Source organism: Streptomyces sp. NPDC018693, from assembly GCF_044391385.1.
GTDB lineage: Bacteria > Actinomycetota > Actinomycetes > Streptomycetales > Streptomycetaceae > Streptomyces.
The window spans coordinates 1-56,425 of record NZ_JBIRZZ010000009.1 but is presented as its reverse complement, the minus strand read 5'-3'; the positions used below and the strand labels follow the sequence as shown (position 1 = coordinate 56,425).

The 56,425-nt window shown below is 69.8% G+C and carries 53 protein-coding genes, 1 tRNA gene and 2 pseudogenes (1 of these 56 cut by a window edge); 30 read left to right on the top strand and 26 right to left on the bottom strand.

What is annotated here, in order from left to right:
• Positions 1-211, top strand: the 3' end of a protein-coding gene (locus ACH5AC_RS23330) for a flavin reductase family protein (protein ID WP_398863962.1). The gene continues 374 nt to the left of window position 1, outside the view; only the last 211 of its 585 coding nucleotides appear in the window; its start codon lies off the left edge, out of view; its stop codon occupies positions 209-211.
• A gap of 66 nt (positions 212-277) precedes the next feature.
• Positions 278-635 (top strand): annotated as a pseudogene (locus ACH5AC_RS23325) (hypothetical protein); the annotation flags it as partial.
• A 21-nt stretch (positions 636-656) separates the two neighbouring features.
• Here the strand turns inward: ACH5AC_RS23325 and ACH5AC_RS23320 are convergent.
• Together ACH5AC_RS23320 and arfB are read right to left on the bottom strand one after the other, a co-directional pair.
• Complete coding sequence (locus ACH5AC_RS23320) at positions 657-1,550, bottom strand: hypothetical protein (RefSeq protein ID WP_398864232.1); 894 nt, start codon at positions 1,548-1,550, stop codon at positions 657-659.
• A gap of 231 nt (positions 1,551-1,781) precedes the next feature.
• Entirely contained in the window at positions 1,782-2,219 is a 438-nt protein-coding gene (arfB, locus tag ACH5AC_RS23315; RefSeq protein WP_398863961.1) for an alternative ribosome rescue aminoacyl-tRNA hydrolase ArfB, read from the bottom strand.
• A gap of 148 nt (positions 2,220-2,367) precedes the next feature.
• On the opposite strand from arfB, the gene ACH5AC_RS23310 reads away from it, so the two are divergent.
• On the top strand, positions 2,368-2,943 hold the full coding sequence (locus ACH5AC_RS23310) for a TerD family protein (RefSeq protein WP_398863960.1): 576 nt from the start codon (positions 2,368-2,370) through the stop codon (positions 2,941-2,943).
• Positions 2,944-3,063: 120 nt separating this feature from the next.
• Here ACH5AC_RS23310 and ACH5AC_RS23305 read toward each other — a convergent pair whose 3' ends face one another.
• Entirely contained in the window at positions 3,064-3,717 is a 654-nt protein-coding gene (locus tag ACH5AC_RS23305; protein WP_398863958.1) for a DUF1326 domain-containing protein, read from the bottom strand.
• A 450-nt stretch (positions 3,718-4,167) separates the two neighbouring features.
• Here ACH5AC_RS23305 and ACH5AC_RS23300 point away from each other — a divergent pair, with 450 nt between their 5' ends.
• Positions 4,168-5,739 (top strand): M4 family metallopeptidase, encoded by a 1,572-nt coding sequence (locus tag ACH5AC_RS23300; RefSeq protein ID WP_398864213.1) that lies wholly within the window; start codon positions 4,168-4,170, stop codon positions 5,737-5,739.
• Between the two features lie 27 nt (positions 5,740-5,766).
• Here ACH5AC_RS23300 and ACH5AC_RS23295 read toward each other — a convergent pair whose 3' ends face one another.
• Entirely contained in the window at positions 5,767-7,167 is a 1,401-nt protein-coding gene (locus tag ACH5AC_RS23295; protein WP_398863957.1) for a M1 family metallopeptidase, read from the bottom strand.
• Between the two features lie 102 nt (positions 7,168-7,269).
• Here ACH5AC_RS23295 and ACH5AC_RS23290 point away from each other — a divergent pair, with 102 nt between their 5' ends.
• On the top strand, positions 7,270-7,770 hold the full coding sequence (locus ACH5AC_RS23290) for a hypothetical protein (RefSeq protein WP_398863956.1): 501 nt from the start codon (positions 7,270-7,272) through the stop codon (positions 7,768-7,770).
• Positions 7,771-7,779: 9 nt separating this feature from the next.
• On the opposite strand, the gene ACH5AC_RS23285 is transcribed toward ACH5AC_RS23290, so the two are convergent.
• Together ACH5AC_RS23285 and ACH5AC_RS23280 are read right to left on the bottom strand one after the other, a co-directional pair.
• Complete coding sequence (locus tag ACH5AC_RS23285) at positions 7,780-8,259, bottom strand: HIT family protein (protein ID WP_398863955.1); 480 nt, start codon at positions 8,257-8,259, stop codon at positions 7,780-7,782.
• Positions 8,256-8,951, bottom strand: coding sequence for a pentapeptide repeat-containing protein (locus tag ACH5AC_RS23280; RefSeq protein WP_398863954.1), 696 nt, complete (start codon positions 8,949-8,951; stop codon positions 8,256-8,258). The genes ACH5AC_RS23285 and ACH5AC_RS23280 overlap by 4 nt, the downstream gene beginning before the upstream one ends.
• 198 nt (positions 8,952-9,149) lie before the next feature.
• On the opposite strand from ACH5AC_RS23280, the gene ACH5AC_RS23275 reads away from it, so the two are divergent.
• From ACH5AC_RS23275 to ACH5AC_RS23260, 4 genes are all read left to right on the top strand, one after another.
• Positions 9,150-10,319, top strand: a complete 1,170-nt coding sequence (locus ACH5AC_RS23275; protein ID WP_398863952.1) for an NAD(P)-binding protein — start codon at positions 9,150-9,152, stop codon at positions 10,317-10,319.
• 68 nt (positions 10,320-10,387) lie between these two features.
• Positions 10,388-11,371 (top strand): zinc-binding dehydrogenase, encoded by a 984-nt coding sequence (locus tag ACH5AC_RS23270; protein WP_398864212.1) that lies wholly within the window; start codon positions 10,388-10,390, stop codon positions 11,369-11,371.
• Between the two features lie 161 nt (positions 11,372-11,532).
• Positions 11,533-13,044 carry an MFS transporter gene (locus ACH5AC_RS23265; protein WP_398863951.1) on the top strand — a complete coding sequence of 504 codons (1,512 nt, stop codon included), beginning with the start codon at positions 11,533-11,535 and terminating at the stop codon, positions 13,042-13,044.
• 75 nt (positions 13,045-13,119) lie between these two features.
• Entirely contained in the window at positions 13,120-14,526 is a 1,407-nt protein-coding gene (locus tag ACH5AC_RS23260; protein WP_398863950.1) for an NAD(P)/FAD-dependent oxidoreductase, read from the top strand.
• A 47-nt stretch (positions 14,527-14,573) separates the two neighbouring features.
• On the opposite strand, the gene ACH5AC_RS23255 is transcribed toward ACH5AC_RS23260, so the two are convergent.
• Positions 14,574-14,650, bottom strand: a tRNA-Thr gene (locus tag ACH5AC_RS23255).
• A 218-nt stretch (positions 14,651-14,868) separates the two neighbouring features.
• Here ACH5AC_RS23255 and ACH5AC_RS23250 point away from each other — a divergent pair.
• From ACH5AC_RS23250 to ACH5AC_RS23240, 3 genes are all read left to right on the top strand, one after another.
• Positions 14,869-15,957, top strand: coding sequence for an ABC transporter ATP-binding protein (locus tag ACH5AC_RS23250; protein WP_398863949.1), 1,089 nt, complete (start codon positions 14,869-14,871; stop codon positions 15,955-15,957).
• Between the two features lie 190 nt (positions 15,958-16,147).
• Positions 16,148-16,606, top strand: a complete 459-nt coding sequence (locus tag ACH5AC_RS23245; protein ID WP_398863948.1) for a hypothetical protein — start codon at positions 16,148-16,150, stop codon at positions 16,604-16,606.
• A 147-nt stretch (positions 16,607-16,753) separates the two neighbouring features.
• Positions 16,754-17,485 (top strand): NDP-sugar synthase, encoded by a 732-nt coding sequence (locus ACH5AC_RS23240; protein WP_398863947.1) that lies wholly within the window; start codon positions 16,754-16,756, stop codon positions 17,483-17,485.
• Positions 17,486-17,546: 61 nt separating this feature from the next.
• Here ACH5AC_RS23240 and ACH5AC_RS23235 read toward each other — a convergent pair whose 3' ends face one another.
• The 6 genes from ACH5AC_RS23235 to ACH5AC_RS23210 form a co-directional block, all read right to left on the bottom strand.
• Positions 17,547-19,235, bottom strand: coding sequence for a DoxX family membrane protein (locus ACH5AC_RS23235; protein WP_398863946.1), 1,689 nt, complete (start codon positions 19,233-19,235; stop codon positions 17,547-17,549).
• Between the two features lie 117 nt (positions 19,236-19,352).
• Positions 19,353-20,294: a 23S rRNA (guanosine(2251)-2'-O)-methyltransferase RlmB gene (rlmB, locus tag ACH5AC_RS23230; protein ID WP_398863945.1), complete on the bottom strand. Its 942-nt coding sequence runs from the start codon at positions 20,292-20,294 to the stop codon at positions 19,353-19,355.
• A gap of 100 nt (positions 20,295-20,394) precedes the next feature.
• Positions 20,395-21,795 carry a cysteine--tRNA ligase gene (gene cysS / locus ACH5AC_RS23225; RefSeq protein WP_398863944.1) on the bottom strand — a complete coding sequence of 467 codons (1,401 nt, stop codon included), beginning with the start codon at positions 21,793-21,795 and terminating at the stop codon, positions 20,395-20,397.
• Between the two features lie 192 nt (positions 21,796-21,987).
• Positions 21,988-22,491: a 2-C-methyl-D-erythritol 2,4-cyclodiphosphate synthase gene (ispF, locus tag ACH5AC_RS23220; protein WP_398863943.1), complete on the bottom strand. Its 504-nt coding sequence runs from the start codon at positions 22,489-22,491 to the stop codon at positions 21,988-21,990.
• Entirely contained in the window at positions 22,481-23,233 is a 753-nt protein-coding gene (gene ispD / locus ACH5AC_RS23215) for a 2-C-methyl-D-erythritol 4-phosphate cytidylyltransferase (protein WP_398863941.1), read from the bottom strand. Before ispD ends, ispF begins: the two co-directional genes overlap by 11 nt.
• A 250-nt stretch (positions 23,234-23,483) precedes the next feature.
• Positions 23,484-23,966, bottom strand: a complete 483-nt coding sequence (locus tag ACH5AC_RS23210; protein ID WP_003953493.1) for a CarD family transcriptional regulator — start codon at positions 23,964-23,966, stop codon at positions 23,484-23,486.
• 640 nt (positions 23,967-24,606) lie between these two features.
• Here ACH5AC_RS23210 and ACH5AC_RS23205 point away from each other — a divergent pair.
• Positions 24,607-25,236: a DUF461 domain-containing protein gene (locus ACH5AC_RS23205; protein ID WP_398863940.1), complete on the top strand. Its 630-nt coding sequence runs from the start codon at positions 24,607-24,609 to the stop codon at positions 25,234-25,236.
• 81 nt (positions 25,237-25,317) lie between these two features.
• Here ACH5AC_RS23205 and ACH5AC_RS23200 read toward each other — a convergent pair whose 3' ends face one another.
• On the bottom strand, positions 25,318-25,998 hold the full coding sequence (locus ACH5AC_RS23200; RefSeq protein ID WP_076087010.1) for a response regulator transcription factor: 681 nt from the start codon (positions 25,996-25,998) through the stop codon (positions 25,318-25,320).
• Positions 25,995-27,347 carry a sensor histidine kinase gene (locus tag ACH5AC_RS23195; RefSeq protein ID WP_398863938.1) on the bottom strand — a complete coding sequence of 451 codons (1,353 nt, stop codon included), beginning with the start codon at positions 27,345-27,347 and terminating at the stop codon, positions 25,995-25,997. The genes ACH5AC_RS23200 and ACH5AC_RS23195 overlap by 4 nt, the downstream gene beginning before the upstream one ends.
• A 186-nt stretch (positions 27,348-27,533) precedes the next feature.
• Between ACH5AC_RS23195 and phoU the strand changes: the two genes are divergently transcribed.
• On the top strand, positions 27,534-28,217 hold the full coding sequence (gene phoU / locus ACH5AC_RS23190; RefSeq protein WP_398863937.1) for a phosphate signaling complex protein PhoU: 684 nt from the start codon (positions 27,534-27,536) through the stop codon (positions 28,215-28,217).
• A 518-nt stretch (positions 28,218-28,735) separates the two neighbouring features.
• The gene (locus ACH5AC_RS23185; protein WP_398863936.1) at positions 28,736-28,891 is read left to right on the top strand and encodes a hypothetical protein; all 156 of its coding nucleotides are present in this window, start codon (positions 28,736-28,738) and stop codon (positions 28,889-28,891) included.
• Positions 28,892-28,957: 66 nt separating this feature from the next.
• Here the strand turns inward: ACH5AC_RS23185 and ACH5AC_RS23180 are convergent, their stop codons facing one another.
• From ACH5AC_RS23180 to ACH5AC_RS23165, 4 genes are all read right to left on the bottom strand, one after another.
• Positions 28,958-29,398 (bottom strand): nuclear transport factor 2 family protein, encoded by a 441-nt coding sequence (locus ACH5AC_RS23180; protein WP_398863935.1) that lies wholly within the window; start codon positions 29,396-29,398, stop codon positions 28,958-28,960.
• A 459-nt stretch (positions 29,399-29,857) separates the two neighbouring features.
• Positions 29,858-30,619 (bottom strand): phosphoglyceromutase, encoded by a 762-nt coding sequence (locus ACH5AC_RS23175; protein WP_398863933.1) that lies wholly within the window; start codon positions 30,617-30,619, stop codon positions 29,858-29,860.
• Positions 30,620-30,889: 270 nt separating this feature from the next.
• Positions 30,890-31,201, bottom strand: coding sequence for a hypothetical protein (locus ACH5AC_RS23170; RefSeq protein WP_398863932.1), 312 nt, complete (start codon positions 31,199-31,201; stop codon positions 30,890-30,892).
• On the bottom strand, positions 31,183-31,365 hold the full coding sequence (locus tag ACH5AC_RS23165) for a hypothetical protein (RefSeq protein ID WP_398864210.1): 183 nt from the start codon (positions 31,363-31,365) through the stop codon (positions 31,183-31,185). Before ACH5AC_RS23165 ends, ACH5AC_RS23170 begins: the two co-directional genes overlap by 19 nt.
• Positions 31,366-31,489: 124 nt before the next feature.
• Between ACH5AC_RS23165 and ACH5AC_RS23160 the strand changes: the two are divergent.
• Positions 31,490-31,816 (top strand): annotated as a pseudogene (locus ACH5AC_RS23160) (MFS transporter); the annotation flags it as partial.
• Positions 31,817-31,877: 61 nt separating this feature from the next.
• The gene (locus tag ACH5AC_RS23155; protein WP_398863931.1) at positions 31,878-32,564 is read left to right on the top strand and encodes a methyltransferase; all 687 of its coding nucleotides are present in this window, start codon (positions 31,878-31,880) and stop codon (positions 32,562-32,564) included.
• Here the strand turns inward: ACH5AC_RS23155 and ACH5AC_RS23150 are convergent.
• Together ACH5AC_RS23150 and mshA are read right to left on the bottom strand one after the other, a co-directional pair.
• Positions 32,521-33,039: a YbjN domain-containing protein gene (locus ACH5AC_RS23150; protein WP_398863930.1), complete on the bottom strand. Its 519-nt coding sequence runs from the start codon at positions 33,037-33,039 to the stop codon at positions 32,521-32,523. The genes ACH5AC_RS23155 and ACH5AC_RS23150 overlap by 44 nt on opposite strands.
• Positions 33,032-34,372: a D-inositol-3-phosphate glycosyltransferase gene (gene mshA / locus ACH5AC_RS23145; protein ID WP_398863929.1), complete on the bottom strand. Its 1,341-nt coding sequence runs from the start codon at positions 34,370-34,372 to the stop codon at positions 33,032-33,034. The genes ACH5AC_RS23150 and mshA overlap by 8 nt, the downstream gene beginning before the upstream one ends.
• A gap of 624 nt (positions 34,373-34,996) precedes the next feature.
• Here mshA and ACH5AC_RS23140 point away from each other — a divergent pair.
• The 3 genes from ACH5AC_RS23140 to ACH5AC_RS23130 all read left to right on the top strand — a co-directional run bounded on the left by ACH5AC_RS23140 (position 34,997) and on the right by ACH5AC_RS23130 (position 38,659).
• Positions 34,997-35,791: a class I SAM-dependent methyltransferase gene (locus tag ACH5AC_RS23140; protein WP_398863928.1), complete on the top strand. Its 795-nt coding sequence runs from the start codon at positions 34,997-34,999 to the stop codon at positions 35,789-35,791.
• 201 nt (positions 35,792-35,992) lie between these two features.
• Complete coding sequence (locus ACH5AC_RS23135) at positions 35,993-37,090, top strand: NlpC/P60 family protein (protein ID WP_398863927.1); 1,098 nt, start codon at positions 35,993-35,995, stop codon at positions 37,088-37,090.
• 279 nt (positions 37,091-37,369) lie between these two features.
• The gene (locus ACH5AC_RS23130) at positions 37,370-38,659 is read left to right on the top strand and encodes a PP2C family protein-serine/threonine phosphatase (RefSeq protein WP_398863926.1); all 1,290 of its coding nucleotides are present in this window, start codon (positions 37,370-37,372) and stop codon (positions 38,657-38,659) included.
• A gap of 42 nt (positions 38,660-38,701) precedes the next feature.
• Here ACH5AC_RS23130 and ACH5AC_RS23125 read toward each other — a convergent pair whose 3' ends face one another.
• From ACH5AC_RS23125 to ACH5AC_RS23115, 3 genes are all read right to left on the bottom strand, one after another.
• A complete protein-coding gene (locus ACH5AC_RS23125; protein ID WP_398864208.1) occupies positions 38,702-39,037 on the bottom strand; it encodes a DUF2516 family protein in 336 nt (111 codons plus the stop codon).
• Positions 39,038-39,164: 127 nt separating this feature from the next.
• On the bottom strand, positions 39,165-39,821 hold the full coding sequence (locus ACH5AC_RS23120) for a hypothetical protein (protein ID WP_398863925.1): 657 nt from the start codon (positions 39,819-39,821) through the stop codon (positions 39,165-39,167).
• 107 nt (positions 39,822-39,928) lie between these two features.
• The gene (locus ACH5AC_RS23115) at positions 39,929-40,363 is read right to left on the bottom strand and encodes a helix-turn-helix domain-containing protein (RefSeq protein ID WP_398863924.1); all 435 of its coding nucleotides are present in this window, start codon (positions 40,361-40,363) and stop codon (positions 39,929-39,931) included.
• A gap of 425 nt (positions 40,364-40,788) precedes the next feature.
• On the opposite strand from ACH5AC_RS23115, the gene ACH5AC_RS23110 reads away from it, so the two are divergent.
• The 7 genes from ACH5AC_RS23110 to ACH5AC_RS23080 all read left to right on the top strand — a co-directional run bounded on the left by ACH5AC_RS23110 (position 40,789) and on the right by ACH5AC_RS23080 (position 50,377).
• The gene (locus ACH5AC_RS23110; RefSeq protein WP_381087191.1) at positions 40,789-41,124 is read left to right on the top strand and encodes a hypothetical protein; all 336 of its coding nucleotides are present in this window, start codon (positions 40,789-40,791) and stop codon (positions 41,122-41,124) included.
• Between the two features lie 232 nt (positions 41,125-41,356).
• The gene (locus ACH5AC_RS23105; protein WP_398863923.1) at positions 41,357-44,791 is read left to right on the top strand and encodes a hypothetical protein; all 3,435 of its coding nucleotides are present in this window, start codon (positions 41,357-41,359) and stop codon (positions 44,789-44,791) included.
• 60 nt (positions 44,792-44,851) lie between these two features.
• Positions 44,852-45,418 carry a hypothetical protein gene (locus ACH5AC_RS23100; protein ID WP_398863922.1) on the top strand — a complete coding sequence of 189 codons (567 nt, stop codon included), beginning with the start codon at positions 44,852-44,854 and terminating at the stop codon, positions 45,416-45,418.
• Positions 45,419-45,543: 125 nt separating this feature from the next.
• A complete protein-coding gene (locus ACH5AC_RS23095) occupies positions 45,544-46,296 on the top strand; it encodes a TnsA-like heteromeric transposase endonuclease subunit (RefSeq protein WP_398863920.1) in 753 nt (250 codons plus the stop codon).
• A gap of 44 nt (positions 46,297-46,340) precedes the next feature.
• Positions 46,341-48,344, top strand: coding sequence for a Mu transposase C-terminal domain-containing protein (locus ACH5AC_RS23090; protein WP_398863919.1), 2,004 nt, complete (start codon positions 46,341-46,343; stop codon positions 48,342-48,344).
• Entirely contained in the window at positions 48,341-49,393 is a 1,053-nt protein-coding gene (locus tag ACH5AC_RS23085) for an AAA family ATPase (protein WP_398863918.1), read from the top strand. The genes ACH5AC_RS23090 and ACH5AC_RS23085 overlap by 4 nt, the downstream gene beginning before the upstream one ends.
• 3 nt (positions 49,394-49,396) lie before the next feature.
• Entirely contained in the window at positions 49,397-50,377 is a 981-nt protein-coding gene (locus ACH5AC_RS23080; RefSeq protein WP_398863917.1) for a TniQ family protein, read from the top strand.
• Positions 50,378-50,510: 133 nt separating this feature from the next.
• Here the strand turns inward: ACH5AC_RS23080 and ACH5AC_RS23075 are convergent, their stop codons facing one another.
• Together ACH5AC_RS23075 and ACH5AC_RS23070 are read right to left on the bottom strand one after the other, a co-directional pair.
• Positions 50,511-51,842 (bottom strand): hypothetical protein, encoded by a 1,332-nt coding sequence (locus ACH5AC_RS23075; RefSeq protein WP_398863916.1) that lies wholly within the window; start codon positions 51,840-51,842, stop codon positions 50,511-50,513.
• Positions 51,843-51,962: 120 nt separating this feature from the next.
• Positions 51,963-52,853: a hypothetical protein gene (locus tag ACH5AC_RS23070; protein WP_398863914.1), complete on the bottom strand. Its 891-nt coding sequence runs from the start codon at positions 52,851-52,853 to the stop codon at positions 51,963-51,965.
• A 647-nt stretch (positions 52,854-53,500) separates the two neighbouring features.
• Here ACH5AC_RS23070 and ACH5AC_RS23065 point away from each other — a divergent pair.
• Genes ACH5AC_RS23065 through ACH5AC_RS23055 form a run of 3 tightly spaced genes read left to right on the top strand, consistent with a single transcriptional unit; the run spans position 53,501 to position 55,948 of the window.
• Complete coding sequence (locus ACH5AC_RS23065) at positions 53,501-53,929, top strand: GntR family transcriptional regulator (RefSeq protein ID WP_398863913.1); 429 nt, start codon at positions 53,501-53,503, stop codon at positions 53,927-53,929.
• Positions 53,930-53,933: 4 nt separating this feature from the next.
• On the top strand, positions 53,934-54,866 hold the full coding sequence (locus ACH5AC_RS23060; RefSeq protein ID WP_398864207.1) for an ABC transporter ATP-binding protein: 933 nt from the start codon (positions 53,934-53,936) through the stop codon (positions 54,864-54,866).
• Complete coding sequence (locus ACH5AC_RS23055; protein ID WP_398863912.1) at positions 54,863-55,948, top strand: ABC transporter; 1,086 nt, start codon at positions 54,863-54,865, stop codon at positions 55,946-55,948. Before ACH5AC_RS23060 ends, ACH5AC_RS23055 begins: the two co-directional genes overlap by 4 nt.
• The last annotated feature ends 477 nt before the right edge of the window (positions 55,949-56,425 follow it).

Below are 56,425 nucleotides of genomic sequence, written 5' to 3'. Positions count from 1 at the left end.
GCTCTTCGAGGACATCGCCTACGCGCGGGGCGAGGCGACCGGCGCCCCGCTGGTCGGCGGCGCGCTGGCGACCGTGGAGTGCCGCACCCACCAGCGCGTTCCCGCGGGCGACCACACGCTGGTGATCGGCCATGTGCTCCACGCGCGCGTACCCGGCACGGAGGGCGGCCCGCTGGTGTACTTCCGGGGCCGCTACCGGCAGTTGGGCTGACACCGGTAGCGGGCCGACACCGGCGATGGGGCTGACACCGGTAGCGGGCCGACACCGGCGATGGGGCTGACACCGGTAGCGGGCCGACACCGGCAACCGGGCGGCCCCGACGGCGACTGGGCTGACCGACCGGCGGGGAAGGCACTGGCGATCGCCGTACGCCCCGACCAGCGGCACCTGGTGGCACCGGTGGTGCGTTCCCTCGCCGAGGCGTACGTCCATCCGGCCGGCGTCGCCTGCCCCCCGTCTCATCATGTACGGCGAGCACGCGGTCGGCTTCCTCACGGCCTTCCTCGACATCGACTGGCACGAGGACGGCACCCTGCGCCGCCGCGGCACCAAGGAGCTGTACGTCACGTACCACCCGGGCCCCTACGGCCCCGAGCACTTCTCCCGCACCCTCGGCTTCCGGCCGAACGGCGAGCGGGCCGACCCCTGCTCGACATCATCGGCCCACAGTCAGGATGTCCTCGTCCTTGGGGTCGACCGCCACTTCGAATCCGGCGGCGGCCAGCACCCGGGCATAACGGCTCAACTCAGCAGCGGCATCCAGCGCTTGACTCTCATCCGAGTCATCCGAGTCATCCGGTTCTTCAGCCTCGGCGAAGGAGACTTCCAGGGGACGTGCGTCGCCGCGGTCATCGATCCAGAAACCTCCGTCCCAGAGGTCCGCCTCGCGGCAGCCGGCCTGCTGGAGAACGTCTCGGACTGCTTCGGCAAGACCACCAGGCTGTCGTGGCCCCGGCGCTTCGGGCGCGCGCAGCAGTGAGCGGCCCGTCTCGACGGCTGCCATCACCTTCCTGCGGTTCGGGTTCCGCCACAGATCGGGATCGAGAGGCCGAAGTGCCCTCGTCGACTCGGATCCGAGCTGCGGGAGGATTTCGCCGCGAAGGTCGCAGACGTGTCCCACCCATCCGCCGACCTGGGCTCTCGCCGGATCCGCGACCCGTAGGAAGTTGCCCGCGACGACGAGGTCAGCCGCCAACGCGCCGTGGAACTCGATCAGGTGCTCTTCGGTGTAGACCACCTCCGCGCACGTGTCCCCATGGATCACCGTCCTGCCGTGGTTGTACGTGCCCACGATCGTCTGATCCACTGCCAGGTGACCCTCGATCAGGACGTCGCTGCCGGCGGTGGCGATGTTCTTCGCCCGTACATCACCCCGCATCAGGAGGAACGGGCCGAAGTCACACTCCCCATTGACCACCCTGTCGGAAACGGTCAGATCCCCGTCGACCACGACCCCGGGAAACGCATCCGAGCTCCGCTTCGTCAGCCCTGTCCACGAGTCGAGGTCAAAGAAGTCGAGCGGCAGCGTGACCGCCTCGATGTTCTTCATGTTCACAGCCCTTACCCGAGCCCTCGGCAGCTGCGCCGCCTCACCCAGAAGCCGAGGAGCCGGCAGGAGCGAGCGGTCCTTGCCCGGGAATGTAGCCGCCTCACCCACGGCTGAGCTTTTCGTGCGGCCAATGCGGCATTCTTCGGTGACTGCTTCCGTAGTTCTACGCAGACCGGCGAAGGGTTGTGCACTGCGGTCGTCGGCCGGGCTTGCGTCCTTTCTTCACGCGGGTCAGGTCCAGCCCTTCGCGGAGCGGCCCCGCTTCGTCTCGGCCCGCTGCTTCTTCTCCCGCAGCCGCCGCTCGTTGATGCCGCGCGGGATGCGGGTCGGCTTGCGTGGCCTGGGCGGTGGGGCGGTTGCCTCGGCGAGCAGCGCGGCGAGGCGTACGGCGGCGGCCTCCCGGTTGCGCCACTGGGAGCGGTGCTCGGAGGCGCGGACGGTGACGACCCCGGCGACGAGCCGCCCGGCCAGCCGGGCGAGCGCCCGCTGCCTCCACACCTCGGGCAGCGCCTCGGTGCGCGCGAGGTCGAAGCGCAGCTCCACCTGGGAGTCGCTGGTGTTGACGTGCTGCCCACCCGGCCCGGAGGACCTGGAGAAACGCCACATGAGCTCGGCCTCGGGCAAGGAGACGGAGCCGCGGATGACATACGGACCGGACATGCCGTACATGTTCCCCCCTCTGTCCCGTTCACGTCACGCGAATTCGGGGGTCGGTAAAAAAGGTAAAGAGACCTGGAACCTCGGATCCCCGCGCCGCGTTCACTGGGGTAGTAGCGTCTTGCTTGCCGTACGCATCGAGGGAAGGGACTCCCAAACCATGGCTGTAAGCCTGTCCAAGGGTGGCAACGTCTCGCTCACCAAGGAGGCTCCGGGCCTGACCGCCGTCACCGTGGGCCTCGGCTGGGACGTCCGCACCACCACCGGCACGGACTTCGACCTGGACGCGTCCGCGATCGCGGTCAACAACCAGGGCCGGGTCTACTCGGACGCCCACTTCGTCTTCTTCAACAACAAGCAGACCCCGGACAACACCATCGTCCACACCGGTGACAACCGCACCGGCGAGGGCGCCGGCGACGACGAGGCGATCAACGTCAACCTCGCCGCCCTCCCGGCCGACATCGACAAGATCGTGTTCCCGGTCTCCATCTACGACGCCGAGAACCGCTCGCAGAACTTCGGCCAGGTCCGCAACGCCTACATCCGCATCATCAACCAGGCCGGCGGCAGCGAGATCGCCCGCTACGACCTCTCCGAGGACGCCGCCACGGAGACCGCCATGGTCTTCGGCGAGCTGTACCGCAACGGCGCGGAGTGGAAGTTCCGCGCGGTCGGCCAGGGCTACGCGTCCGGCCTCGTCGGCATCGCGCAGGACTTCGGCGTCAACGTCTGAGTCGAGCGCGGGCCGTTGTGAGTCGGCCCTCGGTGTCCGCGGTGTCGCCGCCGACGGACACCGAGGGGGCTCTTCGACCGGGCACGGCTGCCCTGCCCGGCCGGTCCGGGCTCTGTCAGGTCAGTCGGGGCCGCTCCAGTCGAACGTGATGTGCTTGCTGGACCGCCCCTCCCGGCCCCACTGGAAGCCGAAGGCGTCGACCCGGTCGGCGGTGGCGCGCCCCCAGGTCGCCAGCTGGCCGGGGCCCGTCTCCGAACCGGGCAGGTTGGTCGTCTGCACCCGCGCGCCCTCGGGGGTGGTCGGCCCGCTGAGCGCCTCGCCGCTCGCCTCCACCTTGCCGGGGACGGTGGCCCGCCAGCCGCCGAGATCCTCGTCGATCTCGACGTGGACGGGGGCGACCTCCATCCCGCGCATCTCGCCCGCCAGCATGGTGAACATCTGCGTCGGCCAGCTGCCCGCCTGACCACCGAAGATCATCTGTAGGGCCTCGCGCTGTGCGCCGTCGGCCCGCTCGTCGAGGAAGACCGCCCCGTACGCGTCGGAGTGCTCGGCCCACACGTTCCCGACGAACGAGGACACCATCAGCACATTGAGGTCGTCCAGACGGACGTCCCCGTAGTGCCCCTGACGCACATGCCAGACCAGCACGCCCTCGCAGTCACCCTCGGTGGGCGGCTGGGCGAACGAGCACGGGCAGGGGACGCTGCACTTGCACGTGTCGAACCAGTCACCCGACACATGCCACCTCGGAACCGCCGGCGCCGTCTGGGACATACCGCCACCTCCTCACGCCGTACACCTGCCATTCTCGTCGCGCAACCCGGTGATCGCACGACGGCAGAGATCAGCGTCGCCGCGCGTAGACCTTCCCGGCCTCACCGACCCGGCCGACCCGGCCGGGCGACGTTCCGCGCCCCAACTGCGCTGAGATGAATATGGAGTTGGGATCTCTCCAGTCGTCCGGATAGCGGATTCATGGCCACGCCATTCGGAAACAAACACGTAAAGTCTTGTCGGCGGTCTGTCAAACAGACCGGTCGCAGTGTCACTCTCTCCTGGCTCGCCGCACCTGTGCCCCACCTGTGCCTCCACCAAGAGGCCCTGTCCTGTGCCTCGAAACCCGAGGCCAGCGAAGAAGGAGACCGAGTGAGACCGCAGTCCCGCGTCACCCGCACTCCCCGCACCACCGCCCTGCGCGCCGCCGCCCTGATCGGCTCGGCCGCGATGGTCGCGCTGGCGTTCCAGAACGGCCCCGCCACCGCGGCCGCCGAGAAGACGAACGGCGCCGCCGCCCTGCCCCTGACCGCCTCGGCCCGCGCCGCCGCGATCACCTCCGCCCAGGACGCCGCGCCCGCCACCGCCCGGGAACTCGGCCTGGGCGCCCAGGAGAAGCTCGTCGTGCGTGACGTCGTCAAGGACGTCGACGGCACAGTGCACACCCGGTACGAGCGCACGTACGCCGGTCTGCCCGTCCTCGGCGGCGACCTGGTCACCCACGTGTCGAAGAGCGGCAGCCTCAAGGGCGTCGACAAGGCGACCAACTCCCGCATATCCGTGGCCTCGACCGACGCCACCGTCTCCGTCGCGGGCGCCAAGAAGGGCGCACTCGCCGCCGCGGCCGCGGACGGCGCCGACGCCGAGGCCGCCACCGTCGCCTCCGCCCGCAAGGTCGTCTGGGCCGCCGGCAGCAAGCCCGTCCTCGCCTACGAGTCGGTCGTCAAGGGCCTCCAGCACGACGGCACCCCCAGCGAGCTGCACGTCATCACCGACGCCACCACCGGCAAGGAGCTGTACTCCTACGAGGCCATCGACACCGGCACGGGCACCAGCCAGTACAGCGGCACCGTGCCGCTGGGCACCACCGCCTCCGCCACCGGCGGCTACGACCTCACCGACTCCGGGCGCGGCGCGCACAGGACGTACGACCTGAACGGCGGGACGTCGGGCACCGGCACCCTCTTCCACGACGCCGACGACACCTGGGGCGACGGCACGCCGGGCAACCGCCAGACCGCCGCCGTCGACGCCGCCTACGGCGCGCAGGTCACCTGGGACTTCTACAAGAGCGAGTTCGGCCGCAACGGCATCCGCAACGACGGCAAGGCCGCCTACTCCCGCGTCCACTACGGCAACGCGTACGTCAACGCCTTCTGGTCCGACCAGTGCTTCTGCATGACGTACGGCGACGGCGCGGCCAACCTCAAGCCGCTGACCTCCCTCGACGTGGCCGGCCACGAGATGACCCACGGTCTGACCTCGGCCACCGCCGGTCTGCGCTACAGCCGCGAGTCCGGCGGCCTCAACGAGGCGACCAGCGACATCCTCGGCACCTCGGTGGAGTTCTTCGCGAACAACGCCGCCGACGCCGGTGACTACCTGATCGGCGAGAAGATCGACATCCGCGGCAACGGCACCCCGCTGCGCTACATGGACCGGCCCAGCCGGGACGGCAACTCCGCCGACTACTGGTCCCGTTCGCTCGGCCGCCTCGACGTGCACTACTCGTCGGGCCCCGCCAACCACTTCTTCTACCTGCTGTCCGAGGGCAGCGGCGCGAAGACCGTCAACGGGGTCTCCTACAACTCCCCGACGTACGACGGCTCCACGGTCACCGGGATCGGCCGGGCCAAGGCGTACCAGATCTGGTACAAGGCCCTGACCACGTACTTCACCTCCTCGACCGACTACGCGGGCGCCCGCACCGGCACCCTCCAGGCGACCGCCGACCTCTACGGCTCGGGCAGCGCGGAGTACAACGCGGTGGCGGCGGCCTGGAAGGCGGTCAACGTCAACTGACCCGCGGGCGGGCCGGATCGCCACCGTTCACGGGCGGTCCGGCCTGCCCTTCCCGTACAGCCACTCCTCCCAGACCGGTTCGAAGTCCTCGTCCGGCGCCGTCTTCTTCACGTACGCCGTGAAGTCCTCGGTGCCGGCGTTGCCGTGCCGGTGCTCGGCCGCCCAGCCCCGGACGATGTCGTAGAACGTGTCGTCGCCGACCGTCTGCCGGATCTTGTGCAGGACCATCGCGCCACGCTGGTAGACGGGGGTGGCGGAGATGTCCGCGGCGGTCGGTGGCTCGGCGGGCGGGAAGGCCCAGAGGTCGTCGAACCTCGTCTCGCCGTATGTGCCGTCCTCGTAGAGCTCGTCGAAGATCTCCTGCGCGCTCGCCCCGTCGTGGTCCTCCTCCCACAGCCACTCCGCGTACGTGGCGAAGCCCTCGTTGAGCCACATGTCCTGCCAGGACGCGGGGGTGACCGAGTTGCCGAACCACTGGTGGGCGATCTCGTGGACGACGAGTTCGATGGCGGGCGGGCCGGGGTAGACGGGCCGGTTCTGGGTCTCCAGGGCGTAGGCGGCGTCGCCGGTGCGGTCGACGATCGCGCCGGTGGAGGAGAACGGGTAGCGGCCGAAGTTGTACGCCGCCCAGTCGACGACCTCCGGGAGCCGTGCGAGGACGTCCCGGCTCGCGTCGGCGGCTTCCGGGTCGACGGCGACGTAGACCGGCAGCCCGTCCTCGGTCTCGGACCGCTGGACCTCGTAGCGGCCGACGGCGAGGGTGGCGAGGTAGCTCGCCATCGGCTCGCCGGTGTGCCAGGTGAAGATGGTCCGCCCGCCGCTGTCGCGCTCGCTCCTCAGCTCCCCGTTCGACACGGCCGTCAGCCCCTCGGGGACCGTCACGGCGACGTCGTACGTCGCCTTGTCGGAGGGGTGGTGGTTGCCGGGGAACCACGTCATGGAGCCGACCGGCTGCCCCAGCGCCAGCGCGCCGTCGGCGGTGGGCAGCCAGCCCTCCCATGAGCCGTCCGGGTCGGTGAGGGTGCGCGGGCGTCCGGAGTAGCGGACCGTGACCTCGAAGGTCTCGCCGTCACCGAGGCCGTCCCGCGGCCGGACGGTCAGCTCCTGCCCGCTGCGCTCGGTCCGCGCGGCCCGCCCCTCGACGGTGACCTGCTCGACGTCCAGTCCCGCCAGGTCCAGATTGAAGGCGGAGAGGTCCTGGGTGGCGCGGGCGGTGATGACGGCGGTGCCGGTGAGGTGGGTGGTGGCGGGGTCGTAGGAGAGCGTGAGGCCGTAGTGGGAGACGTCGTAACCGCCGTTGCCCGCCCCGGGGAAGTACGGGTCCTTCAGGCCGGAGGCGCCGGAGCGATCCGGATCCGCGCTGTCGCACGCCGTGAGGGCGAGGGCGAGCAAGGCGGCCACCGGCACAAGACGTGCGGATCTGGACATGTCAGAGATCTTACGGTGATGACGATGTCGACGCTGATGACGGGCGGATGGCGGTGATGGCCGTACGAAGACCTGTGCGGCCGTCATGACACCATCACGTACGTGCTCGACATCGGCTACGCCCTCTCCAACCGTTTCCCGGACCCGCCCCAGACGGACTACCGCCGCGCGGACGTCCACGCCCTGCGGCACGACCTGTTCTGCGGGGACGTCTACCTCGCCGACACCGAACAGGACCGGGAGCTGTCCACAGCCTGGGGATGGGTGCCGGTGCTGGACTTCGCGTGGGCGCTGTGCGACATCGTCGAGCGCGTCGACCAGGACCCGGCGGGCTCCCGCGCCTCCCGCCCCCAGTACGCGGAGCTGGACTTCACCGAGTCCACCGACCGCATGCTCTTCGAGCGCCGCTTCGGCTGGGTGGACATCGAGGCCGACTGGATGCCCGCCGAGGAACCCCCACTGACCTTCTCCCACACCGAACTGCGCCGCGAGGCCCGAGACTTCCTCCACGACCTCCTCGCCGACCTGATCGACCTGCACGAGGACCTCGCGGAAAACCCGGCAATCTGGACCCTCCAGGCCCGCTTCCCGCGCGTGAGCTGAGCGGCCCGGTCACTCGGGTGTCGCCAGCCGGTCCAGCTCCCCACCGATCGCCTCCCGCAGCGCATCGTGCCGGGAGCCGAGCGCGTACCGCTCGTCGCTCCATCTCTCCCGCGGGTACAGCCACACCGGCCGGCCCACCAGCTCGGCCGGCTCCCAGTCGAACCGCGGCCACACATGCGCGTGCAGGAACGGGTCGGTGTTCCCGAGGATCTCCAGGTTCACCCGCCGGAAAGCCGGGTCCAGCCGCTCGCAGGCCCGCTCGACGGCCTCACCCAGCCGGTCCATGTCGGCCAGGAATGCCAGCCGCCTGCTCCTCGGCAGCTCGGACAGCCTCCGCACCGCGGGATCGTCCACCAGGAGCACCGAGTACCCCGGCAGGAACTGGGCGTCTCCGATGACCGCGAACCCCGCCGTCAGCCGCCGGAGCACCGTGGGGTTCTCCCCCCGCAGCGCGCTGCCGATCCGGTCCTTGCGCCAGTCGCCGCTCACGCCTCCACCCTGATCCCCAACTGCCCCGCCAGCGCCGGCGCAAGGTCCAGCAGTTGCCCCATGGTGATCACCGCGCCCGACAGCCGGTCCACGCCGCCCGTGATGGCGAGTTCCGTCGCGCCGCGCAGGTCGACGTCGCGGAGGGTCGCGCCGTTGAAGTCGGCGCCCTTCAGGGCGCAGTCGACGAACTCGACCCGCTCCAGGGTCGCGCCCCCGAAGTCGGGCTCGACCAGCACGCAGGACTCGAAGACGACGTCTCTCAGACGGGCCTGACGCAGATTCAGGTAATCGATCTTGCCGCCCCTGATCAGGACGCGCTCCAGACCGGCGCCGTGCAGCTGGGTGCCGCCCAGCCGCGCGTCGAGCAGCTCCACGTCTCTCAGGGTCGCCTTCGCGAGGTCGGTCCCGACGCCTCTGACGTCGCTCAGCACCGAGTCCAGTATCCGCGCACGCCCCAGCCCCGTCTCGTCCAGCGCGCACCCCCGCAGTGCGCAATCCATGAAGCGAGCGCCCCCGCCCTCCTGCCCGGCGAGGTCCGTCCCCGCGAACTCCAGCCCGTCGTAGTCCCCGTCCGGCTCCAGCCCACCTCCCCCGTAGCCCTCCAGCGCCGGCAGCCGCACCTCCGGCCGCCGCGCACCCTTCACCCGGCTCCCACCGCTCTCGCCGGCCTCGCCCACACGCGTCCTCGCCATGTCCCCATGCTGCACCCCACCACTGACAACCCGCCCGACCTGCACAGACGACCTCCATGTCACAAACCACTCCCCTCAATACGTCCTAAGGGCAGACAACCGGCAGACAACCGGCAGACACCCCGACGGACAACCGAGAGACAGACGCGAGACAAGACGCGAGACAGGCGACACCGACCCGAGAGGAAGTCCCGAGCCATGCACCGCATCACCGTCGTCGGCGCCGGACTGGCCGGCCTGACCGCCGCGATCACCGCCGCCGAAGCGGGCGCCAAGGTCACCATCCACGAGGCGCACCACACCCTCGGCGGACGGGCCCGCACCGCCGAGGGGCCGTACCGCACCAACACGGGCCCGCACGCCCTCTACAGCGGCGGCCCCCACTGGGCCTGGCTCCGGCAGCGCGACCTCATCGGCCCGCTCGCCCCCGTCCCGCCCCTGGAGGCCACCCGCCTGCGGCTGCACCACCACGGCACCCTGCGCCGCACCCCGCCCTTCGCCCTGCTCAAGCTGTTGCACCGAAGCGCCCGGCAAGCTCCCATAGACGTGGACTTCCGCACCTGGGCCACCGAGCAGGCCGGCGAGGAGGCCGCCCGTGTCGCCGCGCACTACTCCGCCGTCGCACTCTTCCACCACGACCCCGGCGCGCTGTCCGCCGCCTTCGTGCAGGAGCGCCTGCGCCGCGCCACCAAGCTGCCGCCCGAGGCGCACTACCCGCGCGGCGGCTGGGCAGGCGTCATCGACCGGATGGCCGCCCGCGCCTGGAACCTCGGCGTCCGGCTGGAGACCGTGTCCCGCGTCCACACCGTCCCCGACACGGGCGGGCCGGTGATCGTCGCCACGTCCCTCGACGCCGCCCGCCGCCTCCTCGGCGACGAGTCCCTGACCTGGCCCAGCGGCCGCACCGCCCTGCTCGACCTGGCCGTACGCACCCGGCGCGGCGACGCCTTCGTCGTGTCCGACCTGGACGCGCCCGGCTGGATCGAGCGCTTCACGGCCCAGGACCGCACCCTCGCCCCGGCCGGCGAGCAGCTCATCCAGGGCCAGATCCCCCTCGCCCCGCACGAGTCCAGGGCCGACGGCATCGCCCGCGCCGAGCACCTCCTCGACCTCGCGTACGACGGCTGGCGCGAGCGCGTGACCTGGCGCAGCGAGTCGGTCGCGAACGGTCGTACGGGCGCCGTGGACCTGCCCGGCACCAGCTGGCGCGACCGCCCCGCCATCGACCGCGGCCACGGCGTCTACCTGGCCGGCGACCAGGTCGCCGCCCCCGGCGTCCTGTCCGAGGTCTCCTTCACCAGCGCCCTGACGGCCGTCTCCCTCGCCCTCGGCGGCACCCGGAAAGCCCTTGACCTCAAGCAAGCTTGAGGTCGGAGCATGGGATCACCGGACCACGACAACCAGGGGGACCCATGCACGCCGCCACGCACACCACCATGCACGCCGTCCGCCTCCACGCCTTCGGCCCCGCCGAGAACCTCGTCCACGAGCGGATCGACGCCCCCGTACCGGCCCCCGGCCAGGTCCGCATCGCCGTGGCCGCCGCCGGAGTGCACCTCCTCGACACCGCCATCCGGGCGGGCGTGCAGGGCCCCCTCCCCCAGCTGCCCGAGCTGCCGACCGTCCCCGGCCGCGAGGTCGCCGGCGTCGTCGAGTCGCTCGGCGAGGGCGTCTCCGACGACTGGCTCGGCAGGCGCGTCGTCGCCCACCTCGGCTTCGCACCCGGCGGCTACGCCGAACTGGCCGTCACCGACATCGACCGCGTCCACGAGATCCCGCGGAACCTGGACTTCGCCGAGGCCGTCGCCATGATCGGCACGGGCCGTACGACGATGGGGATCCTCCTGTTCACCGAGCTCGGCCCGGACTCGGTGGTCGTGGTCCCGGCGGCCGCCGGCGGTATCGGCACCCTCCTCGTGCAGTACGCCAAGAACGCCGGCGCCACCGTCATCGGCCTGGCCGGCGGCCCGGAGAAGACCGCCCGCGTCCGGGCGAACGGCGCCGACCTCGCCGTCGACTACAAGGACCCCTCCTGGCCCGACAAGGTCCGCGCCCACCTGGGCGGCCGGACCGCCACCGTCGTCTTCGACGGCGTCGGCGGCGACGTCGCCCGCGAGGCCGTCGCCCTGCTCGGCCCCGGTGGACAGCACCTCGTCTTCGGCTGGTCGGCCGAGGGCATCGGCGACGACGCCAGGGGCTATGTCGTGGAAGGCGTCACCGAGCAGGTCCTCGGCCCGGTGATGATGCGCAAGGCGGGCGGCCCCAACCCCGTCCGCACCCTCGAACTGCGCGCCCTCGCGGAGGCCGCCGCCGGCCGCCTCACCCCGGCCGTGGACCGCTTCCCGCTGGCCGAGGCCGCCGCCGCGCACCGGGCGCTGGAGACCCGTCGTACGACCGGAAAGGTGGTCCTGGAGCCATGACGAGAGCCGTTCCACGGGCCGTGCACGAGCTACTCCGCGAGCCACTCCACGGGCCACTCCACCATCCACTCCACGGGCCATTCCGCGAGCCACTCCACCAGCCGTGACACGAACGACTGACCGGGGATGCGACACGCCCCGACCCATGGTCTTCTGAACCGATGAGTGTCACCCCTCCGGGTGAGCACCCGGCCACAGACTCCGACACCGTCACCGCCCCCCGCCGCTGGTGGGGGCTGGTGATCATCGCCCTTGCCCAGCTGATGGTCGTCCTCGACTCGACCATCGTGAACATCGCGCTCCCCTCCGCGCAGGACGACCTGGGCATCTCCGACGGCGACCGGCAATGGGTCATCACCGCCTACACGCTGGCCTTCGGCGGCCTGCTCCTGCTCGGCGGGCGCGTCGCCGACCTGGTGGGCCGCAAGCGCACCTTCGTCATCGGCCTGATCGGCTTCGCCACCGCCTCCGCCCTGGGCGGCGCGGCCACCGGCCCGTGGATGCTCTTCGGCGCCCGCGCCCTGCAGGGCCTCTTCGCGGCCGTCCTCGCACCCTCCGCGCTCTCCCTGCTCACCACGACGTTCACCGACCCCAAGGAGCGCGGGAAGGCGTTCGGCGTCTACGGCACGCTGGCCGCCAGCGGCGCCGCGATCGGCTTCATCGTCGGCGGTCTGCTGACGGAGTACCTGGGCTGGCGCTGGTGCCTCTACGTCAACGTCCCCATCGCGGTCATCGCCGTGTTCGGCGCCTTCGCCCTGCTCCACGACCGCCCCCGCCGCACCGGCGCCCGCCTCGACGTACCCGGCGTGCTGCTGGGCTGCGGCGGACTGGTCGCGATCGTCTACGGCTTCAGCGAGGCCGAGCCGCGCGGCTGGACCGACCCGCTGGTGCTGAGCCTGTTCGCGGCGGGAGTCGTCCTTCTGTCGCTCTTCGTCTGGTGGCAGACCCGGGCCCCGGTGCCGCTCCTTCCCCTGCACATCATCCGGGACCGCAACCGCGTCGGCTGCTTCCTGACCATGGCCCTCGCCGTGATGGGCATGTTCGGTCTGTTCCTGTTCATGACGTACTACCTACAGGGCGTCCTCAGGTACTCGCCGGTGCGCACCGGACTCGCCTTCCTCCCCCTCACGATCTCGATCGTCATCGGCTCGACCCAGATCTCCGCCCGCCTCCTCCGCCGCGTCCAGCCGCGCATGCTGATGGCACCGGGCATGGTGCTGGCCGCCACCGGCATGCTGATCCTGACCCGGATGACGGTCCACTCGGACTACCCGACCGACATCCTGCCCGCCCTGATCCTCATGGGCCTGGGCATGGGCCTCACCTTCATGCCGGTGTTCTCCACGGCCACCGCCGGAGTGGCACCCCACGACTCCGGCGTCACCTCCGCCACCGTCAACACCTCGCAGCAGGTCGGCGGCTCCATCGGCACGGCCCTCCTCAACACCATCGCCACCACCAGCAGCACCGCCTACATCGCCGCCCGCCTGCGCGACCCCGCCCAGCGGGCCCAGGTCGTCGCCGAGGGCACGGTCCACGGCTACACCGTCGCCATCTGGTGCGCCGCCGGCATCATGCTCCTGGCCGGCCTCGCCGCCGCCACGATGGTCACCGCCCGCCCACCGAAACAGGACGCACACAGCAAGGAGACAGTCCCGGAGTCGGTGGCGTGAACCATGGGAGCCCGGAGCGGAAAACCACGGAATCCGAAGCAGACAGCCCCCACCCACAGCGGCTAGCGTCCGCCCATGAACAGCTCCACGGCCGATCCCGTCAACGGTGGCGTCTCCTTCTGGTACGCGCAGGACGGCGGTCTCCCCGCCGCGCGTCCTCCGCTGCCCGGCGACACGAGTGCCGATGTCGCCATCGTGGGCGGTGGCTACACCGGCCTGTGGACCGCGTACTACCTGAAGAAGGCCATCCCCGACCTGCGCATCACCGTCCTCGAACAGAGGTTCTGCGGCTACGGCGCCTCCGGCCGCAACGGCGGCTGGCTCTACAACGGCATCGCGGGCCGCGAACGGTACGCCCGCCAGCACGGCCACGAGGCCGCCGTCCGCCTCCAGAAGGCCATGAACGCCACGGTCGACGAGGTGGTCCGCACGGCCCGCGCCGAGGGCATCGACGCCGACATCCACCAGGGCGGCGTCCTGGAGGTCGCCCGCAGCCCCGCCCAACTGGCCCGCCTGCGCGCCTTCCACGAGCACGAACACTCGTACGGCGAACACGACCGCGAGCTGTACGACGCCACCGAGACCGCCGAACGCATCCGCATCGCCGACGCGCTCGGCGCGAGCTGGACCCCGCACGGCGCGCGGATCCACCCCGTGAAACTGGTGAAGGGCCTCGCGGCGACCGTGGCGGCGCTCGGCGTGACGATCCACGAGTCGACCCCGGTCACCGAGATCCGCCCAGGACGGGCGACCACCCCGCACGGCACCGTCCGCGCCCCCTACGTCCTGCGCTGCACCGAGGGCTTCACGGCCGCCCTGAAGGGCCAGAAGCGCACCTGGCTCCCCATGAACTCCTCGATGATCGCCACCGAGCCGCTGACCGCCGACCAGTGGGCGGCGATCGGCTGGGAGGACCGGGCCACCCTGGGCGACATGGCCCACGCCTACATGTACGCCCAGCGCACCGCCGACGGCCGGATCGCGCTCGGCGGCCGCGGAGTCCCGTACCGCTACGGCTCCCGCACCGACCACGACGGCCGCACCCAGCGCTCGACGATCGAGGCCCTGCGGACGGTCCTCACCGATTTCTTCCCCACCCTGGGCGACGTCCGCGTCGACCACGCCTGGTCCGGCGTCCTCGGCGTCCCCCGCGACTGGTGCGCCACCGTCACCCTGGACCGGACGACCGGCCTCGGCTGGGCCGGCGGCTACGTCGGCTCCGGCGTGGCCACCACCAACCTCGCCGCCCGCACCCTCCGCGACCTGATCCACCTCGACTCCGGCGAGTCCGGCCCCACCGACCTGACCGGACTGCCGTGGGTGGACCACCGCGTGCGCACGTGGGAGCCGGAGCCGCTGCGCTGGCTGGGCGTCCAGGCCCTGTACGCCGCCTACCGCACCGCCGACCGCCGCGAGACCGAGCTGCGCACCGCCGGCTCCTCCCGCCTGGCCCGGCTCGCGGACCGGGTCGCCGGGCGGTGACCAGGACGCACGAAAGCCCAGGTCGGCACAGCGGCCGACCTGGGCTTTGGAGCCCCCTGTCGGATTCGAACCGACGACCTTCGCTTTACAAGAGCGGCGCTCTAACCAGCTGAGCTAAGGAGGCCCGCGCGGATGTGACACCCTCGCGTCCGAGCAGTGTACCCAGGTCGCCGCCGGGCCCCGTCGAAAATTTCCGCGAAGTTCACAGTCCTCCAGGTGCTGACAGGGCAGGTGAACGGAAGGTACCGTCCTGACCCAGTCCACCTTGGTGGACTACACCAACCACCTTCCTACAACGGATCGTCCGGCACGTTCCTGCCGGTAGAAGGGGGCCCATTCACCATGGCCACTGTTACGTTCGACAAGGCGACCCGCGTCTACCCGGGTTCCGACAAGCCCGCCGTCGACGCCCTGGACATCGAGATCGCGGACGGCGAGTTCCTCGTCCTGGTCGGCCCGTCCGGCTGCGGCAAGTCCACCTCCCTGCGGATGCTCGCCGGCCTGGAGGACGTCAACGGCGGCGCCATCCGCATCGGCGACCGCGACGTGACCCACCTGCCGCCGAAGGACCGGGACATCGCCATGGTGTTCCAGAACTACGCCCTCTACCCGCACATGACGGTCGCCGACAACATGGGCTTCGCGCTCAAGATCGCCGGCGTGCCGAAGGCGGAGATCCGGCAGAAGGTCGAGGAGGCCGCGAAGATCCTCGACCTCACGGAGTACCTGGACCGCAAGCCGAAGGCGCTCTCCGGCGGTCAGCGCCAGCGTGTCGCGATGGGCCGCGCCATCGTGCGTGAGCCGCAGGTCTTCCTCATGGACGAGCCGCTGTCCAACCTGGACGCCAAGCTCCGCGTCTCGACCCGTACGCAGATCGCGTCGCTCCAGCGCCGTCTCGGCATCACCACGGTCTACGTCACCCACGACCAGGTCGAGGCCCTCACCATGGGCGACCGTGTCGCGGTCCTCAAGGACGGTCTGCTCCAGCAGGTCGACACCCCGCGCAACATGTACGACAAGCCCGCCAACCTCTTCGTGGCCGGCTTCATCGGTTCCCCGGCGATGAACCTCGTCGAGGTCCCGATCACCGACGGCGGCGTGAAGTTCGGCAACTCCGTGGTGCCGGTCGAGCGGGACGCGCTGTCCGCCACCACCGACAAGACGGTCACCGTCGGTGTCCGCCCCGAGCACTTCGACGTGGCCGGCGCCGACTCCGACCAGGGTGTCGCGGTCACCGTCAACGTCGTCGAGGAGCTGGGCTCCGACGCGTTCGTCTACGGCACCGCCGAGGTCAGCGGCGAGACCAAGGACATCGTCGTCCGCGTCGGCGGCCGTGACGTCCCGGAGAAGGGCAGCACCCTGCACGTGGTCCCGCGCGCCGGCGAGACCCACGTCTTCTCGACGTCGACGGGCGCACGTCTCTCCGACTGAATTCACCCAGGCTGACGAGTCGGGCCCCGCAGACCCCTGCGGGGCCCTTCTTCATGCGCGGGAATACCCCGGCAATACCGCCTTTTCGAGCAGCGTCCGTCAACCCCCTACCCACAAATAAGCGCTTCGGCATCCCCCGAACCGGTGACCAAATGTCGCCAAATCATTACCCCGCGCTACCCTCGTCCGCGTGAAGCATTCCGTGAAGCACTCCAGCACTCCCCAGACGCGACGCGGCCCAGGCCCCGCCCGACGGATCGGCCGCTCCCTCGCCCTCGTCCTGCCCGTCGTCATGGTGCTCTCGGGAACCCTCGCGGTCACCCGGGTCGACTGGTCCGGGAACCCCTCGGACTCGGTACTCACCGCCTCCGACGTCTCCACCGCGCACCGCGGCACCCCCCGCGCCCCGCACGAGGTGCTGCGCGACCAGCTCCTCGCCGAGCTCCAGGAGAAGGACCCGGGCGTCGCGCTCACCCACCTCCAGGAAGCGGTCAACGGCAAGCCGTCCCTCGCCCGGCACTGCGCCTCCATCGCCCGCACCCTCGGCCGCGCCGCCGTCCGTATCTACGGCCCCACCCGTGCCCAGTCCTTCTCCCGCCCGGTCTGCGACACGTCCTTCGCGTCGGGGGTCATGGCGGCCCACGGCTGACAGAACAACCGACAGCCGCCCCCGCGCCCGACAGGGGCGCGGGGAACTGCGCGATCAGCCCCACCGGCCTCCAGCCGCCCACGCACAGCCCCCCACCCTCAAGAGGCACCCCCGGCCAAGGCCAAGCGCCAGCGTAAAGTGCCGGTCATGACCCATCCGCACGCCGCCTCCCGCCCCACGCAAGCCGTCATCCTGGCCGGTGGCCAGGGGTCGCGGCTGCGCCCGTACACCGACGACCGGCCCAAGCCGATGGTCGAGATCCCCGGCACGGGGACACCGATCATCGGGCATCAGCTGACCTGGCTCGCCGAGGAGGGCGTCACCGACGTCGTCGTCTCCTGCGGCCATCTCGCCGAGGTCCTGCAGAAGTGGCTGGACACGGCCGACCTGCCGGTCGCGGTGACCACCGTCGTCGAGACCGAGCCGCTGGGCCGCGGCGGCGGCCTCAAGTACGCCGCCGCCCGTCTGCCCCGGCCGGACCGGCCCTGGTACGCGACGAACGGCGACATCTGGACGCGGTTCTCGCTGCGCGACATGGCCGACTTCCACACCGAGCGCGACGCCGTCGCGACGCTGGCGTTGGCGCGGCCGCGCATTCCGTGGGGCGCGGTGAAGACGGACGGGTTCGGGCACATCACGGACTTCATCGAGGCGCCGCCGTCCACGTTCGAGATCAACGCGGGGGTGTACGTCTTCTCGCCCGAGTTCACCGGGATGCTTCCCGAGCGGGGCGACCATGAGCGGACGACGTTTCCGCGGTTGGCGCGGGAGCGGCGGCTGGCCGGGTTTCCGTTGCCTCAGGGGGCGTATTGGCGGGCCATCGACACGGCGAAGGATCTGACGGAGGCGGCCAAGGAGTTGGCGGCTCTGGGGCGGTAGCCGGCCACGTGCCAAGAGGCCCCGCACCTTTCGGTGCGGGGCCTCTTCACCGTACGTCTCGCTAGCCCAGCAGGCCCCCCACCAGCCCCGGCTGACCCGAGGACGACGACGAGGACGAACCCCCGTCCGAGCTGCCCGTCGTCGAGCCGCTGCTGCTGGTGCCACCCATGGTGGGGCCGGAAGTGGTGGTGCTGGGGGCCTCGTCGATCGGGGAGGACTGCTGCGGCGGGGCCCCGCCGACCATGCCCTGGGTCTGGCTGGGTGCGCCGCCCGTGGTGGCGGTGCTGGTGTCCCGGGTGGAGCCGGGAGCCGTCGCCGTGCCGGCGGTGGTGGCGGGGGCCGAGGTGGCGCCCTGCGTCGGCGAGGACGACATGGAGGGCTGACCGGACGTGCCGCCGGAGGTCTGCGGCAGCGGCGAACCGGGGAGTTCGTTGCGCGGCGGCTCGCCCGGCCGGGGCACGACCACACGGCTGGCGTCCCGGACCGCACCACCGAGGAGGGAGCCGATCAGCAGGGTCAGGCCGATGACGACCGAGGTGACCAGGACGCCCCGGCGCAGGACGAAGCGGCGCAGTTCCCACAGTTCCGCGCGCGGGCCGAGGCGGCGCCAGGCGCTCGCCGCGAGCCGGCCGTCGATCGAGTACACCGGCGCACCCGCGATGATCAGCGGGGACCAGGCGGCGAGGTAGATGATGTCCGGAGTGTCGTAGACCGGGACCGTCTTCCAGCTGACGGTGACGATGAGCGCGGCCGACAGCAGCGCGCCGACGACGGCGGCGACCCGCTGCCAGCACCCCAGGATGGTCAGCACACCGACGACGACCTGGAGGAAGGCGATGACCAGGCCGGAGCCGACGGGGTGCTGGAGCGCGAACTGCCGCAGGGGCTCGGCGACTTCCCAGGGGTGCAGGGTGTTGAGCCACTTCACCATGGAGCCGCGCTTGCCGCCGTCGAAGTAGACGGGGTCGCACAGCTTGCCCATGCCGGCGTAGATGGAGATGAAGCCGAGGAAGACCCGCAGGGGGAGCAGGACGACGCCCAGGTTCATCCGGCGCCCGGGGTAGTAGGCGTGCCGTGCCGGGTCGTCAGCGGACCGTTTGACCCGCGGGGTGGCACCGGTGTCCGCGGCGCCGGCGCCGAACCCGGCGTGGTCGTAGCGCGGTTCGTCGTCGACGCTGCCGACCCCGCGCATCGGCGGCAGCAGCCGCTGCTCCCCGCCCCCGGGGCTGCGCTGGGCGCCGACGACCGGGGTCTGCAGGGTCTGTGCGGTGAGGTCGGCGTCGTACTCGCCGCCGTAGCCGTCGCCCGGACAGCCGGTGCCGACGTCGATGCGCGGAATGACCTGGGTGGCCCCGGCGTCGGCGCCGAACTGATCGGCGGCGTGGCCGACGCTGCCGGCCCGCACCGCCTGGAGCAGCCGGTGCGCGCCGGTGTCGTCCGGCGCGGTCTGGCCGCTCCACACGACGGGCCGCCGCCGGGCGGCGCCGCCGGCTCTGCCCGCAGCGCCGACGACGGGGATCCGCGCCGTGTCCTCGGAAGCGCTCAAGTGCCGTGCGATCCGCGGGGATTGGGCGTGCCGCGCCGCCGACGTGCCCAGCTGCACGCGGAAGCTCGCGTGATTGACGATGACCTGCGCCGGATCGCTCGGCACCTTCACCATGCTCAGCGCGGGAGCGTCGTCGAGCCCGGAGCCGAATCCCGACGAACGGTCCCCCGTGGGTGTGCGGGGTGTTCTGGTGTCCACACTCATCTAACCGAGTGACGTGTGTTTAGGACACTGCTTTGACCCGCCGGATCTGTCCGGACCCCGTCAAGCTTGTCCTCGACGCCCGGATTGCCTCGCACGGGTGACCCCGCGCACGTGCGTTCAGCCGCGCCGGCGCGCCGCCTCGTACAGCACGATGCCCGCCGCCACACCGGCGTTCAGCGACTCGGCGCCGCCGGGCATCGGGATCCGCACCCGGAAGTCGCACGTCTCGCCGACCAGCCGGGACAGGCCCTTGCCCTCGCTGCCCACGACGATGACGACCGGGCCCTGAAGCGCCTCCAGCTCGCCGAGCTCGACCTCTCCGTCGGCGGCGAGCCCGACGACCACGATGCCCGCCTTCTTGTACGACTCCAGCGCGCGCGTCAGATTGGTGGCGCGGGCGACGGGCGTCCGGGCGGCGGTACCGGCGGACGTCTTCCAGGCCCCGGCCGTCATCCCGGCCGCACGCCGCTCCGGTACGACGACACCGTGACCGCCGAACGCCGACACGGACCGGACGACGGCGCCCAGGTTGCGGGGGTCGGTGACGCCGTCGAGGGCGACGATCAGCGGGTCCTCACCCTCGTCCGCCGCGGCGTCCGCGAGGTCCTCGGGGTGGGCGTACTCGTAGGGCGGGACCTGGAGGACCAGGCCCTGGTGGTTGAGGCCGTTGGTCATCCGGTCGAGTTCGGGGCGGGGGGCCTCCATGAGGTTGATCCCGCCGCGCTCGGCCGCGAGCTGGAGCGCCTCGCGGACCCGCTCGTCGTTGTCGATGAACTGCTGGACGTACAGCGTCGACGCCGGTACGCCCTCACGCAGCGCCTCGACGACCGGGTTGCGGCCGACGACCAGCTCGGACGTCGACCGTCCACCGCCGCGGCGCTGCTGCGGACGGCCCTGCGTGCGGCGCGCCTTGGCCTGCGCGGCGCGCTGCTTGGCGTGCCCCTTGCGCATCTCGGCGGGCGGCGTCGGCCCCTTGCCCTCCAGGCCCCGGCGCCGCTGGCCGCCACTGCCGACCTGCGCGCCCTTCTTGCCGGACATGCGGCGGTTGTTTCCGGCCATGACCTACCTGTCTTCTGCGTGAAGCTTCGTGAAGCGTGTGGACGTACGTGAGTGCAAGTGTGCCGCCCGAGAGGCCGGGCGGCACACTCCTGTGCTGTTTTCAGCGCCGGCCGAGGCTCCAGCGCGGGCCCTGCGGGCTGTCCTCGATGACCAGCCCGGACCGCCCCAGCTGGTCGCGGATGGCGTCCGCCGTGCCCCAGTCCTTGCGGGCGCGGGCGGCCTCCCGCTGGTCCAGGACCATGTGTACGAGGCTGTCGACGACGCCGTGCAGATCCTCGCCCCGGTCCGCCTCACCCGCCCAGTGCGGGTCGAGGGGGTCCAGACCGAGCACGCCGAGCATGGCCCGTACCTCGGCGAGGCGGGCCACTGCGGCCTCCTTGTCGTCGGCGGCCAGCGCGCTGTTGCCCTGACGGACGGTGGTGTGCACGACGGCGAGCGCCTGCGGCACGCCCAGGTCGTCGTCCATCGCCTCCGCGAACGCGGCCGGGACCTCGGGGGCGGGCTCGACGACACCGCCGGCCAGCTCGACGACGCGCTGCGCGAAGCCCTCGATCCGGCCGAACGCCGCCTCGGCCTCCCGCAGGGCCTCCTCGCTGTACTCGATCATCGAGCGGTAGTGCGGGGTGCCGAGGTAGTAGCGGAGCACGATCGGCCGCCACGCCTTGACCATCTCGCTCACGAGCACGCTGTTGCCGAGCGACTTCGACATCTTCTCGCCGCTCATGGTGACCCAGGCGTTGTGCACCCAGTAGCGGGCGAACTCGTCGCCGTACGCCTTGGCCTGCGCGATCTCGTTCTCGTGGTGCGGGAAGACCAGGTCCAGGCCGCCGCCGTGGATGTCGAAGGCGGAGCCGAGGTACTTGTGCGCCATCGCCGAGCACTCCAGGTGCCAGCCGGGGCGTCCCCGCCCCCACGGCGTCTCCCACGTCGGCTCGCCCGGCTTGGCGGCCTTCCACATCGCGAAGTCCCGCGGGTCCCGCTTGCCGGTCTCGCCCTCCCCGGAGGGCTGGAGCAGGTTCTCCAGGTCCTGGTTGGACAGCTCCAGGTAGCCCGGGAAGGAGCGCACGTCGAAGTAGACGTTGCCGTCCGCCTCGTACGCGTGCCCGCGCTCGATGAGGCCGCGCATCATCTCGACCATCTCCGTGACATGGCCGGTGGCGCGCGGCTCGTAGGTCGGCGGGAGGCAGCCGAGGGCGGTGTACCCGTCGGTGAACGCCCGCTCGTTCTCGTACCCGATCGCCCACCACGGGCGGCCCTGCTCGGCGGACTTCGCGATGATCTTGTCGTCGATGTCCGTGACGTTGCGGATGAACGTGACGTCATAGCCGCGGTACGTGAACCAGCGGCGCATGATGTCGAAGTTCAGCCCCGAACGGATGTGCCCGATGTGCGGGGCCGCCTGCACGGTGGCACCACACAGGTAGATCGAGACACAGCCCGCCCTGAGCGGGGAGAAGTCACGGATCTGCCGGGCGCTGGTGTCGTACAGGCGAATAGTCACGGGTCCAGGGTAGTGGGCGGCGAGGAGTGGGTATGTCGGCAGCCGCCGCTGCGGGCAGTCGTGCCTCCCCCAGTGCCTTGAGGGCCTGGGAGGTACCCCCAAGGCGGCACGGGTGGGCGCTGGGGTCCCCCTCTGGGGGAGGCACCCCGCCGCGCGGCGAGCGACCCCCGCCCACCAGCCCACCGCACCCTGTCAGCCGACCCGCGCCACCAACGCCGTAGCCACCGCCATCAGCCCCTCACCCCTCCCGGGGAACCCGAGCCCGTCCGTCGTGGCACCGGACACCGACACCGGCGCCCCCGCCGCGTCCGAGAGGATCTTCTCCGCCTCGGCCCGCCGCTTACCGATCTTCGGCCGGGGCCCGACCACCTGCACGGCCACGTTCCCGATGACGAACCCGGCCTCACGGACGATACGGGCCGCCTCGGTCAGAAGCGTGACCCCGGACGCCCCCGACCACTCGGGCCGCCCCGTCCCGAAGTGCTGCCCGAGATCCCCGAGCCCCGCCGCGGAGAACAGCGCGTTGCACGCCGCGTGAGCGACGACATCCGCGTCGGAGTGCCCGGCCAGACCAGGCCCCTGCCCCTCCCACTTCAGCCCGGCGCACCACAGCTCCCGCCCCTCCTCGAAGGCATGGATGTCGGTCCCGATACCGACCCGCGGCAGCACCGGTGCCGCCACCTGCTCAGAAGCCATCGTTCAGCCTCCGCCGCGCCAGAACCGCCTCCGCCAGAACCAGGTCCAGCGGCCGCGTCACCTTGAACGCCTCCTCATGACCGGGCACGACCACGACCCGCTCCCCCAGCTGCTCGACCATGCTGGCGTCGTCGGTGACGTCACCCGTCACGGTCTCGTGCGCGCGGACCAGCGTCGCCCGGTCGAACCCCTGCGGCGTCTGCACCGCCCGCAGCCGCCCCCGCTCCGGCGTGGACAGCACCGGCTCCAGATCGCCGGGCGTGGCCGCCGGCTCGACCTCCTTCACCGTGTCCGCGAGCGGCAGCGCGGGCACGACGGCCGACGCGCCCTCACGCACCGCCTCGATGACCGCGTCGACCGTGTCGACCGGTACGAGGGGGCGCGCGGCGTCGTGGACGAGCACGATGTCGTAATGGGGCGGCAGCGCGTCGAGCCCGAGCTTCACCGACTCCTGGCGGCTCTCACCGCCGGGGACGACGACGAAGTCCGTACGGTCGGGCAGCGCGTGCGCGTCGAGCAGCGACTTCACCTCCGCCGCGCCGTCCGGCGGAGCCACGACGACCACGAGGGAGACCGCTCGGGAGGCGGCCAGCGCGCGCACGGCGTGGATCAGCATGGGCGTGCCGTTCAGCGTGCGCAGTGCCTTGGGGGCGCCCGGGCCGAGGCGTACGCCCCGGCCGGCGGCGGGAATGACCGCTGCGGTGCGGGCGGTTACCGGGGAGGGAAGCGAATCGTCAGACATCGGTTCCTGTCAGGTTTGTGGCTTGAGGCTACGTGGGTATGGCCTGGAGGAGTGCCGGGCGCGACTCCTTGACCGAACCCTTCCGTGACGCGCCGGTCGAGGGCAGCAGCCCGGGCCCGGCACCCGCGTACCTCGTGTTTTTCAGGGGGATAGGCAGCTGCGTACGAACATGCCGCAGCGCCCGGCGACAGGAGTTCGTCATCGGGCACCGCGGCATTTCGATGTGCTGAAGTCGAGCGACCGCTCGGCGTCAGGACGCGAGGACCTCGTCGAGGAGCGCCTCGGCCTTGTCCTCGTTGGTGTTCTCCGCGAGGGCGAGCTCGCTCACCAGGATCTGGCGCGCCTTGGCGAGCATGCGCTTCTCACCGGCGGAGAGTCCACGCTCGCGCTCACGACGCCACAGGTCACGCACGACTTCCGCGACCTTGATGACATCGCCGGAGGCGAGCTTCTCCAGATTTGCCTTGTAGCGACGGGACCAGTTAGTGGGCTCCTCGGCGTACGGCGCGCGCAGCACCTCGAAGACCCGGTCCAGCCCGTCCTGACCGACCACATCACGCACGCCGACGAACTCCGCATTGTCCGCTGGCACACGCACCGTCAGGTCACCCTGGGCGACCTTCAGCACCAAGTAGGTCTTGTCCACGCCTTTGATCTGGCGAGTTTCGATGGCCTCGATCAGCGCGGCCCCGTGATGGGGATAGACCACGGTGTCGCCAACCTTGAACGTCATGTGACAGGTACCCCTTCCGTGGCTATCCAGGGTAACACGGATACGGCGTCTTCTGAATGGCGTTTTCGCAGGTCAGGGCATATCTCGGGGCTTGACAACAGCGACAGGGACGTGCTGCGCGGGGTCTTGGGAAGCAGGTATCCGCAGGTCGGAGCGGCTCTTCGCCGGGAGTCAAACGCGTACGGTACACGCATCCGGAGCACCGTACGGGCGACCGAACATCCCCATATGTCCGGTTCCAGATGTGCGACTTCCGCTACTCCGTTCGGCGGTCGGAGGGTCGTTCCGAGACGTTTCCGGAATTGATCACGCCATCCGCCGAAGGGCCCTCGGAAGTCCGTCGCGAACGGAGAGTGATCAATTCCGGGACGGTCGCACATTCCTTCACGGAAAATCCTCGGCTCCGGTCCGGCGGCGCTTATGTGAATGGCGGACGTCAGGAAGATGTCAAAGTGACTCATGAGTCAGATGTGACTGGAGTGACCAGCCGGGCCAGGGGTGCGCGGGGGCGGCCAGCACCCGTTAGAGGCGGGTCGGGTGCGGCGGCCTGGGAACGGCTCGGTAACCTAAGGCCGCTGACAGATCCTTAGGGCGGCCTTATAAGGAAGGCCGCCCCTGCGTTCAAGGAGTTGCCGCCGCCGTGAGCAGCAGCCTTCGACGCGGCGCCCTCGCCGCCACCGCCATCGCGATCTCGATCGCCTCGCTCTCCGCCTGCGCCGCCGGCAACAACGCGGAGACGCTGCAGATCAAGCCGGACAACGCGGCCACCAGCGTCGGCGTCATCAAGATCCAGAACGCCGTGGTCATCACCCAGCCCGACCCTGAGTCCGACGGCCCGGCCATGGTCTCCGCCACCATCTTCAACAGCGGCGGCACCGACCAGACGCTGGACTCGATCACCGTGGACGGCGCCGGGAAGGCCGAGCTCAAGCCCGCCGAAGGCCAGGACAAGGTCACCATCCCGGCCGGTGGCTCCCTCGTCATCGGCGGCGAGAACAACGCCAGCGCCGAGCTGACCAGCCCCGGTGAGGACGTCCAGGACGGCAACGCCCAGAAGGTGACCTTCGCCTTCAGCGAGACCGGCGAGGTCAGCCTGCGCGCCTTCGTCTTCCCCGCCGAGGGCTTCTACGCCTCCTGGGGCCCGAGCGACCTGCCCAGCCCGACGGCGACCGCCACCGAGACGCAGTCCTCCGAGGAGGGCTCCCACGGCGACGAGGCCGAGCACGGCACGGAGTCCCCGTCCGCTTCGGAGTCCGCCGCTCAGCACTGAGCCGCGTACACCTGCACACGAGAAGGGCGGCACCCCGCACGGGGCGCCGCCCTTCTCGTCGTACCTTCTTCCCGCGGCGGCCTACGGCTCGAACTTGTAGCCCAGCCCCCGCACGGTCACCAGGTAGCGCGGCGCGCCCGGGTCCGGCTCGATCTTCGCGCGCAGGCGCTTGACGTGGACGTCGAGGGTCTTGGTGTCGCCCACGTAGTCGGCGCCCCAGACGCGGTCGATGAGCTGCATACGGGTGAGGACGCGGCCGGCGTTGCGCAGCAGCATTTCCAGGAGGTCGAACTCCTTGAGGGGGAGGTCTACCTTCGAGCCGGAGACCGTCACGACGTGGCGGTCGACGTCCATGCGGACCGGGCCCGCCTCCAGGGCGGCCGGAGCGACCTCCTCCGGCTCGCCGCGCCGGCGCAGCACCGCGCGGATGCGGGCGACCAGCTCACGGGAGGAGAACGGCTTGGTGACGTAGTCGTCGGCCCCTATCTCCAGGCCGACGACCTTGTCGATCTCGCTGTCCTTGGCGGTCACCATGATCACGGGGACGTTGGAGCGGCCGCGCAGCTGGCGGCACACCTCCGTGCCGGGCAGCCCCGGCAGCATCAGGTCGAGGAGGACGAGGTCGGCGCCGTTGCGCTCGAACTCGTCGAGTCCGTCGGGGCCGGTCGCCGCGACGGCGACCTCGAAGCCCTCCTTGCGGAGCATGTACGACAGGGCGTCGGAGAAGGACTCCTCGTCCTCGACGACGAGCACACGGGTCACGGAAGGACCTCCGGAGCGGGAAGCGTTTCGTACGCGGTGGAGTCGGGGGGTTCGTGAGGTGACGACTGGGGTGAGGCGTGAGGTGAGGCGTGGGATGAGGTGCGGGTCGGGTCGGCCGGGTGTCCGGGGCCGCTCGGGGACTCGTCGTCGGGAGTGTCCAGAGCGTCGGTGTCGGAGTGCTGCCGGTCCCGGTTGCGGGCCGCGCCCGCCTCCGGGAGTCGCAGGGTGAACGTGGAGCCCTGACCCTCGGCGCTCCACACCGTGACCTCCCCGCCGTGCGAGGCGGCCACGTGCTTGACGATCGCCAGCCCGAGGCCCGTACCGCCGGTGGCACGGGAGCGGGCCGGGTCGACGCGGTAGAAGCGCTCGAAGATGCGCTCCTTGTCCTTGTCGGAGATGCCGATGCCCTGGTCGGTCACGGCGATCTCGATCATGTCCCCGCCGTGCGCGGTCACCCGGCGTGCGGCGATGCCGACGCGGGTGCGGGCCGGGGAGTAGTTGACGGCGTTCTCGACGAGATTGCCGAGGGCGGCCGCGAGCTGGCCGCGGTGGCCCCATACGTGCAGGTCGGCGGTGCCGCCGGCGGCCATGGTGATCTGCTTGGTGCCGGCCTGGTGCCGGCAGCGGTCGATCGCCTCGGCGACCAGCTCGTCCACCCGGACGGGCTCCGCGTCCTCCAGCGGATCGTCGTTCTGCACCCTCGACAGGTCGATGAGCTCCTGCACCAGGTTGGTGAGGCGGGTGGCCTCGATCTGCATCCGGCCGGCGAAGCGCTCCACGGCCTCCGGGTCGTCCGAGGCGTCGAGGACGGCCTCGGAGAGGAGGGAGAGCGCGCCGACCGGGGTCTTCAGCTCATGGCTGACGTTCGCGACGAAGTCGCGCCGTACCGCCTCGATGCGCCGGGCCTCGGTGAGGTCCTCGACCAGCAGCAGCACGAGCCGGGAGCCGAGGGGCGCCACGCGCGCGGAGACCGCGAGCGCCTCGCCGCGTCCGCCGCCGCGCCGGGGCAGGTCCAGCTCGACCTGGCGTATCTCCCCGTCGCGCCGGGTGTCGCGGGCCATCTGGAGCATGGGCTCCACGGCGAGCTTGCCGCCGCGGACCAGTCCGAGGGCGTACGCGGCCGAGCTGGCCTTGACGACGGCGTCGGCCTCGTCGAGGACGACCGCGGAGGAGCGCAGCACGGAGAGCACGGTGTCCACGCCCGGGGGCAGGACCGGGTCGGTGTGCAGGGAGGTGCGGGTGGGGCGCTTCAGGTCGCGTTCGCTCCAACGGAACGCCAGCATGGCGATGACGCCGGTGAGCACCCCGGCGATCGCTGCCGCTGCGGCGACCGCCGCGTTCACGTCCATGCGTCCAGGTTAGGCATGGGGTACGACATGGCCACAGCCGTCGAGGTGCGACCTCAAGCACTCGTCGCTCAGAGTTCACCTTGGAGCCAAGGGTGGTTCATTTGAGGTGACGGAAACCGACGCGTACGGGGCGGACCGTGGGAGCGTGGCCCCAGGACACACAGATGAGTATGAGAGGGATGCCTGATGCGTGACGCGTACCACGAGGAACTGGATTCGATCGGCGACGGTCTGGTGGAGATGGCCCGGCTGGTCGGGTCGGCGATCGGACGCGCCACCACCGCGATGCTCGACGCGGATCTGAAGCTGGCCGAGAGTGTCATCGAGGCCGACAAGAAGGTCGACGAGCTGCAGCACGACCTGGAGGCCCGGGCCATAGCCCTGCTCGCCCGGCAGCAGCCGGTGGCGACGGACCTGCGGATCGTCGTCACGTCGCTGCGGATGTCCGCCGACCTGGAACGCTCGGGTGACCTCGCCCAGCACGTCGCCAAGCTGGCCCGGCTCCGCTTCCCGGAGCGGGCGGTGCCGCGCGACCTGCACGCGACGATCCTGGAGATGGGACAGCTGGCGCAGCGCCTGATGGCGAAGGCGGCCGAGGTGATCATCACGAAGGACGTCGACCTGGCCCTCCAGCTGGAGCAGGACGACGACGAGATGGACCTCCTCCACCGCACCCTCTTCCAGCACCTCATGGACGAGCGCTGGAAGCACGGCATCGAGACGGCCGTCGACGTCACCCTCCTGGGCCGCTACTACGAGCGCTACGCCGACCACGCGGTCGCCGTCGCCAAGCGCGTCGTCTTCCTGGTCACCGGCGAACACGCGGACGAACTCCAGCAGGAGCTGCCGTCGACGGTGGAGGGGGCGTAGGCGATCGGGGGTGGTGACTGTCGGCCCCCTCCGAGGGCCCGCGCACGCCACCCCGACGGGGACCCTGAGCCGGGTGGGCCGCGCGCACGCCACCGGGCAGGGCACCACGGGCTCCTCGGACACCGCGCCAACCACCCCAGCGCGGACTCAATTGCCCACACCCAGGGCCGCGCACACGCCAGCCGACAGGGCACCAGGGGCCACTCGGTGGCACGCGCCGGCAGTCCCGGCAGCAGCCCGTGGACTCTCGGCGGGGGCTCCTTGGCTCCCTCTCGGGCATACGCCGGCCCCCCGGCGTGGCTCGTGGGCTCTGCCTGGGCGCGCGCCGGCGGCCCCGGCACCGGTACCTCGGGCCCCGGAGGGCTCCTTGGCCACCATGCGCGACATGCGCCAGTCACGGCCGAGAGGGACAGCTCGGTTTCTGCCAGTTCGGGGCGCGTGCAAGCCACTGTGCGCCGTTGATGCGCCCAGTGGACGGGGCATGCAATGGGCACAGGCACCAGCCTTGAGGAGGGACCATGGCCGAATCCCCCAGCACGACCCCCGACCCCACCCAGGACCGCCCCACCGAACAGCCCGCGGAGATCAGGAGCCTCAACCTGATCGCCGCCTGCGGCTGCGGATCGGGCTGCGGTTGCGGCTGCCAGTCGGGCAGCCCCTGCCAGTGCGGCTGACCACGCCGTACGACGCCGTACGACGGAGAGGGGCACCGGTGACGCCACCGGTGCCCCTCTCCCCCTTCACGGCGCACACGCCTCGGCGATCGACAGGCTGTTCTCGTACAGGTGATGCCGGACGATCCGCCCACCCTCGACGGTGAGCCGCAGCGCAAACGGCCCCTCGAAGGACTTCCCGGTCGCCCGCACGGTCCCGGACAGATGCCCCATCAGGACGGCATCGGCACCATCGACGAGAAACGCATCGACAGAGGCCCGCGCATCCTCGGGCACGGTGTGCTCCATCAACTCCGCACCCTGCGCGGCACATTCGGCGGCGGAAGAGCGAGGCCGGATCCACGGCACCCCAGGATTCTCGGCCAGCACCCAGTCCACCTCATCGGCGAACAACCCGACGAGCCGCCCGGTGTCCCCGGCCATCCGCGCGGCGAGAAACTCCTCGACTACGGCCCGGGTGACCTCGGCATCCGAACCGACCGTCCCAGCACTGGACTTCACGGACATGCCTCTCTCCTCACGGCTACGACCGGACCACGACGGGAACTCCCACCGACACGTCCGATCCTGCCGGGGGCGGGGAGAGCGGTCGATTACCCGACGGGTAATGAGCCAGTCCTACCGCCGCCCCGCCCAGCGTCGCAGCCTCCTGACCGCGCGCTCCTTGTGGAGCCGGGTGGCCGCGATCTCACCCGAACCCTGCATCAGGGCCGTGACGGGGGTCCACCTCGCTCCGGTCGATCACCCGAGTGCGCAGGAGGCCGCGGACCACCAGCCGTGACTGCCCGCCTCACGCCGAGCCGATAGGCGACGCCGATGCCTCCGGCTGCCGGAACGGCCCCGATGCAGCTGTTCGCCACACGGTTGAGCGCCGTCGGCGAAAGATCCATTGAGCTCCTCACACCTGAAAACACCGAGCCCCCTGCAGACGGCGAGGCCGCAGGCAGGGGGCTTCAGCGAGGGGCGCTACTTCTTCTTGCCCTGGTTCTTGACCGCCTCGATGGCCGCTGCGGCCGCGGCCGGGTCCAGGTACTTGCCGCCTGGGGTGACCGGCTTGAAGTCGGTGTCGAGTTCGTAGTACAGGGGGATGCCCGTGGGGATGTTCAGGCCCGCGATGTCGGCGTCGGAGATGCCGTCGAGGTGCTTGACGAGGGCGCGCAGGGAGTTGCCGTGGGCGGCGATGAGGACCGTGCGGCCGGTGAGGAGGTCGGGGACGATGCCGTCGTACCAGTACGGGAGCATGCGCAGGACGACGTCCTTGAGGCACTCCGTGCGGGGGCGGAGCTCCGGCGGGATCGTCGCGTAGCGGGGGTCGTCCGACTGGGACCACTCCGCGCCGTCCTCGAGCGGCGGGGGCGGGGTGTCGTAGGAGCGGCGCCACAGCATGAACTGCTCCTCGCCGAACTCGGCGAGGGTCTGGGCCTTGTCCTTGCCCTGGAGGGCGCCGTAGTGGCGCTCGTTCAGGCGCCAGCTGCGGTGGACGGGGATCCAGTGGCGGTCCGCGGACTCGAGGGCGAGCTGGGCGGTGCGGATCGCTCGCTTCTGGAGGGACGTGTGGACCACGTCGGGCAGCAGGCCGGCGTCCTTGAGCAGCTCACCGCCGCGGATCGCCTCCTTCTCGCCCTTCTCGTTGAGGTTGACGTCCACCCAGCCGGTGAACAGGTTCTTCGCGTTCCACTCGCTCTCGCCGTGGCGGAGGAGGATCAGCTTGTACGGTGCGTCGGCCATGCGTCCGAGCGTAATCCAAGGGTTTGGGGTGCAGGTGCCCCTGCCCGCCCAGCGGACGGTTGACGAGGCTGGTTGATTGAGTGGTCGCCGCCTCAGCAGCCATTGTAAGTCGCGAAGAGCTTGTCAGCCACTTACATCAGGGGTCCGCCCGTCGCCGGCCTCAGACGTGCCGCCCGGCAGTCCGTCTCCGGACGCCCCGTGAGTTCTGGTGGCTTTGACAACCTCCCCTTCTCAAAAAAGAGGGGGATTCCAACCCAGGTGGGTTGAGGTTCACGGGCGCTCGAACGGCTGGTGGCCGTTGGCGCGGGTGAGGCGGAAGCGGACCCAGCCGCAGCCGGGTACCTTCACCTGCGCCCATCTTCTGTTGAGCTTCTGCACCACCACCACCGACCGGCCCAGGACCTGCTTGCCCTTGGCGTTCAGCTTCGGTGAGCCGTCGGCCTCGTATTCCGGGACGCGATCGGTCCCGATGACGCGGAAGCCCTCGTGCACGTGCTTCCTGCGCCAGGTCGGCTCGCCGAAGCCGGAGGTGAAGCGGGCGTTTTTGGCCCTGGCGAAGTCCTTCAGCGCCTGCTGCTGCACGTCCGCGTTCCCGGCGGCCGGCCATTCGTTCTCCCGTCGCGCCTCGGTCGGCTGGCGACACTGCTCGGCGAAACGGGCGCGGACGCGCGGCCCGGCTTCCAGTGCGCGTGTTGCTCCACGGCGAGGTTCCAGACATACCGGGCGTGCGCGCAGTGCAGCAGCATCTGCTGCTCCTGCTCACACGTCGGGTACATCCGGAAGCGCGACATGCCGTGAACCTAGACCACACGTCCCCCGATCGGTCAGGCAATCGATCAACACCACCCGTGTGAGTGACCACTCCGGGCGGCCTCGACTTGCTGCGTGTGGACCCTCGCCGAGATCGTCAGCGCGCCGACGCAGACCGGGCTCGTGGTCCGGCTCTCGCCGGTGCGGGGGCGCGGCCGCTACCAGGGCATGTACACGCTGTCGTGGGCCGTCGCCTCCCTCGTCGCCCCGCTGATGTCCGGTGTCGTCATCGACCGGTTCGGTGCCGAGTGGCTGTGGGGCATGTGTGCCGTCGTCGGTACGGCGGCGGGCGCCGGGTACGCCGTGCTCATGCGGCGCCTGCCCGACGAGCGGACGACCCGCGCGGAGGTCCCGGCCCCCGTCACGGACACGTCCGCGCGCCCGTGAGACCAGTTCGCATGTGCGGCCGTGTGCATGTGCGGCCGTCAAACAGTGAAGTATCAAGGTCGTGGACTGGCACGAGTGGCATGACGCGTACGACTCGCCCGACTCCTATCTCAGCAGGCGCCTGGAGCTCGTCCAGGAGCGGATAGCGGCCGCCCTCGACGAGGCGCCGCCCGGGCCGCTGCGGGTGGTCAGCGCCTGTGCGGGGCAGGGGCGGGACCTCATCGGCGTACTGGCGGAGCATCCCCGGCGGGACGACGTACGGGCGCGGCTGGTGGAGCTGGACGAGCGGAACGTGGCCGCGGCACGGCGGCTCGCGGCGGAGGCCGGGCTGGACGGGGTGGTGGAGGTGGTCGCCGGGGACGCGTCCGCGACCGACGCCTACGCCGGGATGGCGCCCGCGGATGTGGTGCTGATGTGCGGGGTGCTCGGCAACATCACCGAGGACGACGTGCGGCGTGCCTTCGACTACTGCACGCGGCTGTGCCGGCCGGGCGGGGTGCTGGTGTGGACGCGGACGCGGCACTACGACACCGGGGTGTGCGACTGGCTCAAGGAGCGCGACTTCGAGGCGCTGTGGGTGTCCGGCCCGGACGTCCCGTACGGGGTGGGCGCGCACCGGTACGTCGGGGAGGGCGGGCCGTGGCCGGCCGGGCGGCGGATGTTCTCGTTCGTCGGCTACGACGTGCTCAGGGTGCCTGGGCCGGTCACGTCGACGGTTCCTCGGCGGGCCGCCGCGTCAGGTGGCTGAACGCCTCCAGGTTGCGGGTGGACTCCCCGCGCGCGACCCGCCAGGCGTACTCCTTGCGGATCGCGGAGGCGAAGCCCAGCTCCAGAAGGGTGTTGAAGGCGCCGTCGGTCGCCTCCAGGACCTGGCCGAGCAGGCGGTCGATCTCCTCGGCGGTCACGGAGGCGAGGGGGAGGCGGGCGGTGACGTAGACGTCGCCGAGGCGGTCGACGGCGTAACTCACGCCGTACAGCTTGAGGTTGCGTTCCAGGAGCCAGCGGTGGACGCCTGTCTCGTTCTCGTCGGGGTGGCGGATGACGAAGGCGTTGAGCGAGAGGGAGTGGCGGCCGACGAGGAGGGAGACCGTCGTGGACAGCTTGCGGGTGCCGGGGAGTCTGGCGACGTAGCTGCCGGGCTGGGGGCTCTCCCACTCCACTTCGGCGTCCCGGAGGGCGTCCTCGACGGTCTGCGCGGTGGCCTTCTGCTGTGCGTCACCCATGGTGGGAGCGTACGCGACGGCGGTGGGCGTGCAGCGCGGCCGTGTAGACCTCGGCGGTGGCGGCGGCCGCGGTGTCCCAGCCGAAGGACTGGGCGTGCCGGGCGGCGGCCGTACCCATACGGGGGGTCAGCTGCGGCTCGTCGGCGAAACGGGCCAGCACGCGCGCGTACGACGCCGGGTCGTGCCCCTGCACGAGGAAGCCGGTCTCGCGGTCGCGCACGGCCACCGGCAGGCCCCCGACCGCGGCGGCCAGCACCGGCGTCCCGGCGGCCTGCGCCTCTATGGCGACCAGGCCAAAGGACTCGCTGTAGGACGGTACGACCAGGACGGACGCGGCGCGGAACCAGTCCGCGAGCTGCTCCTGGCCGACGGGCGGGCGGAACCGTACGACGTCGGCGATGCCGAGGCGGGCGGCCAGTTTCTGCAGGCCCTCCGGTTTGGCGAGGCCACTGCCGCTGGGGCCGCCGACGACGGGGACGACGATCCGGGAGCGCAGCTCGGGGCGCTCGTCCAGCAGCACCGCCACAGCGCGCAGCAGGACGTCCGGGGCCTTCAGGGGCTGGATGCGGCCCGCGAAGAGGGGGATCACCGCGTCCTGCGGGAGGTCCAGGCGGGCGCGGGCGGCGGCGCGGCCGTCGGCGGGGCGGAACCGGTCGAGGTTGACGCCGGGGTGGACGACGGCGACCTTGCCGGGGTCGGCGGAGTAGTGCCGGACGAGTTCGTCGGCCTCTTCGGCGGTGTTGGCGATGAGGCGGTCGGCGGCGTCGACGATCTGGGTCTCGCCGATGACGCGGGCGGGCGGTTCGGGGGTGTCGCCGGCGGCGAGGTTGGCGTTCTTGACCTTGGCCATGGTGTGCATGGCGTGCACGAGGGGGACGCCCCAGCGCTGGGCGGCGAGCCAGCCGACGTGGCCGGAGAGCCAGTAGTGGGAGTGGACGAGGTCGTAGTGGCCGGGGCGGTGGCCGGCCCACGCCTGCATCACGCCGTGCGTGAAGGCGCACAGCTGCGCCGGGAGGTCCTCCTTGGCGAGGCCCTCGTAGGGGCCGGCGTCGACGTGCCGGACGAGGACGCCGGGGGAGAGCTGGACGGAGGGCGGGAGGGCGGCGGTGGTGGCCCGGGTGAAGATCTCGACGTCGATGTTGATCGCGGCGAGGCGCTGCGCCAGCTCCACGATGTAGACGTTCATGCCGCCGGCGTCTCCGGTGCCGGGCTGGTGCAGCGGTGAGGTGTGTACGGAGAGCATGGCGATGCGGCGTGGCCTGCGGTGAGGCAGTCGGAGCCGGGAGGGCGTGGCCGGAGAGCGACGCCCGAGTCTGCTGACGTACTGGCTCACGTGGCGATCCTCCTTGCGGGTCCTTGCTGCGGGCAGGCCGAACAGGAGGGCGGGGCACCTCCACGGGTGGCAACACCGGAGGAAGTCGTTCCCATTCCGGACGGGTTTCCGGAGCGGCGGTTTTTGCCGAACGATTACCGCCAGTCGCTCAACCGTTCGAGAGGGTGGGGCGTTGCGGTGATCGGCGGGACGGGGGTGTCGCGGGTCCGGCGGGGCGGGGAGCCGCGGGTCGGGGCGTGGGGTGCCGCGGGTCCGGCAGGGCGGGGAGCCGCGGGTCGGGGCGTGGGGTGTCGCGGGTCCGGCGGGGCGGGGAGCCGCGGGTCGGGGCGTGGGGTGCCGCGGGTCCGGCAGGGCGGGGAAGGCGCGGGTCGGGGCGTGGGGTGCCGCGGGTCCGGCAGGGCGGGGAAGTCGCGGGTCGGGGCGAGAGGTGCCGCGGGTCCGACAGGGCGGGGAAGTCGCGGGTCGGGGCGAGGGGTGCCGCGGGTCCGACAGGGCGCGGAAGTCGCGCGTCCGACCGACGCAAGGGCATCGCGGCGACCGGGCAAGGCGGGAGTCCGACGGGGCGTGGGCGTACGGGAGTCCGGCGGGGTGGGGTGGCGTGGGTGAGCGCATACCCTCGTACGTATGTCTTCCCGCTCCGCCGCCCGCCCCGTGGGCACCGTCACCCGCGGGACCACCAATCCGAACCGGCTGCGGCGGATGGACCGGTGGATCGCGGCGACGCATGGCTCCGGGCTTCGGCGGGCGGGGGCGCCGGTCGCCGTCGACCTCGGGTACGGGGCGGCCCCCTGGACGGCGGTGGAACTGCTCACGCGGCTCCGCACGGTCGCGCCGCACGCGCGCGTGGTGGGCGTCGAGATCGACCCCGCGCGCGTGGCGGCCGCGCGGCCCTACGAGCGGGAGGGGCTCGCCTTCCGGCACGGGGGGTTCGAGATCCCGGTCCCCCAGCGGCCCCAGCTGATCCGGGCCGCCAATGTGCTGCGGCAGTACGACGAGGCCGAGGTGGCCGCCGTGTGGGAGCGGCTGTGTTCCCGGCTGGCGCCGGGCGGGCTGCTGGTCGAGGGGACGTGTGACGAGATCGGGCGGCGGCATGTGTGGGTGGCGCTCGGGCCGGAGGGCCCGCGCACGGTGACGTTCGCGACCCGACTGGGCTCGCTGGAGCGGCCGTCGGACCTCGCGGAGCGCCTTCCGAAGGCGCTGATCCACCGCAATGTGCCGGGCGAGCCGGTGCACGCCTTCCTGCGCGACTTCGACCGCGCCTGGGCGGCCGCCGCGCCCTACGCGTCGTACGGCGCCCGGCAGCGCTGGATCCGGGCGGTGCGGGATCTGACGGCCGACTGGCCGGTGACGGACGGGCCGGTGCGGTGGCGGCAGGGCGAAGTGACCGTGCGGTGGGAGGCGTTGGCACCCCGGTCGTGAGGAGGCCGGCCACAGCAAAGCTCGTCGGGTCGCTCGGCGTGTCCGGAACGATCTCCGTGCGGTGTTCGTCACAAGGGCGGGGGGACGCGCCGCCTGTGTCGTCGCCTGTGGCGTTCTGCCTCTGTCGTTTTCCGGCGCGACATGGCACGATCCCCCCGATGTCCGTAAGTTACTGACGGTAAATCAGTTGGGGGGAGCGGTATGGGTGCGCGTACGGGGACGGGCAAGCGCGGCGTGCTCGCGGTGGCCGTGACCGTGGTCTGTGCGGTCACCGTCCTTACGGCACCGGGTACCGCGTTCGCGAAGAGCCCCGGGCCGAGCCCCAGCCCTTCCTCGTCGGCGGCGGCCCCGAACCCCGTACCCAACCAGGACCTCGACGCCGTACGCCTGAAGCTCGACGCGCTCTACCACGACGCGGCGGTCGCCACCGACGCCTACAACGCCGCCGAGGAGGCGACGAAGCAGCAGTCCGAGGCGATCGTGGCGCTGGCCAAGAAGATCGTCGAAGGCCGGGAGAAGCTGGCCGCGTTGAAGAAGCGCGCGGGGGCCGCCGCCCGCGCCCAGTACCGCACCGGCGGGCTGTCGGACGAGGCCCAGCTGCTGCTGAGTGACGACCCGCAGGAGTTTCTCGACGGCACCGGCCGGGTGCTCCAGGGCCAGAAGGCGACCAGGGACCTGATCGCCGAACTCGACCAGACCCAGCAGGACTTGGAGCAGTACGCCACGGACGCCTCCGCGCAGTGGCAGAAACTGGAGGCCAACCGCAAGGCCAAGGAGGCCGCCCAGAAGCGGATAGAGCAGCAGATCGCGGCCGCCGAGGAGCTCGAGTCCCAGCTGGAGCGGGAGGAGAAGGAACGCCTCGCCAAGCTGGAGCAGGAGGCCGCACGGCAGGCGCAGACCGCCTGGCTGGACACCGGCGTGCTGGCGGGCGTCCAGGGCAAGGCGTCCGCGCAGGGCGAGCAGGCCGTGAAGTACGCCACCGCACAGATGGGCAAGCCGTACGAATGGGGCGCCGAGGGCCCGAGGTCGTACGACTGCTCGGGGCTCACCTCACAGGCGTGGGCCAGCGCCGGACGGGGCATTCCGCGCACCTCGCAGGAGCAGTGGAAGCAGCTCAAGCGCGTCGACATCAAGGACATGCGCCCCGGCGACCTGATCATCTACTTCGAGGACGCCAGCCATGTCGCGCTGTACGTGGGCGGCGGCGCGATGGTCCACGCCCCTCGGCCGGGCCGGAACGTGACACTGGCGGGGGCGGGTTCCATGCCGATCCTGGGCGTGGTCCGACCGGACGCCTGAGGGATTGGGAGTGAAATGCCGGTTTCGTGATGGGTGCCACGTGACCCAGCGCACGCCGACCGGTCGTCAAACGCCGTACGGACGTGACGTTCGTCATCCCCGGCCGGATGTCGGCGTGCCCAACTGCGGTAGGTAAAGCGGCATATGACGCTGGCCTGAGATCAAGCTCCGTGCCGCGCACCATTCCGTTGCGGCGCACTCTCCGGCTATGGTCCCCGTCGGTGGGTCGAGGTCCCTCGCCCCACCGTGCCCTCGGGGGGAGGGAAGGAACCCGAAACGATGCCCGTACCCATACCGCGGCAGAGAGCCATCCCGGTCGTGGATAGTGGTCAGGCGGTCGAGGTCGAGAAGAACATCACTCCCAACGGCAGCGGTGCCTCCGACACCGCCCCCACCAACCTGACGCTGCTGCTCATCCAGGACGACCCGGCCGCCGCGCCGGTCCTGCCGGACCTGCTGGACTCGGCCGGCCGGCCGATCCGCGTGCGCACCGCCCGCAACCTCACCGAGGCGGAGCGGCTGCTCACGGACGACGTCCACTGCATCCTGCTCGACCTCGCGCTGGCGCCGTCCGGCCGCACGCAGGACGGCGACGACGAGCTCGCCGTCCTCAAGCAGGTGCTGCGCCTCGCACCCCGGCACGCCGTGCTGGCGCTGACCGCGTCCGGCGACGCCGAGCGCGGCGCGGAGGCGGTGCGCGTGGGGGCCCAGGACTACCTCTTCCGCGACGAGCTGGACGGGCGGCTGCTGAGCCGGGCGATCCGGTACGCGGTGGAGCGCAAGCGCTCCGACTCCGCCGAGCGACGGCTCGCCGAGGGGAAGCTGCGCGCGCAGGAGAACGCCCGCCTGGAGCGCGGCCTGCTGCCCACGCCCCTGCTCGAGGGCTCCCCGCTGCGCTTCGCCGCCCGCTACCGGCCCGGCCGCTCACGCGCGCTGCTCGGCGGTGACTTCTACGACACCGTGCGCACCCCCGACGGCACCGTGCACGCCATGATCGGCGACGTCTGCGGGCACGGCCCCGACGAGGCGGCGCTCGGCGTGGAGCTGCGGATCGCGTGGCGCGCGCTGACCCTGGCCGGGCTGTGCGGCGACGAGCTGCTGGGGACCCTTCAGGAGGTGCTGGAGCACGAGCGGGGCGACGACGAGATCTTCGCGACCCTGTGCACGGTGGACATCGCGCCGGACGGGCGCCGGGCGGGCCTGTGCCTGGCCGGACACCCGGCACCACTGGTCGCCGGGCCGGGCTGGCCCGCACGGCTGCTGCCGTACGAGAACAACGGGCCGGCGCTGGGACTGCTGCCCGGGGCCCGGTGGCCGCGGATGCAGGTGGAGCTGGGGGCGCAGTGGAGCCTGCTGCTCTACACCGACGGGCTGATCGAGGGACGGGTCGGCGCGGGATCCCGGGAGCGACTGGGGCAGGACGGGATGGTGGAGATGATCCGCCGGCAGCTGGGTGAGGGGCTGCGGGGGGAGGAACTGCTGCAGGCGGCGGTGCAGGAGGTACGGGAGCTCAATGGGGGTGAGCTGGCCGATGACGTGGCGTTGCTCCTGCTTGAGCGGGATGAGTGAGCAGTCGGGGCTTCCGCCCCGGCCCCGACCCCCTGATCGGCCTTATCGGCCGCCGTTCCAGGGCCCGTAGGGACCGTCGCTGCTCGACCCCCGGCCTCCCTTTCCGCCTCTGCCACCCGAGACCTGCTGCAGCGCGGGGCGGACGTCGACGAAGAAGACGATCGACGCGATGAGGCCGATGATCTGGAGGAAGAGCATCGGGATCAGCAGATTCACGGCGACGGCGATGCCGAGGAGGATCAGCCAGAAGCCCTTGTTCTGCTTGCCGGCGGCTCGGTACGCGTCCTCGCGGAAGAGGGCGGCCATCGCGAACGCCACGACGGCGAGCGCCAGCATGGCCAGGTAGAGCAGCCACATGAACCCTGCGAAGCCCTGCATCAGCACGACGTCCACCACCCGTCTCAGCTCGTCCTTACCCGGTCACCGTACCCGCAACCGCGTCACGGCTACCCGAAGAACGGGCCGGACACCGTAGGAGTGCCCGGCCCGTCGGTCCCGCCGGGGTTCACTTGGCGGGCGGGGTGGTCTTCTTCGCGGTGGTCTTGCGAGCCGGGGCCTTCTTGGCGGCGGTCTTCTTGGTGGGAGCGGCCTTGGCCTCGGCGGGCCCCTCCTCGACCGCGACGGGCTGGGCCTTCGGCTCGGTCTTCGGCTCGGCGTTGGGCTCGACCGCGATGGCCAGCTCCTCGATCTCCTCGGCGGCCTCGCCGCGCCACTGCTTCACGGCCTGCTCGCCGTGCTCGGCGACCTTCTCGTAGGTCTCACGGGCCTTGACCGCGTACTCGGCGGCGACACCGACGCCCCGCAGGGCGAGGTCCTGGGCGGACTCGCCGAGCTTCTTGAGGTCGGCGTCGAGGGTGGTGCCGAGCTTCTTCAGGTCGCCGTCGAGGGTGGCGAAGAACTCGTTGACCTTGGTCTGCAGGTTCTCCTGCGCCTCCTTGGCCTTGGCACCGGCCTCCTTGGCGCGGGCTGTGGCCTTCTCCTGTACGGCCTTGGGGTCGGTGCTGCGAACGGCCTCGAAGCGGGCCGGGGCCTCGGCGCGCAACTGCTCCACCAGGCCAGGCACCTTCTTGGCCTCCTGGAAGGCCAGGTCGGCGGCGCCTGCGGCGAAGTAGAGCGGGGTCGGGTCGCTGAGGGTCTTGCGCAGGTCGTCCGTGATGGCCATGGTGATGGTCCTCCCTTTGTTCGGGTCGTTCGCGTTCAGTTCGTTCGCCGTGGATTCGGCGGAGGGTGGTGCGGATCCGCAGGCGGGCGGCCGGTCCCCTGGTCCGGTCAACTGGCCGTCTGCTGCGGATCGGCGTCGGCGATGGCACTGCCGGCGTCACTGTCCGGGCCGTCGGGTCTGGCGCCGTCGGGCCCGAAGCCGTTCTCCTTGCGGAAGGACTCGTAGATCTGGAGCAGCGCCTGCTTCTGCTGCTCGGTGAGCGTGGGGTCGGCGAGGATGACCGCGCGCGTCTCGACCTCGTCGCGATCACGCTCGGCGTCGAGGATCCCCGCCCGCACGTACAGCGTCTCCGCGGAGATCCGCAGCGCCTTGGCGACCTGCTGCAACACCTCCGCGCTCGGCTTGCGCAGCCCCCGCTCGATCTGACTCAGATACGGATTGGACACCCCGGCGGCGTCGGCGAGCTGCCGCAACGACAGCTGAGCGTTCCTCCGCTGCTCGCGCAGATACTCACCGAGATTGCCGACGTTGAGCGATGCCATACCTCCACAGTGCACCCCCGCGCTAACTATTGCAAGCACCTGCTTGCAATAGTGCGCCACGATCTTGCCCGTGCGCCTTGGGACAGGACACGACAGTTGTCCGTTCCCAGCAAAGATGAGCAGTCCCTCTGGATCTGATCAGCAGTGTGATCAAGTCCCACCGAAACTGCAGCGCTGGCTATCTAGGGGCGGATCACTTTGCCCAGCTCAGCCCGCCTATTGCGAGTGCAGCCAAGTTGGGCAAGTACGGCTTGGCATGCCCAAGGAAGGCCACCCATCGCTGTGCACCGCCAGCGATGCCGCGCATGCCGTGTGAGGAGCCCGGAACCATGAGGGACGCAGAGCGCGTTCCTTGTAGACGAAGATGTGGCAAGGCCGTACGGATGGGCGGGTCGCCGTTCTGACGGCCCAGTGGGAGGACCGGCATGACGCAGGGGCGGAAGATCACGGTCATCGTGCTGGCGGTGGTAGGGATTGTCTCCACGCCGCTGATCTGGCTGCTGAACAACCCCGAAGCGGGAGCGCTGGCCGGCGCCTCCATCCAAGCCGCCGTCGGCATCGTGGCCCTGGTTTGGGCCCTGTTGCAGAACCCGTCCCCGGCTGGCCCCACAGACAAGGCCAGCCGAACCGGAAAGGCGACTGGCGGCGGCGTCACCGGTATCAGACGACCGGGTGGCCGGGGGCGCGGCGCGGCCACAGCCGAGCGTACGGGAGAAGCCAGCGGCACGGACTCCGTCTCTGGCATCGACTACTCGAACTAGGACCCGCGCACCCATGGCGAAAGCATCATCAGGCAAAGCGCGGGACGAGGCGCCCGAGCCATCGGTAACCGTGGCGGACACCGGCAACGCCCAGGCCACGAGCGGAGGCATGGCCGTGACTGGTTACCGCGGTCCGGCCCCGGTAACCGGCGACACTCCTCACCCCCCAGTACGCCTGTCCTACACCGGGCAAGCAACTGCCAGCGGGGGCGGAATCGCCAACACCGGCTACATGCACATTGACACGCTGGTACAGGGGGCCGTGGAGCCGGATCCCTGGATGAAACCCGACGACTACCTCCGCCAGGTGAACAAGGGCTCGGTCTACACCCACCGTTGGCGACTCGTCGGACGCACGCAGACAATGGCCAGCCTCGTACCGTTCGCCAGAAACGAGCAAGGACGCGTCGCGCTCCTCGTCGGCCGGGGCGGAGCCGGGAAGACGAAGATCGTGACGGCCCTGTGTGAAGCAATGCGCGACGCAGAGCCCACCGTCGAAGTACGGGTGCTCGGCCCTGGTTCCTCCATCGGCCCGGGCGCGTTCAGGGAACTGCCGAGCACCGGCGAACTGCTGGTGATCGTCGACGATGCACACGACGACACCCTCCCTCTGGAAAAGATCGTCTCCGGGGTCCGCAGCGTCAACACGTCCGCCAACGTGCTGCTCTCCCTACGGCCCTACGGCATGGTCCATGCCCGCCGCGCACTTGCCCGGGCTGGCCTGCAGGTGAGCGAGGCCACTGTGGTCGAGATCGGGGACCTGGAGTTCGACGACGCGCTCTCCTTGGCCAGCGAGATTCTGGACGAAGCGGTACGGCTCCATGCACCGAGGCTCGCCGCAGCGGCACGGGATTGTCCGCTGCTGATCGTCACCGGCGCGGCGCTGATCAACAGCGGCGCTGTGGATCCGCAGAGGTTCGAAGGCGACGAGCAACTCCACTTGGAACTTACGGACCGGCTTGCTGAGGCTCTGACCGCCGACCCGGCTTCCGGCCAGGTACCCCAGGAACTGCTTTGCGCCCTCGCCGCGTTCCAGCCTGTGCGCCTCGCGGAACCGGAGGTCCGTACATCGCTGGAAGCCCTGACCAGGTTGCCGTTCGATCTCTGCGCGCAGCACCTGGCGACCCTTGAGGATGCCGGGGTAGCGCTGAGCCATGGCACCGCAGTGCGCTTGGTGCCGGACCTGTTGGGCGATGCCCTGCTCATCAAAGCGGCGCGGCACTCAGGCACGGGCCTCCCCACGGGCTACCTCGCCAGAGCCATGGAAGCCGGCCAGGGCAGCGCGCTGGCCAACCTGGTGGTGAACACCGGCCGTGTGGACTGGCAACAGCAGCAACAGGGCACCGGAACCGGACTAATCGAGCCCCTGTGGGAGCAGATCACGGGAGCGTTCCGCGCCGCGGATGCGCGGGGGCGGGTGAGCCTACTGGAGGTCGTGGCGAAGCTCGCCTTCTTCCAACCACGACGCGCCCTCGACCTAGCCACGTGGGCCGTGGACAACCCCTGCGACCCCGTCACGGCAGAGGTCGGACTTGGATTCACCCACACGTGGACTGACACAGAAGTGCGCTATGCCCTGGCCCCTGTCCTCCAAGCCATCGTCCATCATCTGGAGTTCCTGCCGCAGGCGGCCACCCTTCTTTGGAATCTAGGGCGCGACGACCAACGCGGCCTGACTCAACACCCCTCGCACCCCCTGCGGATTCTCGCGGAACGGGCCGATTACACCCGCTGGGGCCCCACCAAGTATCAGGAGATACTCATCAGCCAGGTCGAGCGCTGGCTGACCCGTATACCCGCCGCTCCATCCGTCCACCAGCCGCTGAGCGTGCTCGCCCCATTGCTGTCCATAGATGGCCACGATGAGGTGTGGACACCCTCCACCTGGACCCTGACCTTCCGCCCCTACGTGCTACCCCCCACCAGGGAAGTCCTGGACATGCGAGGCGCGGTGCTCGACCTGGCGTTCGAGGAGCTGGGACACCCGCAACTCGAACGAGCCTCGGAGGCCTGCTCGCTGATCGGCAAGGCCCTCAGCCTGCCACTTGGCGGTTTCGGCTTGACGGTAACAGACGCCATGCAGCAGCCGTGGATCCCGCACCTGGCAAGCACCGTCGATCGGCTGCACCAATACATCCTCCAGCACACCCTGCCACCGGCGATCCTGGTCGCGGTGCGCACCGAGTTGCGCTGGCTCGCACAGTACGGACCCGACGACCTTCGCCGCCCCGCTGAGGACCTGTTGAGCGCGATTCTCACCTCACCGGACAACGAGCTCGCACGTGCGCTGCACGGCGGACCGGCCGACCCTGCGATCTACGCCGACATCTCGGATTGGCGTGCCGCGCAAGACTCTCTGTTCGGAGACGTGATGGCCGCTCTCGCCGACTGGGCAGACCATACGATCGCCGCGCGTGTCGATGCCTTGCTCAGCGAGAACGACAGAGTCTTCGACACGGACATCGGACGGGCCCGGCCGTTCATCTTGACGCTGGTCACCCACCGCCCGCCCATCGGCGAAGCCATCTGCGAACAGGCCATGGCCGCGCCCGAGAGTTCGCTGACCTCGTTGGTGTCGGTCGCTCTCGCTGCGATGGGACATGTCGCCGGCGACCGCGCGGTCCACTGGGGCCGGACGCTCATGGGCTCGGGGAACACCGAACTCACCCGAGAAGTGGCGCACGCCTTCGGCATCCAGCGCGGTCGCGGCGATCTACTGGATGGCGAGGGGGACCTGCTCCGGAAACTCGCTGCCCACGGGGACAACGTCGTGCGAAGGGCCGCTTTCGGCGCCGTGCACGCCATCGCCGCGCAGCACAAGGACTTGGCCGTCGAACTGCTCACCGCATCGCTCCCCGTGGAGAGAGGGGACTTCGACGCGTTCGCCCTGGCTGTAGCAGGTCCTCCATACAGTCAGTTGTCCTGGTCGGATCTCTCCAAGGACCAGCAGAGCGCATTCCTCGCCGCCCTGGCCGCGGCACCGTCCATCGACGGCTACGAGATCGGCCAGTTCCTCGCAAAACTCGCCCGCACCGAGCCCCTCGCCGTCATCGAACTACTCGAAGCCAGGGTGGAAAGCCCACTACACCAAGTGACAGGCATGCACTCCCCCCTGCCCTTCCGCTGGCACGTGACCCCGCCGTTCCGCGATCACGACGACTTCCCACACCTACTGCGACAGATTCGCGACTGGATCGCCGCCGACCCGGAGTCCACCCGCAGGCGCTACCTGGGAGTCCACATCTTCGAGCTTGTAGCTGGGCCCTACGACAGTCGAGTCACTGACGTGATCGACGAGTATCTCGATGGCAGCGACCCAGTGAAGATCAAAGTCGCCGCGGCGATGCTGTCCAAGGCCCCTCGGACGCTCGTCTGGGACGTCGGGTTCGTACGCCGCTGCCTGCGTGCCGCGGACCGCCATGGAGACACCAGCCTGAGGAGAATGAGGGGCGGTCTGTACAACGCCAGCAACAGCGGAATGCGCTCCGGGACACCCGGACAGCCCTACCCTGAGGATGTCGAGGAACACGCGAAGGCCACTGAGCTGGCCGACGGATGCGCCACGGGCAGCGTCGAGGAACAGTTCTACCGCGACCTCGCGGCCTCTGCCCTGGACCGTATACAGGACGTGACAGATGAACTCCCTCCGGACGGCCGCGACTGGTGAGGACCGAGCGAGGGATAAGACCGCACCCACGGCGCCTTGAACTCTGGCTACGCTCCCGTAATGAATGCAGAAGAACAGGCGAGACACGACGAGTTCGAGCGGCAGCAGAAGATCCGCGCTGCTGCTTACGATGACATGATCACACTTGTCGGGCAGGCGGCGCAGGCCAGCGCCCTCGTGGAACTTCACCTCCGCCAACTCATGGTCGCGCTACTGGACTCCAGATACGCGAAGTTGGTCGTAGCTGGCCTGAGTGCAGGCGATCTCATCGACACCTGCACAGTCCTGCTCAAGGTGAACAAGGAGATCAACAGCGACCAGCGAACCGAAGGATTGGCGCTGCTGTCGGGACTGAAAGACCTGCTTAATACGCGGAACAACCTCGTGCACGGCCTCATCGCAATTGCCAGCGATAGCGACACCCGTACTGCCGAGACGGCCCCTGAACCCGTAATCGAGACCATGACTTTGGTCAGCAAGAGGCGTAGGCCGGAGCTACTTCTCACCATCACCAAGGCCGAGGCCGAGAACACAGTCAAGGACCTCCGTGAACGCGGAGATGGAATCCTGCATTGGGTCGTCGCGGCCCTACCCGCCCAGCTTCATCGAGACCAGGTCACCAACTGACGCTTCATCCCCGACGCCGGACGGCCCAACCGCCGAGGTGCCATCGTGCTGCGGATGTTCACTCGGATTATGGGTTTGGTCCCGTTCGGTCCCCTCAGTCCCCATGGAACTGCACAGTGGCCACCATGGAGATGGGCGTGGAGGAAGGGGCGACGCGGTCGCGAGTGGACGGCTTCGAGGTCGGCTGGCGGGACGACCAGGGTGAACATCGGCTGCCGTTGGCGGATGCGGTTTCGGTGCGGTTCGAGGCCGGGCGGCCGGTCCGCAGCTTCCCGTCGTATCGCAGGCAACGGCATTTCCCTGGGTTGTACTGGTCTTCGACGACCGGTGGGCACGTGGGGTTCGAGTCCTGGCTGGAGCGGGATCACGCGATGCTGCTCGACTTCACTCCGCAGGTGACGGGGCTGCTGTCGCAGCCGTTGTGGCTGTTCTGGGAGGACGAGCGGGGCAAGCGGGTCTCGCACGCTCCGGACTACTTCGCTCGGTTCGAGGACGGGCGGGGGCTGGTGGTGGACTGCCGGCCGCTGGACCGGATCGACGCGCGGTCGGCGGCCAAGTTCGCGGCCGCACAGACAGCGTGTGAAGCGGTGGGGTGGGGCTACCGGGCTGTCGGCGAGGTGGATCAAGCACGGATGGCGAACGTCCGCTGGCTGGCGGGATATCGGCATCCGCGGCACGGGGCGGATGGGGGACTCGTGACCCGTTTGTTGGCGCTGTTCTCGGTGCCGTCGCCGCTGGTGGCACAGGCTTCCTTACTCGGTGATCCGATCGCGGTGTTACCAGTGGTGTTCCATCTGCTCTGGCTGGGGCGGCTGACAGCCGATCTGTCGCGGCCACTGTCAGATGCCACTCTGGTATTGCGGTCGGAGGCCCTGTGAACGGGCGCCCCGGGCCGAGGGCGGCGTTAAGGGTCGGGGACCGAGTGCGCCTGGATGACCGGCTGCACACAGTCGTCGGCCTCTCCGGCACGACGGTGCGGCTCCTGGACGAAGCCGGGTCAGCGAGTCTGGTGCTGTTACCCCATCTGCTGGCCTCGGAAGGTTTTGAGCTGATCGGCCAGGGTGCCGATCAGGCGCGCATGCCACCGTTCGCGCTCTTGGACATCGTGCCGGAGCGGGAGGCCGAGAAAGCGGCGGCCTGGGAACAGCACGTGACCGAGGTGGAGTTCGGCAAGCCGCTGGATGCTGATCCCACAGCCCTGCCTCGTCCGGAATACGACCCGGCCCGCCACACGGTGGAGGAGCGGGTGGCGGCCAAGGCGGCGGAACTGCGGGCTGTCGGCTGGCAGGCGAGTGTGGGGACCGTTCAGCGAATGCGCAGGCGCTACCGCGAGCAGGGGCTGTGGGGCCTGGTGGATCACCGTGCGACTCGACCGTCCTCACCGACGGGACGGGCCGATGACAGGGTGGTGGCCGCCATCACGGAGATCCTGGCCGCGACGACAGATGAGTCCACTGGCACCCGCGGCCGGCTGCGTCGGCGGGTGGAGGCGCTGCTGGCGGAACGGCACGGGCCGGGCACAGTGGCGATGCCGTCGAAGTCTGCGTTCTATCGGCTCGTCGAGGTGATGAGCGATGGTACACATGCCTTCGGCGAGGCCACATCACGCAGGTCAGCGGCTCGCCGCCCTCCAGGAGCGTTCACCCCTTCCTCGGCCTGCCGACCCGGCGAGATGGTGCAGATCGACACGACACCGCTGGACGTGCTGGTGATCCTGGAGGACGGGGTGAGCGGACGCCCGGAACTCACGATCGCCGTTGACGTGGCAACGAGGTCGATCTGCGCTGCGGTACTGCGACCGGCAGGAACCAAGGCCGTGGACGCCGCACTGCTGCTGGCCAAAATGCTGGTCCCGGAGCCGCTGCGGCCCGGTTGGTCGGACGCGCTGGCGATGTCGATGACGCTGATCCCCCACCAAAGGCTGCTGGACATCGACGCACGCCTGGAGCAAGCGGCCGCCAAGCCGGTGATCGTGCCGGAGACGATCGGCATCGATCACGGCAAGGTCTTCGTCTCCGACACCTTCCTGACCGCCTGCCGGTCACTGGGCATCTCCGTCCAGCCGTCCCGCCCGGCGACCCCGACTGACAAGGGAATCGTCGAGAGGACATTTTCCTCGATCAACACGCTGTTCTGCCAACACATCCCCGGTTACACCGGTTCGAACACGACCCGTCGGGGCGCCGGGATCAAGGCTGTCTGGACGCTCGCGGAACTGGACGACCTACTCCAGGAGTGGATCGTGGCCTGCTGGCAACAGCGGCCACACGAAGGACTGCGTAGCCCGTTCCTACCGGGCCAACCCATGTCTCCCAACGACGCATATGCCCTGCTGGTCTCCCGCACTGGTTACCTGCCGATGCCGCTGAGCGGCACCGACTACCTGGAGCTACTGCCGGCACTCTGGCGTTCGGTCAACGACTACGGCATCCGCATCAACCATCGCACCTACAATTGCCCCGGACTGAACCCGCTACGGCGCCGCTCCTCGGGAGTGACCGCCAAAGGCGGGCTCTGGGAAGTCCACTACGACCCCTACGACCTGTCCCAGGTCTGGGTACGCGACGCGCGCACCGGAGAGTGGATCACGGTTCCGTGGACACACCGGCACCTGGTCTCCGCGCCGTTCGCGGACTTCACATGGCGCCGGGCCCGGGACTTGCTCGCGATGCGAGGGCGGGACGACACCGACCAGGCCGCCGTGGCCGCTGCCGTAGACCAATTGCTGACCCGGGCGGAAAGCGGGCCGGACCGCCGGATCGCAGCCCGCACCCGCGCAGCCCTGGAACCCGCTCGGCCCGTCGCCGCGCTGCCACAGGCACCTGCTCCGGACGACACCGAGGACGAGACCGCCGTCCTGGAGCAGCCGTCGAACGTCATCCCCTTCGGCGTCTTCGACGCCTTCACTGACGGGAGCCGCCTGTGAGCCAGGCCCCGCCACAGGACATCGCCAATCCGCAGGCGTCGCTGACCACGAAGGAAGGCTGGCGGGCGTTCGTCGACGAGAACCCGGAGCCCCCGCCGTCCCTCGGGCCCAGCACCGTCCTGGACAAGGGCGAATTGGAGTCCTACAAGGAAGCGCGGATCGACTACCACACACGATCCGTCATCGTGAACACCCCCACGATCCGCGGCGTCGTCACCACCGGCCGCAAACGCATCGTGCTCAACCGGCACCAGGTCTCAGCCCGGCGCGGCCTGATCGTGTCCGGTTCCGCCGGGACCGGCAAGACAACAGCGATCACCCAGCTGGGCAAGAACGTCGAACAGATCACCCGGCGCCGCAACCCCGCTGCTGTCGGCGGACTGCCGGTCGTCTTCGTCACCGTTCCCCCGGCCGCCACCCCGAAGATGCTCGCCGGCGAGTTCGCCCGATTCCTCGGCGTCCCGCTGGAGCACCGCATGAGCCAGGTCCAGATCACCAACGCCGTCTGTGACCTGCTCGGCAGGCTCGGCACCACGCTCGTCCTGGTCGACGAGATCCACAACCTCGACCTGACCACCCGCAACGGAGCCGAGGCATCCGACCAGCTGAAGTACCTCTCGGAACGGATCGCGGCCACCTTCGTGCTCGCTGGTCTCGATGTTGAAACCAGCAGCCTGTTCCAGGGCACCCGCGGGCAGCAGATCGCCGGCCGCTACACGGTCATCCCCTCCCGACCCTTCGGCCACAAGAACCGCGCGGACAAGGAGCACTGGCAGGCCCTCGTGGCGACCATGGAGGACTCCCTCCTACTGCACGCCCATCGTCCGGGCACCTTGGTCGCCATGACCGATTACCTGCACGAACGCACCGGCGGACTGATCGGCAGCCTTTCCCAGCTCGTCCGAGAAGCCGCGGTGGACGCCATCGACACGGGCGCAGAAAAGATCACCAAGCGCATGCTCGACGCGATTGAGCTCGACCACGCTGTCCAGCAGCCTCACTCTGATCACCGCCGCGCCAAGCGCGCCCGCAAACCGAGGGCGGCCTGAGCGTTGGAGCCCTGGGAAGCCCCGGTCCGGCTCCTGCCGCTTCCTCTGCCACCGGTTCACGGGGAGGTCTTCGGCTGGTATCTGCACCGCCTCGCCGCCGCCAACCAAGTGACAGCGGGGCAACTGGCGAAAACTCTGACACCGTTCAAAAACGCGCAGGTCGGCAAGCGGACAGACACACTGTGGCGCTGGACTCCGATGGTTCTGCCACGGCTGGCCGTGCTGACGGGTCTTACGCCCGAGACCCTTCGGATGCTGCTACCGGCGATCGCCCGGGTTGAGGCGCGCACCGCAGGTGACGTAGTCCGCTACCGTCGGCGTCTTTACGTCGCCTGCTCACACTGCATGCACCGCCGCGGAATCACCAGCCCCGTCCTCGCCCATCGCCCCGCCGATCTCCAGCTCTGCCGCCGACACGGCATCTGGGTGGACGGCAACCGTCACTACCGCGTCGGCCACCTCCCAGAGCTCGTTTCCGCTGAGCACCGACACCGACGGATCGCCCGCCGTTTCCCTGACACCCTGGAAGCAGCGACGAAAGAAGCTCAGCACTTGGTCCGCTCCTGGCTCCATAACAAGAACCAACCTCATCTGCTCTCACGCTGGAATGACCGCCTCGCCCAGCTCCCTCCCAAGGAAGCCATCTACGGGAACATCATCAGGCGACGCGTCGACGAGCGGGACTACATCGCGACCTATCCAGAGTTTGTCACGCTGCTGGGCATGGTGGCCGATCCTGCTTGGCGGACACTGCGGGCGCCTCGCCGATGGGCGAACCTCAGCCAGCACCGGCGCACCATCAACGCCGTCTACACAGAGGCCGAGCACCGGCTGAACGTTCCCACCCTTCGCGAGAAGCTCCACTCCCACGCTTTCTCCAACGACGCCCTCTTCCGCTGGACCGACCCTTTGGGAAGATCGCTGATGCTGGTGATGACACCGGACGACCACGACGCCCTTCGGGATGAGCTCCAGCAGAAATAGCAAACTCCCGTATACTTCGGGCGAATCCCGAGGGGACGTCCGAGACGACCTGCACAAATGACGCCGAGCACCCAACACCCGCCGTGGGTTGCGCCGCACGGGAGACCTGATGCAAAACCCTAAGATCCGCTGATCACGCCCAGGGAACGCTAGCCACGTCACCCACCCAGCCCCGAATTCGTGTGAGGTCCCTATAATTGCCGTTGTATCCTAGTGAGTTCAGAATCAACAACACTAGGTAATGGCGAGCGAGAAGCCAAGCATCCCTCGTCAAGCCATCCAATCGGTAAACCGGCTCCTGCGACTCTTGCGGATGCACCAGTCGATTCCTGACCCAGGTTACGACGTCAGCACCGTCAATGTCCTTGTTCTCGTTCATCTTTACATCAGCAGCGTACTGTGCGGCCGCCGGCAGGAGCTGAGGATTGATGTCAACGGGGATCTGGGCACTCAGCAGCACTTTGCGCAGCAACTCATGTGCCGGGCGTTGCTTGTATTGCTGCTTGGTCAAAATGCCGTTGAGGACGAGACGTTCCCACATTACGTGTTCCAGGCCAGCTGTACCCATGATGATCCGAGGCTCGACAAAGTCACGGCTCCGCATGGCGGAGATGGCATACATCATCTGAAAGCGCAGCGTAACGAGTCGGTCAGGGTCCGCAAAGGCGTCGATCACAAGGCTCAAGAAGTCGCCAAGCGATTTGTGATCTTGGTCGTACCACCAACCATCACTACTCCTGCGCGCCGGGTCACAGTGGGAGGCACCCCACTGCTCCCACGCCACCCGACCGCCGCTGTCCTCGCCAACTGGCAGCATGGGAGCAGCCCATCGGCCGAGCGCGAACGAGACCCCAACGTGCATCGCTGTCAGCACGGGATCTACCTCGTCGGGTGTAAAGAGCGAGCCGTCGGTACGACGCACCTCCATCACGTGCGTCATCACGTACACATCAGTCTGGTGGAGATCGCGCCAAACCCTCTGATAGTCGGGGCGTACATCTAGCGTGATCTTCCAGCCGCTCGTTTGATGCTCCCAACGGCCTGACCACTCCTGCTCTCCGTCGGCCGTCCTCGCCACCAGCCCCATCGGGCCATGCCAGTTGGGCAGGTTGAACCAATGAACGACGAGTCGATTCAATGAGGCCCCGGGGTTTCCGAACGAGGCCCCGTTCGACCATCCTCCGTCGGTGTTCCGCGGCACCCCGGGCATGATCATGTCGCCCATCGGACGATGGAGAATCAGGTCAACCTCGTCGCGGTTCGCGAAGCCTGGAGATGCCCCATCTCCGACCTTCCACTCGAAGTTGAACCCGGTTGAACAGATCAACTCGACGCGGCCAGGAACGTCGGTTGCTCCTAGCCCGCCGATCAGGCCGCCGTGCAGAAGGACGGCCTGGCTCGGTTCGTTGTACGGATAGATCGGCGCGAGTGGTTGGCCCGCTGCGGGCATGTTCGTTGTAGCCACACAGTCACCTTAGTGATGCAGCATCTGACCACGCCGGGATTTAGAAGAAGTTCTCGATAGACCTACTTACTCTGAGTGGGTGATGTCGTCGTCATGGTGTGGATGGGGACAACAGGCATTTCAGTCCTGCGTACGATCTCCGTCCCACGGGTGCTGAAGGAGCACGTGGCCGGGCCCGGGGGGTGTCGCCTGTGAGGGGCCAATTGCAGGTGTGCTCGATGTACCCAGAGTTCGAGGGATTACTACCCGGTTCTCACCGAAGTACCGCCGGATGGAGCCTTGACGCGTCGTACGCATCCATAGAGGAGCCCCGATGAGGATGCGGCGGACGCCATCCAGCTCCGGCTCCCCCCGGAAGTCCCACCGCCCCGGTGTAAGGACCACGTCCCTGTAGACGAGAGCGACGTACTCGGTCGCGTCGAACCCCAACACTGTGTATGCGCGGGTCTCAGGGCGCCCCTGATGGGCAGCAGGTTCGGTGTAAATGCCCTGCGACATCGCGACCTTAAGGATCTCCACGGCAAGCTGCTCATCGTCGAACGGGAACTCGTGTCCCGTCCGCGTGCTCACCTCGGCACCTCGGAGGGCAATGAACTCCTCGATCATTGGGGCGGCCGACGAAGTCCACCCGCCGACACTGTCCTCCTCCGGAACAGCGAACCCCCTCAGGTTTTTCAGGCTGCCGAATAGGCAGAGATCGACTCGTCCCTCCCGCGTGGTTGCCTGTGTGTGGATCACAGCGGTGCGCTGGTGGAGGCGGTGCTGCGGGTACCCCCACGTCTGGAACTCCGCCACCTCAGCATGGCCTGCACCCTGAACGAGTTGCCCAGAAGCCGGGGAGTTGAAGTCCATGATGATCGACTTGCGGAGCTTCTTCTTGAGCGTCTCGGCGACGTCGAAGGAGGTGTTCTCCTGGTCCCTGCCGGCGAGGCTGACGCCATTGCCCGCCAGACCGAGATTGAGGGCGGGCTTGATACGGGGGTGCAGCCGGACCCCGTTGTCGTCGATCACCTCGGTGACCAGGCGCTGGGACCAGTACACGTACCGGCCTACGGGTTGGGGCAACGTCTGCCTCCATCGCGTATCAGGGCCGGTTCGGAAACTGCGGCCGCTCAGGTAGATAAGGACGAACGGAGCTTGGCATGAGGTTCCCAAGACCTCGCCCGTTGCCAGCCCGCACGCACGGCCTTCGAGCAGTCGGGCGTCGCGCTGGATCTGACCGAACAGGACACACCACGTCTCTCCTTCGTCTTCCGGGCGCCGCGCGGAAACGACACCGTCGTCCCAGGAGAACTGAACAGGGCCAGGTCACGATCGTCGCCAAAAATCAGAATGCCGGTGCTCCTGAGAACGAAATAGAAGATGAGAATCGTCCCGACAACTTCGCTGGGACGCCCCCGCCTGACACCGTCCCAGCGAAAGCGACAGCTCCCTGATCAGAACAGGTCCGTCTGCTCACCTCTGCTGGGAACGGACAACAGTTGTCACTTCGCAGCCGTAACCGCCCGGCGACGTCGCAAGCATGTTGACCGCCCCGGGGCGTATCTCCTGGTCTGTTTCCGGCCCGTTCCCGGACCCCGTTGACAACTGCCGCCACTCCCTTCCATCATCATTCCACTACTCGATTAGTGGAATGATGATGGAAGGGAGTGGTGGCCGTGGAGTACCGCATCGACAGGCGGAGCGGGGTCCCCGCCTTCCAGCAGATCGTGCAGCAGACCAAGCAGGCCCTGCGGCTGGGCGTACTGGTGCCGGGCGACCGGCTGCCCACCGCCAAGGAGGTCGCCGAGACGAGCGCGGTCAATCCGAACACCACCCTCAAGGCGTACCGCGAGCTGGAGCGCGAGGGCCTGGTCGAACCGCGACCGGGCCTGGGCACCTTCGTACGCCGCACGCTGGGCCGCCCCGAGACGGGCACCGACTCGCCGCTGTACGGGGAGCTGGTGGCGTGGATGTCGAAGGCGGCCGAGGCCGGTCTGGAGCAGGAGGACGTGGCCGCGCTGGTCGCGTCGGCGCTGGAGAAGCAGTACGCCACCGGGACCACGGCGGTCACGGGGGCCACGACAACGAGGAGCACAGGTGAGTGACGTCATGTACGCGGGGGAGCCGGCGCTCGAGGCGCACGGACTGGGGATGCGCTACCGGCGGGGCTGGGCGCTGCGGGACTGCACCTTCCGGCTTCCGGCCGGCAGGATCTGCGGGCTGGTCGGCCCCAACGGGGCGGGCAAGACCACGCTGCTGAACCTCGCGGCCCATGTCCTGAAGCCGACGCAGGGCTCGCTCAGCCTGTTCGGCGAGGCGCCGGGCTCGGTGGAGTCCGGTCGGCGTACGGCCTTCCTCGCGCAGGAGAAGCCCCTGTTCCGTCGCTTCACCGTGGCGGAGACCCTGCGGCTGGGGCGGGAGCTGAACCCCGGCTGGGACCAGCGCGCCGCCGAGGAGATCGTCCGCGCGGGCAACGTGCCCTTCGACGCGAAGATCGGCACCCTCTCCGGTGGCCAGCGCACCCGCGTCGCCGTCGCCCTCGCCTTCGGCAAGCGTCCCGAACTGCTGCTGCTCGACGAGCCGATGGCGGACCTCGATCCGGTCGTGCGCCACGAACTCATGGGCACCCTCCTCGCCGAGGCCGGCGAGCGCGGCACCACCGTGGTGATGTCCACCCACGTCCTCGCCGAACTGGACAACGTGTGCGACTTCCTCGTCGTCGTCTCCGGCGGCGGAGTGCGCCTCGCCGGTGACGTGGATGAGCTGATGACCGTGCACGCCGTGGTCACGGGGGCCAGGGAGGGCGAGGGCCTGCCCGCCGGCCTCGGGTACCACACCCTCGTCGAGGCCCGGACCAGCGGACGGCAGTTCACCGCGCTCATCCGCCCGGAGGGCCCGGTCACCGGTCCTTGGGAGGTGGCCGCCCCGAGCATGGAGGAACTCCTGCTCGCCTATCTCCGCTCCCCCGACGCATCACCGCTGATCACCCCCACCGCCCAGGTCCAGGGCCAGGCGTTCGGCACCGGGACGGTGGCGGCATGAGCACCTTCACCAGCCCCTCGACCGACGGCAAGAACGGGACGACGAACCGGACGATGAACGGGACAATGAACGGAACCAAGAACGGCCCCAGGCACGGGGCCAGGAACGCGACCACCACGGAGGTCACCCGGCGCCCCCGCCTCAGCGGTATGACCTGGCTGGTCTGGCGCCAGCACCGGGCCGCGTTCTGGACCATCATCGCCGCCACCGTGCTCTGCGTGGCCTGGATCGTCTACCAGCGTGGCCAGATGATGGACTTCCTCCACGCCTGGGGCTTTCCCGTCAAGAACCTCGACGACGTGGACACGGAGTTCGACCCGTACCTCGCCGCGTTCGCTTCCGTCACCACCGGTCTCACGGCGATCCCCGTCATACTCGGTGTCCTCCTCGGCGCCCCGCTGTTCGCGGGCGACCTGGAGAACGGCACGGCCAAGCTGATCGCCGCCCAGTCCGTGAGCCGCAACCGCTGGCTCGCCATGAAGCTGGGGCTGACCGGGCTGGTGGTCGTGGTGACCACGGTCACGCTGTCGGCTGTGTTCGCCTGGTGGTGGAGCCCCGTCAAGTCCCAGAACACGGGCATCGACTGGACCAACAGTGACTTCTTCAACACCACGGGCCCGGTGCCCCTCGCCCTCACCCTCCTCTCCGTGTTCGGCGGGGCGGCGATAGGTGTGGTGCTGCGCCGCACGCTGGTGGCCATGGTCGTGACCCTCGGTTTCACCGTCGCCCTCCAGACGGTCTGGAGCTACTTCAAGGTGTCGCTCGGCGACATCGTCACGGTCACCAGCAAGCCGGTCAGCCCCGGCACCCCGATCACCTTTCCGGAGGTGCCCCACACCGCGCACCACCTCGACGCCTCGTATGTCACCGGCAGCGGAAAACTGCTCGACTTGGGCACGTGTGCGGAAGAGGAGGCGGTTGAGCTGTGCATGAAGAAAGCGGACATCGTCGGCGCGTCGGTGGATTACATCCCCATCTCGCAGATGAGTGGTATGCAGTGGTTCGGGTCGTCGATTCTGTTCGCCCTGACGGCCGGCGTCGTGGCGTTCCTCTTCCTCTGGGGTCGTAAGCGGCTCGTCTGAGCAGCCGTTCGCGCCCCGCAGGGGCACTCATCGAAGGCGGCGAGCGGGTGAGGCTTCGACGCCCCCCTGCTCACCTCCGCCGCCACCGGCACCGTCGGTTCGCCGGGCGGCCGGAAGAGCCGGGGCTGGACGTGGCTGCCCTCACGGTCCCCGGTGAACTTCACGCCACCGGCCTGAGCCCGGGCAACCAGCTCGGCGAAGCCCGTCGTCCACGGTGCTCGTCGCACCCACCGGTGGCCTCCCCGGCCTCCCACTCCTGTCATGCAGCAGCCCGTCGACGCTGCCGGCCGACGGTCCACCGCCGCAGGCGCCCCCGCGCGGATCAGCTCGACCCACCGCGCCCGCCGGGCCAGTCATCAACTGTTGGTCAAGCGCCGGTGGCCCCCGTTATGTTTTTCGCGGTCCTGCAAGAGGGCCGCTGGCCTCCGGGCCCGGCATGACTTTTGCCCCCTGTCGAACGGATGACCTGGGGGGTGG

Coding starts and splice junctions, on each gene's coding strand:
- ACH5AC_RS23195 (WP_398863938.1), bottom strand. CDS start 27,347: ATGGACGTGAACGCGGCGGTCGCCGCAGCGGCAGCGATCGCCGGGGTG.
- ACH5AC_RS23275 (WP_398863952.1), top strand. CDS start 9,150: ATGCACCGCATCACCGTCGTCGGCGCCGGACTGGCCGGCCTGACCGCC.
- ACH5AC_RS23110 (WP_381087191.1), top strand. CDS start 40,789: ATGACGCAGGGGCGGAAGATCACGGTCATCGTGCTGGCGGTGGTAGGG.
- ACH5AC_RS23295 (WP_398863957.1), bottom strand. CDS start 7,167: ATGTCCAGATCCGCACGTCTTGTGCCGGTGGCCGCCTTGCTCGCCCTC.
- ACH5AC_RS23140 (WP_398863928.1), top strand. CDS start 34,997: ATGTCTTCCCGCTCCGCCGCCCGCCCCGTGGGCACCGTCACCCGCGGG.
- ACH5AC_RS23185 (WP_398863936.1), top strand. CDS start 28,736: ATGGCCGAATCCCCCAGCACGACCCCCGACCCCACCCAGGACCGCCCC.
- ACH5AC_RS23175 (WP_398863933.1), bottom strand. CDS start 30,619: ATGGCCGACGCACCGTACAAGCTGATCCTCCTCCGCCACGGCGAGAGC.
- ispD (WP_398863941.1), bottom strand. CDS start 23,233: ATGTCTGACGATTCGCTTCCCTCCCCGGTAACCGCCCGCACCGCAGCG.
- ACH5AC_RS23055 (WP_398863912.1), top strand. CDS start 54,863: ATGAGCACCTTCACCAGCCCCTCGACCGACGGCAAGAACGGGACGACG.
- ACH5AC_RS23120 (WP_398863925.1), bottom strand. CDS start 39,821: ATGGCCATCACGGACGACCTGCGCAAGACCCTCAGCGACCCGACCCCG.
- ACH5AC_RS23280 (WP_398863954.1), bottom strand. CDS start 8,951: ATGGCGAGGACGCGTGTGGGCGAGGCCGGCGAGAGCGGTGGGAGCCGG.
- ACH5AC_RS23130 (WP_398863926.1), top strand. CDS start 37,370: ATGCCCGTACCCATACCGCGGCAGAGAGCCATCCCGGTCGTGGATAGT.
- ACH5AC_RS23115 (WP_398863924.1), bottom strand. CDS start 40,363: ATGGCATCGCTCAACGTCGGCAATCTCGGTGAGTATCTGCGCGAGCAG.
- ACH5AC_RS23270 (WP_398864212.1), top strand. CDS start 10,388: ATGCACGCCGTCCGCCTCCACGCCTTCGGCCCCGCCGAGAACCTCGTC.
- ACH5AC_RS23100 (WP_398863922.1), top strand. CDS start 44,852: ATGAATGCAGAAGAACAGGCGAGACACGACGAGTTCGAGCGGCAGCAG.
- ACH5AC_RS23150 (WP_398863930.1), bottom strand. CDS start 33,039: ATGGGTGACGCACAGCAGAAGGCCACCGCGCAGACCGTCGAGGACGCC.
- ACH5AC_RS23305 (WP_398863958.1), bottom strand. CDS start 3,717: ATGTCCCAGACGGCGCCGGCGGTTCCGAGGTGGCATGTGTCGGGTGAC.
- phoU (WP_398863937.1), top strand. CDS start 27,534: ATGCGTGACGCGTACCACGAGGAACTGGATTCGATCGGCGACGGTCTG.
- ACH5AC_RS23135 (WP_398863927.1), top strand. CDS start 35,993: ATGGGTGCGCGTACGGGGACGGGCAAGCGCGGCGTGCTCGCGGTGGCC.
- rlmB (WP_398863945.1), bottom strand. CDS start 20,294: ATGGCCGGAAACAACCGCCGCATGTCCGGCAAGAAGGGCGCGCAGGTC.
- ACH5AC_RS23125 (WP_398864208.1), bottom strand. CDS start 39,037: ATGCAGGGCTTCGCAGGGTTCATGTGGCTGCTCTACCTGGCCATGCTG.
- ACH5AC_RS23210 (WP_003953493.1), bottom strand. CDS start 23,966: ATGACGTTCAAGGTTGGCGACACCGTGGTCTATCCCCATCACGGGGCC.
- ACH5AC_RS23180 (WP_398863935.1), bottom strand. CDS start 29,398: ATGTCCGTGAAGTCCAGTGCTGGGACGGTCGGTTCGGATGCCGAGGTC.
- ACH5AC_RS23240 (WP_398863947.1), top strand. CDS start 16,754: ATGACCCATCCGCACGCCGCCTCCCGCCCCACGCAAGCCGTCATCCTG.
- ACH5AC_RS23265 (WP_398863951.1), top strand. CDS start 11,533: ATGAGTGTCACCCCTCCGGGTGAGCACCCGGCCACAGACTCCGACACC.
- ACH5AC_RS23300 (WP_398864213.1), top strand. CDS start 4,168: ATGGTCGCGCTGGCGTTCCAGAACGGCCCCGCCACCGCGGCCGCCGAG.
- arfB (WP_398863961.1), bottom strand. CDS start 2,219: ATGTACGGCATGTCCGGTCCGTATGTCATCCGCGGCTCCGTCTCCTTG.
- ACH5AC_RS23320 (WP_398864232.1), bottom strand. CDS start 1,550: ATGAAGAACATCGAGGCGGTCACGCTGCCGCTCGACTTCTTTGACCTC.
- ACH5AC_RS23235 (WP_398863946.1), bottom strand. CDS start 19,235: ATGAGTGTGGACACCAGAACACCCCGCACACCCACGGGGGACCGTTCG.
- ACH5AC_RS23260 (WP_398863950.1), top strand. CDS start 13,120: ATGAACAGCTCCACGGCCGATCCCGTCAACGGTGGCGTCTCCTTCTGG.
- ACH5AC_RS23105 (WP_398863923.1), top strand. CDS start 41,357: ATGCACATTGACACGCTGGTACAGGGGGCCGTGGAGCCGGATCCCTGG.
- ACH5AC_RS23095 (WP_398863920.1), top strand. CDS start 45,544: ATGGAGATGGGCGTGGAGGAAGGGGCGACGCGGTCGCGAGTGGACGGC.
- ispF (WP_398863943.1), bottom strand. CDS start 22,491: ATGGCTTCTGAGCAGGTGGCGGCACCGGTGCTGCCGCGGGTCGGTATC.
- ACH5AC_RS23250 (WP_398863949.1), top strand. CDS start 14,869: ATGGCCACTGTTACGTTCGACAAGGCGACCCGCGTCTACCCGGGTTCC.
- ACH5AC_RS23310 (WP_398863960.1), top strand. CDS start 2,368: ATGGCTGTAAGCCTGTCCAAGGGTGGCAACGTCTCGCTCACCAAGGAG.
- ACH5AC_RS23165 (WP_398864210.1), bottom strand. CDS start 31,365: ATGCTGCTGCACTGCGCGCACGCCCGGTATGTCTGGAACCTCGCCGTG.
- ACH5AC_RS23060 (WP_398864207.1), top strand. CDS start 53,934: ATGTACGCGGGGGAGCCGGCGCTCGAGGCGCACGGACTGGGGATGCGC.